General features: G+C 42.1%; 49 protein-coding genes, 1 other RNA gene and 1 pseudogene (1 of these 51 running past the window's edge). 17 read left to right on the top strand and 34 right to left on the bottom strand.

Annotated elements, in window-relative coordinates; all coding sequences use genetic code 11:
- Positions 1-433, top strand: a pseudogene (locus OPS28_RS00010) (transposase); the annotation flags it as partial.
- Between the two features lie 272 nt (positions 434-705).
- On the opposite strand, the gene OPS28_RS00015 reads toward OPS28_RS00010, so the two are convergent.
- The 17 genes from OPS28_RS00015 to OPS28_RS00095 all read right to left on the bottom strand — a co-directional run bounded on the left by OPS28_RS00015 (position 706) and on the right by OPS28_RS00095 (position 18,236).
- The gene (locus OPS28_RS00015) at positions 706-1,044 is read right to left on the bottom strand and encodes a hypothetical protein (protein WP_265607353.1); all 339 of its coding nucleotides are present in this window, start codon (positions 1,042-1,044) and stop codon (positions 706-708) included.
- 30 nt (positions 1,045-1,074) lie between these two features.
- Complete coding sequence (locus OPS28_RS00020) at positions 1,075-1,407, bottom strand: hypothetical protein (protein WP_265607354.1); 333 nt, start codon at positions 1,405-1,407, stop codon at positions 1,075-1,077.
- Positions 1,408-1,741: 334 nt separating this feature from the next.
- A complete protein-coding gene (locus tag OPS28_RS00025) occupies positions 1,742-2,206 on the bottom strand; it encodes a hypothetical protein (protein ID WP_265607355.1) in 465 nt (154 codons plus the stop codon).
- Positions 2,207-2,222: 16 nt separating this feature from the next.
- Positions 2,223-4,118: an RHS repeat domain-containing protein gene (locus OPS28_RS00030; protein ID WP_265607356.1), complete on the bottom strand. Its 1,896-nt coding sequence runs from the start codon at positions 4,116-4,118 to the stop codon at positions 2,223-2,225.
- A 10-nt stretch (positions 4,119-4,128) separates the two neighbouring features.
- Entirely contained in the window at positions 4,129-4,326 is a 198-nt protein-coding gene (locus OPS28_RS00035; RefSeq protein WP_265607357.1) for a hypothetical protein, read from the bottom strand.
- Positions 4,327-4,399: 73 nt separating this feature from the next.
- On the bottom strand, positions 4,400-4,726 hold the full coding sequence (locus OPS28_RS00040) for a hypothetical protein (RefSeq protein WP_265607358.1): 327 nt from the start codon (positions 4,724-4,726) through the stop codon (positions 4,400-4,402).
- A 221-nt stretch (positions 4,727-4,947) separates the two neighbouring features.
- Positions 4,948-5,280: a DUF5992 family protein gene (locus tag OPS28_RS00045; protein WP_265607359.1), complete on the bottom strand. Its 333-nt coding sequence runs from the start codon at positions 5,278-5,280 to the stop codon at positions 4,948-4,950.
- A 51-nt stretch (positions 5,281-5,331) separates the two neighbouring features.
- Positions 5,332-5,664, bottom strand: a complete 333-nt coding sequence (locus tag OPS28_RS00050; RefSeq protein ID WP_265607360.1) for a hypothetical protein — start codon at positions 5,662-5,664, stop codon at positions 5,332-5,334.
- 30 nt (positions 5,665-5,694) lie between these two features.
- Positions 5,695-6,027 (bottom strand): hypothetical protein, encoded by a 333-nt coding sequence (locus OPS28_RS00055; RefSeq protein ID WP_265607361.1) that lies wholly within the window; start codon positions 6,025-6,027, stop codon positions 5,695-5,697.
- Positions 6,028-6,112: 85 nt separating this feature from the next.
- Positions 6,113-6,454 (bottom strand): hypothetical protein, encoded by a 342-nt coding sequence (locus OPS28_RS00060; RefSeq protein ID WP_265607362.1) that lies wholly within the window; start codon positions 6,452-6,454, stop codon positions 6,113-6,115.
- A 760-nt stretch (positions 6,455-7,214) separates the two neighbouring features.
- Positions 7,215-7,547: a hypothetical protein gene (locus OPS28_RS00065; RefSeq protein WP_265607363.1), complete on the bottom strand. Its 333-nt coding sequence runs from the start codon at positions 7,545-7,547 to the stop codon at positions 7,215-7,217.
- Positions 7,548-7,645: 98 nt separating this feature from the next.
- Entirely contained in the window at positions 7,646-7,819 is a 174-nt protein-coding gene (locus OPS28_RS00070; protein WP_265607364.1) for a hypothetical protein, read from the bottom strand.
- A gap of 203 nt (positions 7,820-8,022) precedes the next feature.
- Positions 8,023-8,655, bottom strand: coding sequence for a hypothetical protein (locus OPS28_RS00075; RefSeq protein WP_265607365.1), 633 nt, complete (start codon positions 8,653-8,655; stop codon positions 8,023-8,025).
- A 1-nt stretch (position 8,656) separates the two neighbouring features.
- Positions 8,657-9,163, bottom strand: a complete 507-nt coding sequence (locus OPS28_RS00080) for a hypothetical protein (protein ID WP_265607366.1) — start codon at positions 9,161-9,163, stop codon at positions 8,657-8,659.
- Positions 9,164-9,993: 830 nt separating this feature from the next.
- Entirely contained in the window at positions 9,994-10,326 is a 333-nt protein-coding gene (locus OPS28_RS00085; RefSeq protein ID WP_265607361.1) for a hypothetical protein, read from the bottom strand.
- A gap of 357 nt (positions 10,327-10,683) precedes the next feature.
- On the bottom strand, positions 10,684-11,088 hold the full coding sequence (locus tag OPS28_RS00090; RefSeq protein ID WP_265607367.1) for a hypothetical protein: 405 nt from the start codon (positions 11,086-11,088) through the stop codon (positions 10,684-10,686).
- Positions 11,088-18,236 carry an FG-GAP-like repeat-containing protein gene (locus OPS28_RS00095; RefSeq protein WP_265607368.1) on the bottom strand — a complete coding sequence of 2,383 codons (7,149 nt, stop codon included), beginning with the start codon at positions 18,234-18,236 and terminating at the stop codon, positions 11,088-11,090. The genes OPS28_RS00090 and OPS28_RS00095 overlap by 1 nt, the downstream gene beginning before the upstream one ends.
- Positions 18,237-18,870: 634 nt before the next feature.
- Between OPS28_RS00095 and OPS28_RS00100 the strand changes: the two genes are divergently transcribed.
- Positions 18,871-19,329 carry a GNAT family N-acetyltransferase gene (locus OPS28_RS00100; RefSeq protein ID WP_265607369.1) on the top strand — a complete coding sequence of 153 codons (459 nt, stop codon included), beginning with the start codon at positions 18,871-18,873 and terminating at the stop codon, positions 19,327-19,329.
- Positions 19,330-19,349: 20 nt separating this feature from the next.
- Here OPS28_RS00100 and OPS28_RS00105 read toward each other — a convergent pair whose 3' ends face one another.
- Together OPS28_RS00105 and ydiJ are read right to left on the bottom strand one after the other, a co-directional pair.
- Entirely contained in the window at positions 19,350-19,769 is a 420-nt protein-coding gene (locus OPS28_RS00105) for a DUF4826 family protein (RefSeq protein ID WP_265607370.1), read from the bottom strand.
- A 557-nt stretch (positions 19,770-20,326) separates the two neighbouring features.
- On the bottom strand, positions 20,327-23,371 hold the full coding sequence (ydiJ, locus tag OPS28_RS00110) for a D-2-hydroxyglutarate dehydrogenase YdiJ (protein WP_265607371.1): 3,045 nt from the start codon (positions 23,369-23,371) through the stop codon (positions 20,327-20,329).
- Positions 23,372-23,523: 152 nt separating this feature from the next.
- Here ydiJ and OPS28_RS00115 point away from each other — a divergent pair, with 152 nt between their 5' ends.
- Positions 23,524-23,739 (top strand): PGPGW domain-containing protein, encoded by a 216-nt coding sequence (locus OPS28_RS00115; protein ID WP_265607372.1) that lies wholly within the window; start codon positions 23,524-23,526, stop codon positions 23,737-23,739.
- A gap of 12 nt (positions 23,740-23,751) precedes the next feature.
- Here the strand turns inward: OPS28_RS00115 and OPS28_RS00120 are convergent, their stop codons facing one another.
- From OPS28_RS00120 to OPS28_RS00130, 3 genes are all read right to left on the bottom strand, one after another.
- Positions 23,752-24,183, bottom strand: coding sequence for a DUF2177 family protein (locus tag OPS28_RS00120; protein WP_265607373.1), 432 nt, complete (start codon positions 24,181-24,183; stop codon positions 23,752-23,754).
- Between the two features lie 231 nt (positions 24,184-24,414).
- The gene (locus tag OPS28_RS00125; protein WP_265607374.1) at positions 24,415-24,657 is read right to left on the bottom strand and encodes a hypothetical protein; all 243 of its coding nucleotides are present in this window, start codon (positions 24,655-24,657) and stop codon (positions 24,415-24,417) included.
- Between the two features lie 516 nt (positions 24,658-25,173).
- Positions 25,174-25,677 (bottom strand): acyltransferase, encoded by a 504-nt coding sequence (locus OPS28_RS00130; protein ID WP_265607375.1) that lies wholly within the window; start codon positions 25,675-25,677, stop codon positions 25,174-25,176.
- Between the two features lie 1,106 nt (positions 25,678-26,783).
- Between OPS28_RS00130 and OPS28_RS00135 the strand changes: the two genes are divergently transcribed.
- The gene (locus OPS28_RS00135; protein WP_265607376.1) at positions 26,784-26,963 is read left to right on the top strand and encodes a CsbD family protein; all 180 of its coding nucleotides are present in this window, start codon (positions 26,784-26,786) and stop codon (positions 26,961-26,963) included.
- 883 nt (positions 26,964-27,846) lie between these two features.
- On the opposite strand, the gene ppsA is transcribed toward OPS28_RS00135, so the two are convergent.
- Complete coding sequence (ppsA, locus tag OPS28_RS00140; RefSeq protein ID WP_265607377.1) at positions 27,847-30,219, bottom strand: phosphoenolpyruvate synthase; 2,373 nt, start codon at positions 30,217-30,219, stop codon at positions 27,847-27,849.
- 198 nt (positions 30,220-30,417) lie between these two features.
- On the opposite strand from ppsA, the gene ppsR reads away from it, so the two are divergent.
- The 6 genes from ppsR (at position 30,418) to OPS28_RS00170 (ending at position 38,265) form a co-directional block, all read left to right on the top strand.
- Positions 30,418-31,230, top strand: coding sequence for a posphoenolpyruvate synthetase regulatory kinase/phosphorylase PpsR (gene ppsR / locus OPS28_RS00145; RefSeq protein ID WP_265607378.1), 813 nt, complete (start codon positions 30,418-30,420; stop codon positions 31,228-31,230).
- 181 nt (positions 31,231-31,411) lie between these two features.
- Positions 31,412-31,897, top strand: a complete 486-nt coding sequence (locus tag OPS28_RS00150; RefSeq protein WP_265607379.1) for a MarR family winged helix-turn-helix transcriptional regulator — start codon at positions 31,412-31,414, stop codon at positions 31,895-31,897.
- A gap of 618 nt (positions 31,898-32,515) precedes the next feature.
- On the top strand, positions 32,516-33,817 hold the full coding sequence (locus OPS28_RS00155) for a carbohydrate porin (RefSeq protein ID WP_265607380.1): 1,302 nt from the start codon (positions 32,516-32,518) through the stop codon (positions 33,815-33,817).
- Positions 33,818-33,870: 53 nt separating this feature from the next.
- Positions 33,871-35,502: a BCCT family transporter gene (locus OPS28_RS00160; RefSeq protein WP_265607381.1), complete on the top strand. Its 1,632-nt coding sequence runs from the start codon at positions 33,871-33,873 to the stop codon at positions 35,500-35,502.
- Between the two features lie 46 nt (positions 35,503-35,548).
- Entirely contained in the window at positions 35,549-37,507 is a 1,959-nt protein-coding gene (locus OPS28_RS00165; RefSeq protein ID WP_265607382.1) for a DUF294 nucleotidyltransferase-like domain-containing protein, read from the top strand.
- A gap of 17 nt (positions 37,508-37,524) precedes the next feature.
- Complete coding sequence (locus OPS28_RS00170; RefSeq protein ID WP_265607383.1) at positions 37,525-38,265, top strand: 3'-5' exonuclease; 741 nt, start codon at positions 37,525-37,527, stop codon at positions 38,263-38,265.
- A 211-nt stretch (positions 38,266-38,476) separates the two neighbouring features.
- Here the strand turns inward: OPS28_RS00170 and OPS28_RS00175 are convergent, their stop codons facing one another.
- Positions 38,477-38,815: an RnfH family protein gene (locus OPS28_RS00175; protein WP_265607384.1), complete on the bottom strand. Its 339-nt coding sequence runs from the start codon at positions 38,813-38,815 to the stop codon at positions 38,477-38,479.
- The gene (locus OPS28_RS00180) at positions 38,812-39,243 is read right to left on the bottom strand and encodes a type II toxin-antitoxin system RatA family toxin (RefSeq protein WP_265607385.1); all 432 of its coding nucleotides are present in this window, start codon (positions 39,241-39,243) and stop codon (positions 38,812-38,814) included. The genes OPS28_RS00175 and OPS28_RS00180 overlap by 4 nt, the downstream gene beginning before the upstream one ends.
- Before the next feature lie 162 nt (positions 39,244-39,405).
- Between OPS28_RS00180 and smpB the strand changes: the two genes are divergently transcribed.
- Both smpB and ssrA read left to right on the top strand, forming a co-directional pair.
- Entirely contained in the window at positions 39,406-39,882 is a 477-nt protein-coding gene (gene smpB, locus OPS28_RS00185) for an SsrA-binding protein SmpB (RefSeq protein ID WP_265607386.1), read from the top strand.
- 87 nt (positions 39,883-39,969) lie between these two features.
- Positions 39,970-40,327, top strand: a transfer-messenger RNA (tmRNA) gene (gene ssrA / locus OPS28_RS00190).
- 35 nt (positions 40,328-40,362) lie between these two features.
- Here ssrA and OPS28_RS00195 read toward each other — a convergent pair.
- Positions 40,363-41,844, bottom strand: a complete 1,482-nt coding sequence (locus tag OPS28_RS00195; RefSeq protein ID WP_265607387.1) for a sensor domain-containing diguanylate cyclase — start codon at positions 41,842-41,844, stop codon at positions 40,363-40,365.
- A 233-nt stretch (positions 41,845-42,077) separates the two neighbouring features.
- Here OPS28_RS00195 and OPS28_RS00200 point away from each other — a divergent pair, with 233 nt between their 5' ends.
- Positions 42,078-42,770 carry a pirin family protein gene (locus OPS28_RS00200; RefSeq protein ID WP_265607388.1) on the top strand — a complete coding sequence of 231 codons (693 nt, stop codon included), beginning with the start codon at positions 42,078-42,080 and terminating at the stop codon, positions 42,768-42,770.
- 66 nt (positions 42,771-42,836) lie between these two features.
- Here the strand turns inward: OPS28_RS00200 and OPS28_RS00205 are convergent, their stop codons facing one another.
- On the bottom strand, positions 42,837-43,304 hold the full coding sequence (locus OPS28_RS00205) for an EVE domain-containing protein (protein ID WP_265607389.1): 468 nt from the start codon (positions 43,302-43,304) through the stop codon (positions 42,837-42,839).
- Between the two features lie 177 nt (positions 43,305-43,481).
- Here OPS28_RS00205 and OPS28_RS00210 point away from each other — a divergent pair, with 177 nt between their 5' ends.
- Positions 43,482-45,650, top strand: coding sequence for a YgiQ family radical SAM protein (locus tag OPS28_RS00210; RefSeq protein WP_265607390.1), 2,169 nt, complete (start codon positions 43,482-43,484; stop codon positions 45,648-45,650).
- Positions 45,651-45,745: 95 nt separating this feature from the next.
- On the opposite strand, the gene ahpF is transcribed toward OPS28_RS00210, so the two are convergent.
- The 3 genes from ahpF to OPS28_RS00225 all read right to left on the bottom strand — a co-directional run bounded on the left by ahpF (position 45,746) and on the right by OPS28_RS00225 (position 49,871).
- The gene (ahpF, locus tag OPS28_RS00215; protein ID WP_265607391.1) at positions 45,746-47,329 is read right to left on the bottom strand and encodes an alkyl hydroperoxide reductase subunit F; all 1,584 of its coding nucleotides are present in this window, start codon (positions 47,327-47,329) and stop codon (positions 45,746-45,748) included.
- 76 nt (positions 47,330-47,405) lie between these two features.
- Entirely contained in the window at positions 47,406-47,969 is a 564-nt protein-coding gene (ahpC, locus tag OPS28_RS00220; RefSeq protein ID WP_265607392.1) for an alkyl hydroperoxide reductase subunit C, read from the bottom strand.
- Positions 47,970-48,188: 219 nt separating this feature from the next.
- The gene (locus OPS28_RS00225) at positions 48,189-49,871 is read right to left on the bottom strand and encodes a response regulator (protein WP_265607393.1); all 1,683 of its coding nucleotides are present in this window, start codon (positions 49,869-49,871) and stop codon (positions 48,189-48,191) included.
- 399 nt (positions 49,872-50,270) lie between these two features.
- On the opposite strand from OPS28_RS00225, the gene OPS28_RS00230 reads away from it, so the two are divergent.
- The 3 genes from OPS28_RS00230 to OPS28_RS00240 all read left to right on the top strand — a co-directional run bounded on the left by OPS28_RS00230 (position 50,271) and on the right by OPS28_RS00240 (position 53,505).
- The gene (locus OPS28_RS00230; protein WP_265607394.1) at positions 50,271-51,821 is read left to right on the top strand and encodes a bifunctional GNAT family N-acetyltransferase/carbon-nitrogen hydrolase family protein; all 1,551 of its coding nucleotides are present in this window, start codon (positions 50,271-50,273) and stop codon (positions 51,819-51,821) included.
- Positions 51,822-51,823: 2 nt separating this feature from the next.
- Positions 51,824-52,591 carry a thioredoxin family protein gene (locus tag OPS28_RS00235; RefSeq protein ID WP_265607395.1) on the top strand — a complete coding sequence of 256 codons (768 nt, stop codon included), beginning with the start codon at positions 51,824-51,826 and terminating at the stop codon, positions 52,589-52,591.
- Between the two features lie 131 nt (positions 52,592-52,722).
- The gene (locus OPS28_RS00240; RefSeq protein ID WP_265607396.1) at positions 52,723-53,505 is read left to right on the top strand and encodes a hypothetical protein; all 783 of its coding nucleotides are present in this window, start codon (positions 52,723-52,725) and stop codon (positions 53,503-53,505) included.
- Positions 53,506-54,121: 616 nt separating this feature from the next.
- Here OPS28_RS00240 and rpsO read toward each other — a convergent pair.
- The 4 genes from rpsO to infB form a co-directional block, all read right to left on the bottom strand.
- Positions 54,122-54,391, bottom strand: coding sequence for a 30S ribosomal protein S15 (gene rpsO / locus OPS28_RS00245; protein WP_265607397.1), 270 nt, complete (start codon positions 54,389-54,391; stop codon positions 54,122-54,124).
- Between the two features lie 102 nt (positions 54,392-54,493).
- Positions 54,494-55,462: a tRNA pseudouridine(55) synthase TruB gene (truB, locus tag OPS28_RS00250; RefSeq protein WP_265607398.1), complete on the bottom strand. Its 969-nt coding sequence runs from the start codon at positions 55,460-55,462 to the stop codon at positions 54,494-54,496.
- Between the two features lie 5 nt (positions 55,463-55,467).
- Positions 55,468-55,860 carry a 30S ribosome-binding factor RbfA gene (rbfA, locus tag OPS28_RS00255; RefSeq protein WP_265607399.1) on the bottom strand — a complete coding sequence of 131 codons (393 nt, stop codon included), beginning with the start codon at positions 55,858-55,860 and terminating at the stop codon, positions 55,468-55,470.
- 84 nt (positions 55,861-55,944) lie between these two features.
- Positions 55,945-57,671, bottom strand: partial view of a translation initiation factor IF-2 gene (infB, locus tag OPS28_RS00260; protein ID WP_265607400.1) — the 3' portion only. The gene runs 877 nt beyond the window's last position; only the last 1,727 of its 2,604 coding nucleotides appear in the window; the start codon falls outside the window, past its right edge — the gene reads right to left on this strand; the stop codon is at positions 55,945-55,947.

Below are 57,671 nucleotides of genomic sequence, written 5' to 3' on the forward strand. Positions count from 1 at the left end.
ATTAATGGATGAAGCCGCGATAGCGGCCTGTATGGCTTATGTAGATTTGAACCCGGTTCGAGCCTGTTTAGCAAAAAACCCCGAAGAGTCTGCTCATACGAGTATTCAAAAACGAGTTAACGCCGCCAAGTTGCAGCGACAACCCAAACGGCTACTTCCGTTCGCGGGCAACCCTAGCAACAATATGCCCGATGGACTGCCATTTCGCTTTGAGGATTATCTAGCGCTGGTCGAACTATCAGGTCGTCACTTTCACCCCCAAAAAAGAGGCAAAATAGATGATGCGTCCCCTCCCATTTTGACTCGAGTTGGTTTAGACCAGGCAAATTGGAACCACCTGGTGGCAGGAATCGAGACCGAATTTCAATCTGTGGTGAGTGTAGAAAAACTGATAAATCTTCGTGACAGAAATAAAGGATATAACACGGCGTAGCAATACTCTATCGGGCCATTTTTAGCACAATCAGACAACAAACCTACATAGTGAATACCGTCAAGAATACGCGAGGGAACCTTGCCCTCAAATCTGCCTCGTCCGGCTCGACTTCGGTCTTTAAAACCCAATCCAACATTCGTTAAGTTACAAACGAAAGAAGAAATTGAGATTTAAAAAAGTCGACAGATGTAAATATACTGATTTGCAGCGTCGGGCTGAGTGCCTGTCCTATTCGCTCCGAATTAAGTTGCAGCGACAACCCAAACGATTTATAGGTGGACAGGCACTAACCATCCTTCAGAACAGAAAATAAAAGTGACTGTCCTATTAGTTCTTAAATGCTTTACCACAACATTTAATCCCGCAGCATAAGCGGTAAGCAAAAGGGATAGTTGCGCTTTTCCAACGTCACTAGTTTCATCCTTTATCATCCAGTACTTATAAGCTGTTGCGCAATCTGGTCTGTCTGACGGCTGGCCTTGCATATTAAAGTAATGCAGCCCATCACTTTCCCGAATTAATATGTCGGTAATTTGGCCTTCCTGCCACCCCGCAAAAGCATTTAAACCGAAACTTATAGCTAGCAAGGCGAATGTGATTCTTATCATTTTTAGTAATATCTATGTTTCACATTAAACCTAATCCATTACCACATAGAGAATATGGCAGCCTGACGAGCCATTTATAATCCTCATCTGTACTTCTTTGTCTGCAATTTTTGCCGCCAATAAAGTCGCATAAATTTCGTCAAATAATGCATGGTCTTGGTAAAGCGTTAAATAACGGTCACCTGCCAATGAACAATCGACTACACCAGCAGGGTTACTTTCTGGAATAATACGAACGGTTTTATTAGTTTCGCCAGTCAAATAAATACGTGCAATTTTTGATGTGCAGCCATTTGCTGAACAACCTGCATAAACAGCTTGCGTTAACAGTAATGACATCAATCCGATTAATAATTTTTTCATAGCAATTTTCTTTAAAGTTAATTATGTTTTTTAAAATAATCTTGATTTACTGCTTGAACATAACTTGCATTCTATTTAAGTAGCAGCAACTTGTTGTGTCAGAAAAACTTATGCAATAAGAGTGACTGTCCATGATGACCTTAAATGCAAAAATAAAAGTGACTGTCCAATTCGTTCTTTTTATGTCACTAAAGCTTATGCAATAAGAGTGACTGTCCTATTCCAAGTTAAATAAGTACGCAATAAAAGTGACTGTCCTATTCCAAGTTTTATAAGAGTGACTGTCCAATTCGTTCTAGTACCCGAAAGGTGGGTATTTACGATTGCATATTAGCTACTTTGATACTGTTAAGAATTTTAGAATCAAAAAGACTGGAATCGATAGCATTGAAAGAAAAAACCCAAAAATTAACAACTTAGAGTTACTTACCCTGTCATAATTTAAAATCACTTCCATAAAAGTCATACCTTTTAATTCATCTATACAAAGCATATCTTCACTAAAGCATCGAGCGAGAACTTTACTTCCCAGTGAGAGGTCATTCTTGATACTTACTAATTCATATTTGTTATCCAACTGGACCCTATTATAAGTTCGCCTCCAACTCTTAGAGCCATAGAAAGTAACTTCATCAAGGTTCTCAACTACAGTTTCTTCAACGGTAGTACCGAAAACTGAAACGACAAAAACATCGTAATTTTCACCAGATAAAGACACTCCCAAAATGACAAAACCAATAAGAAAGGAGGCAATACTAATTTTGAGATAATCTACTCTGTTCTCTAACCTGTATTTCATACTCTAGGCTTACTCACTATTGATCACTTGTTCGATCAAGGTACTGGTTTGTCGCTTCATTGAATGCAGCTCCCATTGCTCCGCCATATTTCAAGTTACCGGGACTTGTGTTTATCATTTGTTCAAGTCCATTTCCAGCAGCAGCAGGGACTAAATTTATCATTTTTTGCTCTAGTGCCGCTGAAGAGACATCGAGCGCATCAGACAAATTGCCTGATACACTAGACACTAGTTTAAAACCTCGCTTTAGATGCGGCGCTTTGACAATACCACCCAACGCATCCGTTGTTCCAGACACACCATTTAGTAATCTTGATGTGGTCTTGATATTATCAAGACATGCACTATCGGTTCCACACTTAGCAACTAATCGATCTGCACCATGCTGAATTTCTGATTGGAATTGGGATTGAACATCATTAATGTATTTACCTCCTTCATTACCAATAATAGAGAATGATCTTTTGATACTACTCCACTGTTTCTGAATCCACCCGGACTTCTCATTCACAACGAATTGAATTGCTGCGGTCACCGCACCATTAGCAAACTTACCTCCAGTAATACGAGACATAGTTCCACCAACCATCGCTTGGATTACTGTTCTACCAACGACGTTCATATCTCCGAAGTTAATCTTGCCAAAACCTTTCATTACACCAGCGGTAAAAAACCCATGACCAAACTTGCCACCTTGTAGGTCAGAGATAATGCCACCAACAACCGCATGAGCTCCCATTTGGGCACCAACGCTCTCGACACCGTAAGCCTTGAAAGAACCTCCTACAGCGCCAAATGCTGCGCCACTAAGTGCACCATTTAATGCTCCTCGGAGAGAGCCTGAAGCTACCCCTCCACCGACGAAGCCTGTGATGCCTCCTGCAATAGCGCCAATTGCTATTTGACTACCCGCTAACGATGTTCCAGCTAACCAACCAGCCGCCCAACCAGTAGCTGTGCCATATGTAGCAATTGATATTGCGGCTGCTGCGATAACTCGCCAGTATTTTTTTATTCCCTTAAATAATTTCTTAAAGAAATAACCACTCGGGTCGGTATAGCTCATCGGATTATTCAAAACGTATGAATAGCGGTTATACGACTGGCTATTCATCGGTGCCTGAATATGCGGATCGGCTTGTAAGAACCTCCCCAAGGTTGGATCGTAGATCCGACCGTTCATATGAATGATGCCAATATCATTCATCATTTTATGGCCTGTATACCCTTTACTTTCGGCCGGTGTGGAGTAGTCGGCAAAATGGGATGAACCATAGAATGCATTTTGCTTGCCCCACGGGTCGTAGGTAAAGTGTTGCACTACATTACCTGAGGCATTAGTGATAGTGATTGTGGAACCCAGATTGTCCTTGTGCAGGTAAGAGGTTTCATTGTTTCCATTGCTGCGGTCAGTAACCACGGCATTACCGACATAATATTTATGCTCGGTTACCCCAGTTGGCAGTTTTTTGCGTTCGTACAGACCTTTCAGGTAAAGGGTTTCTGTGGTTTTTCCGCCTATAGTGTGAACTTGTTTATAAAGCTCTCTAGATGGCCCGTATGAAAATAACGTTTTAGTGCTACCTTTATTCACTTCGTAGGGTTTATCAAAGGCGGTATATTTGAACGAACGCGAACCGTCGTTGAGTACATTACCCCGGTTGTCGTAACTTAAGCCGTATTTTTTAGTACCCGTAAAACCTGAGCCTGACCATACCTCTTTTAAGCGGTTTTTAATGGTACTGTCGTACTTATAATAGCCCGTTCCTTGCTTATAGGTAATATTGCCGAATGCGTCATAACTATAGTTTTCACGCACAGTACTGCTGCCTACCTTGCGGTCTCGCCAGTCAAGACGATTACGTGAATCATATCCAAACGTTTCGGTGAAATCATATTGCGAACTACCCACTGCAAAATCGTTAGTCCGCGTTTTTAAAATTACCTAAACTATCATAGGTATAGTCTAATTTGTGGCGTAAACTTGTTCCTTTATGGACGCCTAAATACTCCAGCCACCCCGTATCCATCTGATATTGTTTGGAATCGGTAGTGCCATTACCGTATTTAATTTCGGTTACCTGCCCGCGTAAATTGATATCCGAAACTCGTTGATACACCTTGCCATATTCACGATGACCATGATACTCGAATGTAATACGCCCCTAGTCGGCCAGGGGCGTACTACACTATTTATTTTGATATGCGTACCATTTGCGTAACATCGTAACTACCAGCACATTGACTTCCGTTAAAACGCAATTTAACTTTTTTTTCTGAAACTAATGCAGTAAGTGCTGTACTATAAAAAATTTTTCCGGCTTCAGTTTTTGCATCCCATGTTATCCAACCTCCTGAGTTACAGGAGTTTTGTGAAGCCCATCCGCCACACGGTGCCAAATAACCACTTCCGTTATCGCTGATTTGCAAACTGCAAATGGAAACCTCTTTATCAACTGCATTTGCTGAAAACGATACAGCTAAACCTCCGACAACTAATAAGATACATTTAAGCTTCATAACACATTTCCTTATCAATAAATAACTGGTTCATTATCACCTACATAATGAGGCAACTGGACGAATTGTTTTATTTTGTTCGCCGAGTAAATAGGTACGTACGATATTCCACGTACAACCTGGCTGAGCGACTGTCCTATTTGACCTGGTTCGTCCTTGTTCTCTTAAGATAAAATGCAATAATAGGCTGCGAAGATATTATGCAGCCTACGTCAAAAATACTAATTTAATAAATTTATAGATACAGCAGATTCACAGTTTGTATTGTTTGTGTAACTGTAAACTTCGATTTTATTCCCTGCCACTACTGCCGTAGTGGCCAATGTAAAAGCTCTGTCAAATACACCATCCGTACCAGCATAAGTGCGCATGAATTTGACTTTCCCCCCACATTTGTCACCGCTTCCACCCGAATAATGAAGCCAAAATGCGTCGATATTATTAGATGTTGCAGAGACTTTTGTCGCTGTCGCATCTTTTATCATATAACCTTGACTTGCAACGACAGACATCGAAGCTAAGAGAACACCAACAAAAATAGCTAATTTTTTCATGAACGTAGCACCTAAACATTAACAAAACGTAAGAACAGAAGAACTTTCGACTCATTTTTTCAATTGTATATAATTGACATCTTCACCATCTTTCCAGCGAGTGCATTGGTCAGAGCCCTTTACCACAACATTTAATCCCGCAGCATAAGCGGTAAGCAAAAGGGATAGTTGCGCTTTTCCAACGTCACTAGTTTCATCCTTTATCATCCAGTACTTATAAGCTGTTGCGCAATCTGGTCTGTCTGACGGCTGGCCTTGCATATTAAAGTAATGCAGCCCATCACTTTCCCGAATTAATATGTCGGTAATTTGGCCTTCCTGCCACCCCGCAAAAGCATTTAAACCGAAACTTATAGCTAGCAAGGCGAATGTGATTCTTATCATTTTTAGTAATTCCTATGTTTCACATTAAACCTAATCCATTACCACATAGAGAATATGGCAGCCTGACGAGCCATTTATAATCCTCATCTGTACTTCTTTGTCTGCAATTTTTGCCGCCAATAAAGTCGCATAAATTTCGTCAAATAATGCATGGTCTTGGTAAAGCGTTAAATAACGGTCACCTGCCAATGAACAATCAACTACACCAACTGGGTTACTTTCTGGAATAATACGAACGGTTTTATTAGTTTCGCCAGTCAAATAAATACGTGCAATTTTTGATGTGCAGCCATTTGCTGAACAACCTGCATAAACAGCTTGCGTTAACAGTAATGACATCAATCCGATTAATAATTTTTTCATAGCAATTTTCTTTAAAGTTAATTTTTAAAATAATGTTGATTTATTGAATGAGAGATACACAACATCAAATTTTATTTTGTACTTCTTATAGCAACCAAAATCCAATAAATTTATCCGTCGTATTGTTATCGAGTTGACTGCATTGACTCACATGTTCATACCTAACCACAATATCTCTTTGGGCTATTTTATATGCCATTGCGGCACTAAACATCCTATCTAAATTATCGTGATTTAAATGGTGGGGCGCTTTTTTCCAAATTGCACCCTTTCCATCTGTAAAAAAGATGTTGATCTGAGGTTCATTATTCTTAGGGAATGTAAAAAACACCTTATCTATTTTCCCTCTATTACAATCTACCGCCAATGCTGAAGAGACATTGAATATGGCGAACAATATCATCGCAATGGTTAGATAATTTTTCATCTACATATCCTATATACAGAAATTCATTCCAATTAATGATTTTTTCATTTGTATGTTCTTTAACCACTCTACAAAAAATGTATCCCTCAATTTAAGCAGTTATAGGAGCTTAAAGCATAACAATACTTATTATCCATCGACGTATAAAATCAAGGAGGATAAATCTAAAACATCCTCATCTTACTATTCTTGGCTTAATCTTTATTTAGTATCACATACATAGGTGTATGATAATTTTCTATTTCCGTGCACGCTACGTTCGAATTAAGTCGCACGTATAACGAATTGCCCGTAGAAAATGCTAATAAAACCATAGCGTCAGTTTTCTCAGATTTAGAACATATCCATCGGTCTTTGTTTGACGAAAGTTTAAATGCAACCAAATTATTACATTGTTTCGGCCAATCAAGGACATGCTCCACTTTTCCAGAACAATTGGGAACTGCAAAGGCTAGTTTTGAAAAAAATATTAAAGCTGTAGAGATAATTAAAGGTGTTATTTTCATTCTTATGATTCATCCATAAATATTTAAAATTAATTATTATATTCTTATACCGCTGAAACAGCACATTAGAACTTTAAAACTGAAAATTATTATGCGTTTTATATTTTGGTTAGTATTTTATAAAGCGTGACTGTCCTATTGCTTTTGATTTGGCCTTCCTGCCACCCCGCAAAAGCATTTAAACCGAAACTTATAGTTAGCAAGGCGAATGTGATTCTTATCATTTTTAGTAATTCCTATGTTTCACATTAAACCTAATCCATTACCACATAGAGAATATGGCAGCCTGACGAGCCATTTATAATCCTCATCTGTACTTCTTTTTCTGCAATTTTTGCCGCCAATAAAGTCGCATAAATTTCGTCAAATAATGCATGATCTTGGTAAAGCGTTAAATAACGGTCACCTGCCAATGAACAATCGACTACACCAGCAGGGTTACTTTCTGGAATAATACGAACGGTTTTATTAGTTTCGCCAGTCAAATAAATACGTGCAATTTTTGATGTGCAGCCATTTGCTGAACAACCTGCATAAACAGCTTGCGTTAACAGTAATGACATCAATCCGATTAATAATTTTTTCATAGCAATTTTCTTTAAAGTTAATTATGTTTTTTAAAATAATCTTGATTTACTGCTTGAACATAACTTGCATTCTATTTACGGAGCAGCAACTTGTTGTGTCAGAAAAACTTATGCAATAAGAGTGACTGTCCTATTCCAAGTTGAACGGTTTTATTAGTTTCGCCAGTCAAATAAATACGTGCAATTTTTGATGTGCAGCCATTTGCTGAACAACCTGCATAAACAGCTTGAGTTAACAGTAATGACATCAATCCGATTAATAATTTTTTCATAGCAATTTTCTTTACAGTTAATTATTTGTTTTAAAATAATCTTGATTTACTGCTTGAACATAACTTGCATTCTATTTAAGTAGCAGCAACTTGTTGTGTCAGAAAAACTTATGCAATAAGAGTGACTGTCCATGATGACCTTTCCATGATGACCTTAAATGCAAAAATAAAAGTGACTGTCCTATTCCAAGTTTTTGTTAATATTATCTATCAAGTTTCGTGAAAACCTTTTGAGAAAAAAACACTTTATTCGGCACTCCATCAATTACCACGACTAATTGCAAACTGTCAGAAGAACATGATACTCCGTGTTTTAATTTCACTAAAACTCTTCTGGATTTGCCTAACAAACTTTCATCCGGATAAAAGCTTCCTTGCTTAGACAATTGAAGAAGCCTATTCAGATCGTTTGCCTGTAATTCACTTTCAAGAGGTATGCTATTGCTACCACCCTGAAAGCTTTCTTCATTATAATCTTTTTCAGATTCAATACTTATCAAAGATCCTTCACCTGCTTTAAAGTATGAGTCATCTATGTCAAAGTAGCTTACACCTTTTGTAGACCATAAAGTAAATATAAAGCGATCATACTCACCATAACAACTATTGTTCTCTGCCATTACTTCAAATGTCTTAGCTGGTGTTATCCAGATAAAAACACCATTATTAAGCGCAAGCAATGGTGGTGAATAGTTACCTTCGAATCTATTTTTACCCATCGTAGTGTTTTGCTTTGAATACCCTAATGTTAACCATGTTGAGTAAGCACTTGTACATGAACATACAAATAAGCAAAATAGTAAAATTATGCACATCTTAGTTAATAGACGTTTCATGTTAGTCTTCCAAATTTCGATAGAGGTGTGAATAATACTCGGAACCTAATGCTAAATAATTTATCGGCATCGCGACAGCTATAGTCCCAGCTAAATAACCAAAGTTCTGGACGTTCTGATATGCCATCCAATGATCATGAAATACAGCCATTGAATTCATTCCCGGTACTAAATTACCTAGTCTACCTAAGTGATATTCTGTTCCTAAACCAAACCTAGCAGCCCCTTTTGACCAGCTTACTAAACTTTTACTTACACCACTTTGGTTTAACAATGCTATTTCCGATTGGTTAAGGGTAGATAGCTTTCTACCAACTAGACCTTTTGCTTGGGGATATAGTACTGTGTCAACTTCTATTGATTGCCCTACATTTGAAACAGTGGAATCGTGCACGCCCATATCACTTTTCGCTTTTACAACAGCCTCCCCATCAGCATTTTTCCAAGTTGGTTTATTTTTAGAAAACAGTTCCATTCCGACAGACAGTGCTTGCATCATACCTGCCATCTTCGCACCTTTGCTACAAGAACCACCTGAGGTTTTACCTGCCGCGCACCCGCCTAAGGCAGCAACACCAACTCTTGCAGCGGCATTTCCAAAACCACTTACACTACCAAAGTTCGCGTAACCACCTGCCGCACCTGCTATGGCTCCTGCGGTAATTGCCCCTCCAACGGAAAGCCCCGTTACAAAGGTTTGGCGGTGCCTAAAACGCTCATGAAATAAAAGTGACTGTCCAATTCGTTCTCTTTTTCATACCTAACATTCACTTAAATAAAAAATTTAATCAAAGAAGACAAAAAAGATAAAATCTATCTAATTTTTATTAAACCCAATCATATATATTGTAATAAAGAATACAATTACGACACAAAATGTTGCAATAACCAATAAAGCTCTACATAAATCTAACTTCTTAACTAGGTCAATATCATTAATTCCAACATATGCTCTAGTCACTATTAATTTTAAAAATCTTGAAGAGCTCACTATGTTGTTGTTTGCAAACAATTCGAACGAACCATATTTCTTCCATAATAAATTATGGCTATCTTTCAATCTCGAAATTGCAGATGCACATAGTGGAAGATAAATAATACTTACAACACCTAAAATAATCAGCATTAAATACCAGATCGACTTTAAATCCATAAAAATTCAGCCTCCTCCGATGTTTGAGGTATATCCAACAGAATTAGTAATACTTATCCCTCCCACAAGGCCTGGAGAGAACACGACTGCACTACCAGTAGGCGAAGTAACGTACGTTGCACAAAAACCTAATCCTGCTCCAACACAGCCACCCATTTTGACTGTTACAATGTTTCACATTAAACCTAATCCATTACCACATAGAGAATATGGCAGCCTGACGAGCCGTTTATAATCCTCATCTGTACTTCTTTGTCTGCAATTTTTGCCGCCAATAAAGTCGCATAAATTTCGTCAAATAATGCATGGTCTTGGTAAAGCGTTAAATAACGGTCACCTGCCAATGAACAATCAACTACACCAACTGGGTTACTTTCTGGAATAATACGAACGGTTTTATTAGTTTCGCCAGTCAAATAAATACGTGCAATTTTTGATGTGCAGCCATTTGCTGAACAACCTGCATAAACAGCTTGCGTTAACAGTAATGACATCAATCCGATTAATAATTTTTTCATAGCAATTTTCTTTAAAGTTAATTTTTAAAATAATGTTGATTTCCTGCTCGAACATAACTTGCATTCTATTTACGTAGCAGCAACTTGTTGTGTCAGAAAAACTTATGCAATAAGAGTGACTGTCCATGATGACCCTTTGTTTTTACGTATTCTAGCTGTCGCTTAAAGGCGGACACTCGTTTATCAATAAGCTGCCTTAGCTCGTATTCGAGGTATTCCAATAGCTGTTTTTGAATTTTCTCGTGCGCCACTTAATGCATCCTACTCAGTATATTGAATGCAAAACCCGCCGGAGCGGGTTTGGTTTCAAAAAGTAGGGCATCCAATAAAAATATGAATTATCTACAATTATTGACATTATTTATGATTCATTTTGTCAACATACTCTAAGATATAACTGTTGTATTGCATCGCATAATGCTTTGCAAGTTCCGCCAATTCAGCATGCTCCTTATTGTAGAATGAGTCAGTCACGCCAAACATTGGTCTTGTGCCAATTTTGCAAACTAGGTTTTGTTTGAACTCAAATTTTGCTGGAGTAACCATTCCTGTAATATCTCCGTATACCCATAACCTAAAATCATTGAGATTTATTCTTTTTTTAGCGTCATCTATGGGATGTTCTAAATCAATAGGTAGTAGCAATGAACGAAGCATACCTTCTGTTGTTGTAAGAAATTCCTCTTCCGCACTACAGTCAAAATCGTTTGCTGCAACGCTGAAAGAAAACGCTATTAAAATAAAAAGTAGCAATCGAGTCATCAGTAATACTTCCTTCTTGTTGCATTTTCACCATGGATGTTTCTCATAACTCTATCCGTGAATTTTACAATAGGCGAGTTTTGATAAGAAATACTTGGATCAAATGGATTTTGAATATAAGGGATAAATGGATGTATATCATGTTTACCCAACAGTGCATGACCCATCTCATGTACAAATATCCTCGTATTTGATGCCATGACTATATTTCCAGAGATTTGATCTTGAAAATAGAATTTGGTCGCCAAATCAATTGCCATTACTCGACCATTCAAAAATGCAGCGTTTGCCCCTTGATTGTTGAGAATGATTTTTAGTGGTTTATCGACTGAAAGCGCTTCTTGCAAGTCTTGACCACCTTCACCGCCAGAAGTAAATATCGTGTCCAACTCAGTTTTTACAGTATTCAAATCCTCATCAGAAACAGATGTCCCATTTCCACTTCTATGGACTACAACTTTTCCATCAAACAACTCTCTACCTTCGCCAACATCACCTGTGAGAACTGCACTATTTGTGTCATCTTTTAATCCGGCAATTTTTTCTGCACCAGCAGTAACTAGAGTTGCAAAAGCTGCACTTGTCGCTCCGTTTGCAAACTTCCCACCGGTAATTTTGGACACCGTTCCGCCAATTACGGCAGAAGCTATAACGCGTAGAGGAATATTCCCGATACCTCCTGCAGCACCACTAGCCCCCGCAGCTATAAATCCATGCCCGAATTTACCACCCTGAAGTCTCGATGCTAAGCCGCCGATTGCAGCCCTCGCTAAAAATGCTCCGGGGTCGAATCCTCCGGGCGATATTGCTCCAACAAATGCTCCGATTAGAGCACCTTTGAGACTTCCGGTAACTGCGTATGTTATAGCCGCGTTAAATGCGGCACTGCACCAAGCCTGACAGCCCGGTATGAAGTTCAGTCCAATACTTATGATTGTCGATAAGAACTTGTTTCCACCAATTGCTTTAAACAACTTCTTAAAGAAATACCCACTTGGATCGGTATAACTCAACGGATTATTCAATACATAAGAATATCGATTGTACGACTGACTATTCATCGGTGCCTGAATATGCGGATCGGCTTGTAAGAATCGACCCAAAGTTGGATCGTAGATCCGACCGTTCATATGAATGATGCCAATATCATTCATCATCTTATGGCCTGTATACCCCTTACTCTCGGCCGGTGTGGAGTAGTTGGCAAAATGGGATGAACCATAGAATGCATTTTGCTTGCCCCACGGGTCGTAGGTAAAGTGCTGTACTACATTACCTGAGGCATTAGTGATAGTGATTGTGGAACCCAGGTTGTCCTTATGCAGGTACGAGGTTTCATTGTTCCCATTGCTGCGGTCAGTAACCACGGCATTACCGACATAATACTTATGCTCGGTTACCCCAGTTGGCAGTTTTTTGCGTTCGTACAGACCTTTCAGGTAAAGGGTTTCTGTGGTTTTTCCGCCTATGGTATGAACTTGTTTATAAAGCTCTCTAGATGGCCCGTATGAAAATAACGTTTTAGTGCTACCTTTATTCACTTCGTACGGTTTATCAAAGGCGGTATATTTGAATGAACGCGAACCGTCGTTGGTTACATTCCCCCGGTTATCGTAGCTTAAGCCGTACTTTTTAGTACCCGTAAAACCTGAGCCAGACCATACTTCTTTTAAGCGGTTTTTGATGGTGCTGTCGTACTTATAATAGCCCGTACCTTGCTTATAGGTAATGTTGCCTAACGCGTCGTAACTATAGTTTTCACGTATAGTATTGCTGCCTACCTTACGGTCACGCCAGTCAAGACGATTACGTGAATCATATCCAAACGTTTCGGTGAAATCATATTGCGAACTACCCATTGCAAAATCATTAGTCCGCGTTTTCAAATTACCTAAACTATCATAGGTATAGTCTAATTTGTGGCGTAAACTTGTTCCTTTATGGACGCCTAAATACTCCAGCCACCCCGTATCCATCTGATATTGTTTGGAATCGGTAGTGCCATTACCGTATTTAATTTCGGTTACCTGCCCGCGCAAATTGATATCCGAAATTCGTTGATACACCTTGCCATATTCACGATGACCATTGGTGGCATTTTTAACGGTTGAAGGAAAGCCGAGGCTGGTATAGGTTTGCTCCACCTGGAATTTCTGATCTGGGTACAACGTATATTGAAGACGATTTAAATGATCGTAGGCATACTCAGTTCTGAAAGTTTCCCCGTCAACGGTAACCGTCGATCCAGATAGGAGACCGAGGCTTCTATAGCTCGATGTTTCTCGATAAGTAGGCGTACCACTGGCTGAACTTTTGCCTTTATAGTACGCAACTTCTTTAAGTTTACCTTTGCCATTGGTTCCATCATACGTCCAGCGGGTATAACCATCGGCATCATAGCGAGAGGCTTTTCTGCCAAGCTTGTCGTAGCTAAACGAGGTTATCTGACCGCTACTGTTTTTCTGCCAGACCAGTTCACCAAAGGCATTGTAACTGTATTCCCAGTTGCCTTTGTCGAGGTCCGTCATCTTCACTTTATGGCCGTAGTCATTATATTCGTTTCTAACTTGGGTGTGACTAAACGTGCCGCCCTTATAAACGTTAACCCACAGCAAATCACCATTGGTTGTATGCCGGTAATGCAATCGGTTTAATAAGGTACCGCTACTGGTTTTATCTTCTACTTTATAGATGGTACCCAGATAATTGGTATAATTGAGTTTTTGTTGACCCAGCTCATTCTCAGTAGTGGTAACGTTGTAATTATATGACTTGTTAACTGTGCCTCTTGGATTTACTTCTTTAACCACTCGACCAATACGATCATAAGTAAAGGTGGTGACATACGAGGAAGGCGCGTTTTCGCCTGGCTCGTAAACCTTGTAAGCGCGCCCCTGGCTATCATATTCTTTTTTCGTGACAGTCCAGGTACCGTTAAACGCCTGGATGCGGCTACCTACCTCTCTGCCCCACTTATCGAAGAATGTCTGCTTTTCAGGTTTACCCGGTGACACCTCGATTACGCGATAGTAAGGAGCCTTAAAGGTGGTTGAATAACATTCAACGGAGCTACAGTAAGCCTTATAAACCCGACTTTTGATAGTGGGGTCTATTGCGCTACTGCCTTTACTTTCTACTAGCTTAATTTGGCCTAAATTATCAAAGTGCTGCGTTTGACTGGCGCCGTTTAAGCCACTTGTCGTGACAGTTTTTAAGCGTCCCTTATTAGTGCCTTTCGTACCTACCCGGGTGGTATATGTCTTGTGGCCTAAGCTGTTTTCCTGCGAGACCACATAGTTACCACGGGTAGAATCATAATTCGTTTTATTAATGCGAGTCTGCGAAGATGCCCCATCTTTACCGACGGCGCCCACCGTCGACGACTCATTTCTGTTTCCAAAGGCATCATATTTATGCGTCGTCACTAACTGCCAGTTAGTTCCTTTATTAATCGTCTCGGTTTTCAACAGCAAGGTGTCACTGTAGTAATCAAATGAGCTTGAACGAGTTACAGTTGAATCGCCTGGCTTATGCTCAACTGGTGAATTACTAATTTTTGATACTTTGGTAACAGTTGATGATGAAAGCCTGCCGAATCGCTTCCATAAGGTCGATGTACCATAGCTGTTGTTTGTAGTTGTACTGTGGTTATTGCCGCTGTCCGAACCGCTGGTTTGGGTGACGCTCGTTGTCAACACATTGCCGTATGTGTCATAGCCAAATACCGTTTTAGTGGATGACAGTTTATTCGAATCAGAAAGCGCTGAATCCAATACCCAACTTTCTTCGCTCGATTCTTTAATGTAAGGGAAGTAACCCCCTTTAGCGGTTGTCTTTAGCCCAACAGTATTTTTAGCGTACGTCATTAATGGGCCCGGTGTGCCCAGCTGCTTAGTGGTGGTTTTAGGCATGCCCGTATAAGGGAAAAGCTGATTATATGTTGTTTCGGTGGTAACACAGGATTGAACATCTGTTACATACTGCTGACCTACCCGCTCCTCTCGGCCATCATCGATCTCTACATAAATGGGTACCACATTTTTGGTACAGGTTTGTAAATCCCGGGTTCTGACTTTTTCAAAACCCAGCATTCCGCGACCATTTTTATGTACTAATAGTCCGCCGTATTCATACTTTATAGAACTGGATTTAATCGGCGACGCTGATACTTGAGTCGATGCTGTTGATACAACCGCTATACCACTGCGGGGAGAAAAGTAGTTATCGTCAAGATATTTATTTCCACTACTATCTGTTTTTACCCAGTTATTCGACGTTTTACTGTAATAAACATTATCATCACTTAAATAGCTGTAATTTATGTTCGTTTTTACCCCGAAGCTTGACGCAAACTCAATGATTACATTTTCAGGTTGATCAACTAACCCTCCGTGTTTTACGAACCAATCGCCGTTTGATTGGAAAATATCGACTTTGCCGTCACCGTTTGCATCAGCAAATTGGAAAGTACGGTTCTCGTCAAAGTCGTACTGACCTTTATATTGTACAACGAGTTTATTAATGTCAGTTGCATCGGGTACAGTGACATATACTCGCCAATGACTCTTGTCATTGTCAGGCAACAGCATATCTGTTCTTCCATCGCCAGACACATCCAAAAAGACAGCATAATCTTCATGTTCAGATTGATAAATATCTGGCTGATAGCCGCTTGCATACTTTAGCGATACTGGTTCACCTAACTGTTTGCCATTTGATAAGCGATAACTATACCCACTAGGTGTACGAAATATAATATCGCTTAAGCCATCCCCATTCATATCCACTGGACGAAAGTCGAACCTTTGAGAATGAGAAACATCGCGAAGAAACGTAAAGCCTGTTGCGTTATCTGAAGCGTAAAGCTTCCAGTCATAAGTTGGGGTAAGTGAATGCCATGTGTATCCAGGTTCATAGTTGCATTCATACTTGTTCATTGGAACTTTTACGCCCCTGGAATTAGCGCAATAGCTATTGTCGGTTGTCACTCTGAAAATCAGATCGGTACGGCCGTCCCCGTTAACATCCAATATGGCGCTATCCTTTAACGCTGTTTTGTCCGAAATCTGAAACATTTCGTCTAATGAGCTACTAGCAAACGTTAATGCTGTCTGTGCGCTCTCAAAAGAGCCATCACCTTTATTGCGGTAGTATTTTAGAGATGAACCCGATGCAAATAAGATATCGCCGAGCGTATCCCCATCGACATCAATAATGGTGGCGTTAGAAATGTCGGTAGCGGTCGCGCTGGTGATTTTGTAATTGGTCTGAATTTGTCCAGAGCAGTTCGGATAACCGTAATAGCCACAGTTATTGTAATTCGCGGTAAATTGACGCTCATTGGAAATGATGGTCCATTTATCAGACGATGAATTGGCAACTAATAAGTCTTGTACCCCATCACCATCGAAATCAAATATTTTGGCATATTCAGGTTTATTCGTTTTGCCGGTATAGAGTGTTTTTACGGTGCCAAACGACGGCCCAAACTTTACTTTCCATGATGAACCATCTACATAGATAATGTCAGCAAAGCCGTCACCATTAAAATCGACTACTTTTGCGGTGTCGTAGTTTGGTGTATGCGTTTTCTTAGTGGTTGTGCCAGTAAATAAACTGGAACCCATCCGATTGTTATTGGTATTTTTCTTCCATTTGAACGTAAGTGGTTTAAGACACGTACTGGTCGACGACAAGCACTCTGTAATGCTGGTAAGCATATTTTTTTCACCTACCGCACCGGCTTTATCAAAACCTAATTTGTAATGTCTGATCGCGTCGCCATCTGCACTAACTGAAATGGAGCTAAGTAATTTCGTAGATTTAATCTGATAACCAGCCAGCCAACCGGCCCGCTTATTGTAGTTGCTCTGGTAATTAAATTTAACTTTGGTATAAGGAGCCAAACCAGTGGATGCATTCCCGGTGTAAAGAACACTGTCAATTAAGTGCTCTCCTTCTACTGGCTTAGTATAATTAAATAAGATGTAATTATTTTTAACGTCTTTGATAGCCTTTAGCGCCCACGTTCTTCCGTAAGCGCTATTAGAGGCGCGTCTGACAAACGCATCATCACTGGTGTTATTGCTTCCTGTGTCATTTTTAAACGTCGTTTTTAGGGCGCTACCTAATTCAGAAGTTCCGGAGACTTTATCAGCGTAGCCATAATAATGAATTTCACCAGATTTTGTTTCAACAGTAAAAGCGACAGCCTGACCGTTATAAAAGTGGGCTTTAATTTTCGAAAAACTGTCGATTTCTGTATGGTAGGTTCGAGAAGCGCTCCAATAATACGTATCCGAAGAGTTCTTATCGCTTAGGTTACCGTCAGTTACAAGCCGTTGCCCATCCAAACAGAGTCGATCTGATTTTGTATAAGAAATACCATCAATTTTGCCATCCTGAGCAAAGTTTTTAGGACATCGTGTTATGGCGGAAAGACCTGTAATATTCCACCCTTGTCCAACAATGCTTTCGCCTCCGGCACTGGAGTAGGATAAGCCTAAACTGGGTTGCACACCTGCAGTTCCACTCGGTAAGGCAAAGGGAACACTGTACGTTGCAGCGCCAGATTCGTTTACTCTAAATTCACCCGCTGTGGCGCCAACATAATGATACGTAGCGTCACTAACGCTAGGTTCGCTAATCTTACCAGAATCTACCACTTTTACGGTTTCAGTATTGGTGGGAGATGAACACACTAACGCCCCGGATGTATAGCCTCCAATGTCGCACCCGTTTCCTGTCATACATGCGCTGACCTGAACTTGATATTGCCCCGCCGAATTCACACCATCAACATCAATTCCATTATTCGCATTTACTTCGGCGGCGGTAGAACACTGCCATGCGCCATATTGCTTTGTGTCAACATTATAAGCCCGGTAATAATAGGCTTCTGTATCGCTGGTTGAACCCACACCAAATTGAATAGAGTTCCCGTTATAAAACGCACTGTCAGCCGAAAGCTGTTCGACACCGGGCAAGGGCGTAAAAGTAGTGATATCACTAACTCGAATTGGCACCCAGGTGGAGGCTTGAGAGGCGAAGGTACAAGCAGAAAGAGCTATTGCTGATAGAAGCGTTTTACTTTGTTTAAGCATGGCGCGTTTTCTCAGGTAAAAAACAAAAAAAGCGCTATCAGACACGATGCTCCGCACCGATGGATAGGCGACAAAAAAAATAATTGGTTAAACAAATACTTATGTTTATATGCGAGGGGCGCATTAGTTTTAAAGTGATTTGTTTAGTAGAAATAACATAGCGGGATATACAAATCCGTTGCTTTTTAATGCCATTCCATTACGCGTAAATTATCACCAATTTGACTAAATACATAGGACAAATTCACTGAAAAATAAGATAAATAACGAAAATTAGTATCCGTATTAATACGCAGGTATTATTTTCAATACGCTCATTCATCAGAACTAACGAACGAGCGTTATCAATAACCGCGGATATTTAAAAATGAGCTAGCAGCCTGACTTGTTCGAAATTTTTAGGGTTGAAACGAAAATGCACCTAACCACTTCATGAGCGTAGCCAATTAATAATTTTTGTTCATTTGTGGTTAACTAGCCCATATTTTTTACAACCGCATTTAAAACCAACAAATGCGTGACCTGATGGGCTCAACCTAACAAAAGTTTAATTTGTATTATCTGCATATCTTCAATTGAGGACTACACTGATAGATTAAGGGGAATGGGATTTTTTCCCTGCTGATACCCAAATAGTTTCATGGAGAGTTTTTATAGTTTAACTTCATCAGGACACTTTATGACGTTTCAGATTGAAAACGTCGATTGGCAGAGTGGTAAGGATCGACTAGCACAATTGCGTGAACAAGTATTTGTTTTTGAATGGCAATTACCGCGAGATGCAGAGTTTGATAAAAATGATTTTGATGCAGCCCATGTATTGGTTTACAACGAACAGTTAACCCCTATCGCAACCGGAAGACTAACTAAAGGGGGTGAAATAGGCAGAATTGCAGTACGTCGTGAGTACAGAAACAGCGACGTATACCAATCATTGTTTGGTGCATTATTGAATATTGCTAAACAACAAAAGCTCAAAACCGTCAGAGTTAATTGCGAGCTACAAAGTGTAGCGTATCACCAGAGCTTAGGCTTTAAGCCTTCGGGGCCTGCCTTTATGGAAGCGGGTATTCCTCGTCAACGCATGGCTTGTCCACTAAAACGATTTGCGCAACCGGATGTTACGCAAATGCATTAATGTTTGTTGCTGGGAGAAGGCTATTCCTCTCTCCACAGCTCATCTCGTTCTTTAATTTGGTATAAGCTTTCAGCTTTACCTTGCAGGAAAGCCGCAAAATTAACTTGTGACGGGTCATTAGCACTTGCTTGTCTTAGGTTTTCCGCTTTCATCTGCCATTTCAGCGCAAAATACGTTAACAGCCCTCTAGCATCTTTCGCATTTTCGTAAAGCGTAAAGTCAACTGGCACTTCACCGGAAATAACCCAATAATATTTGCCATCAGTGGCTTTAATTTTCCAGATTGCTAGCGAGGGTGCTAAATAACGGCTCTCTTCTATCACTACTGAGTCGAACAATACACCGTTTTCAGCAAGGTGCTGGTTTGCTCTTTGAAATTGTTCTCGTACCCATTTAGCTTGCTCTTCTTCGGTAATTGGTGGAGGAGTTTGATCTGTCATACAAAAATACTGCTTCTTTTAATTGAATTATCGACCAGATATGCTGGCACTTAATGCCATATAATCTACCTTCTATACGGTGTTATGTCGATAGGAAAGTCTTCAGAGTAGCGGGCACACGGGCGACTACCTGAAGCTAACATTAGTTATCGTTCAACCTTTTCGCGTTCTTTAATAAGTGCGAGCACGCCATAGCCACGGTAAAAATGTTACTGGGCCAGGTATCTTAATAAGTCTGACTGGGGCGAAGAACGTATAATTTGCGCCGCCAACATAAAACCCTGATCGCCCCCTAGCGCAAGGGTATAGGTACCTACAGATAAATTCGAAGCAGCCAGACTGTTTTGTTTTAAGGCTGGGGTGAAGGTTTCGGTCACCCTTTCATTCGTGAGTTTGCCGCCGACGAAGTTTGTAGAATCGGTGGTATTTGAGGATAAAAATCGGCAATACTAAAGCCAAAAAACAGGTATTGAGCGCCATAGGCTTTCCTCACCCTAAATTATGAATTGTAGAGTGAAGATTCGTAGTGTCGATAATGTGGCGCGTTTGTTAACTATCTAGGTCAATAATTGCAGCATCACCTGCACGGGGTGTTTAGGTTTGAAGCCATCAATGCGGTCCACTTGGCTACGGCAAGAGTATCCCGTTGCTAATATTTGCTCTTGAGGATAGCGTTTAATAGCCTGCTCCCAACTTAATGCATAAATACCAAGCGATTTTTGTTTTTGGTCTGCTTCGTGACCATAGGTACCGGCCATGCCACAGCAACCCACAGCGACGATATCCATATCCTGTTTTAAATGCGCAAAGATTTGCTGCCATTGCGTTTCAGTTTTAGGTAATGCCGTTTTTTCGGTGCAATGAGAAAACAATGCATAGGGTCGGGGGTTATTTGCCGCTTGAATAGATGCATACTCGTTTGTCGAAAATAAGTCTATTAACCATTCATGTGCTAGGAAAACGTGAAAGTTTCCGCGTTTTTGGTGTAACGCTTTATTGTATTCGTCGCGATAGCACAGTACCAACGAGGCATCTATGCCTACCATAGGTATATTAAGGCTATGCACTGTGTTCAAAAACTCCGAAGTACGGGTTGCCGTTTTTGTAAAACGCTTTAAAAAACCCTTAACATGTTCAGGTTTGCCATTAGGCTTAAAAGGCAATAACACGGGGATTTTGCCAAGCTTGCTGACAAGTTGACAAAAATCAGCTACGACCTTTGCATCGTAATAGCTGGTGAAGGGGTCTTGAACGATTAACACCCGACGTTGCTTTTCTTGCTCACTCAATTGGTCCAATGTTCGAAAATCAAATCGTTCTACCTGATTTCTTACTAAGCTACTTAACGGGGGAGAACTTAACAAAGGGGTATCAACATAGCCAATGGACTTTTCAATCACCGACTGAGCCAAGGGTAACTTCAAAAAGAAGTTAACCAAACTGGGTGCTTTCGCCATAATAGGTGCCATACGTTCTATATTGGCAACCATAAAATCCTTTAACGGGCGACTATAACGTTGATAATAAAGGGACAGAAAACGGGCGCGAAAATCAGGCACATCCACTTTTACCGGGCACTGGCCTGAACACGACTTACACGCTAAACACCCATTCATCGCTTCCATCACCTCGTGAGAAAAGTCCTCTTCATCTTTTCGGGAATTTAACCATCGACGCCACCAGGAGGATTTAAACTGCTCTGCTTTAAGTTGCGTTACGGTGACGCCCTGCTCTGCCAAAAGTCTTATCCACTCGCGGATAAGCCCCGCTCGCCCTTTCGGACTATGTCGTCTATCACGGGTAATTTTACTCGAAGGACACATAGGTGACATTGTATCGTAATTAAAGCATAAACCATTGCCATTACATTCCATGGCTGGAGAGAATTCATTTTTGAACGCAACGGGAATGGTGCGATCATAGGTTGCGCGTTTAGTATCACTGACTTTGACTAATTCGTCAGTACTATCGATTGGCGTACAAATTTTACCGGGATTCATCTTATTATGTGGATCGAATGCCGTTTTGATTTTACGCAGCTCGTTAAACAGGTTCTCACCGAAAAACGCAGGTCCATATTCGCTACGGTAGCCTTTTCCGTGTTCTCCCCACATCAGGCCGCCATACTTAGCCACTAATTCAACCACCTGATCGGAAATGTGGTGCATCAACTTTTCTTGTTCCACGTCGCACAAGTCTAGTGCTGGCCGAACATGTAATACGCCCGCATCAACGTGTCCAAACATCCCATAATGCAGACCATGACTATCTAGCAGATCACGAAATTCCATAATAAAATCTGCCAAATTTTCTGGTGGTACTGCGGTATCTTCAGCAAACGCTATTGGTTTTCGTGTACCTTCGACTTTTCCGAGTAAACCCACTGCCTTTTTACGCATGGCGTAGATTTTACTGATATCGGACTTTTGAAATGTGACTTGATATCCAATTACACCAGACTCGCCCGTTTTAGCCGCTTGGGTTAGCTCTTCTTCCAGGGAGGCGATACGTGTTTTAATTTCGTCCTCACTTTCGCTGTTGTACTCGACCATATTCAGACCTTGCAATTCTTTGCCAGGAACATCAGTAATTAAGTCAGCGATGGAATGCCATATAATGTCGGTTTGTGCTAAGTTAAGCACCTTACTGTCTACTGTCTCAACGGAAGTCGCATTTGCTGCGATCATTCTTGGCGCATGACGAAGCGCGGACTCAAAACTATCATATTTCACATTCACCAGCGCTTTATGGGGCGCCAACGGTGTGAGATTTAGTTTTGCTTCTGCCACCATGCCCAATGAGCCTTCCGAACCTGTAATCAGGCGGCTGACATCTATATATTGATTATCTGAATCGTATGCGTGCTCTAAATCGTAACCTGTTAAAAAGCGATTTAGACGGGGGAATTTGGCAAGAATGTCCTCTCGTTTGTTTACACAGGTATCAATAACTTGCTTTAAGATTTTTCCAAGTGAATCAGCTTGTGAAGCGCGAATACTCGCTTCTTCCACAGACAGGGGTGTGGTTTCTAATAATTCGCCATTAGCAAGAACCGTTTTTAAACCAAGTACATGGTCGCTGGTTTTTCCATACACTAACGAACCTTGACCTGAGGCGTCAGTATTAATCATACCGCCAACGGTGGCACGGTTGCTAGTAGAGAGATCCGGTGAGAAAAAGTAGCCATGAGGACGCAACGCATCATTTAACGCATCTTTAACTATACCCGTCTGTACCTTCACCCATCCCTCTTCGGGGTTGATTTCCAGTACCTTGTTCATATAGCGGGAAACATCTACCACAATACCGTCAGTCAGACTTTGGCCATTCGTGCCTGTACCGCCTCCGCGCGCTGAAAACGTAACCGTAGGATGCTGGTTAGCTAACCGTCCGATAGTTTGCAAATCGCTGGTTGATCTAGGAAAGACCACCGCTTGTGGTAATTTTTGATACACCGAATTATCTGTGGCAACGGCTAAACGGCTACCATAGCTGTACTCAACATCGCCTGAAAAGGAGGATGAAGAAAGTGCCGATAAATACGCACGGTAATCTGAATGAACACTGCTCTGCGGGGCTACTCGTGGAAAACTCAAGAACACAAACCTCTTATCGAATGCAAGTGTCTAGTATAACTGGCCGATCACCCCTACTCCAGCCTAATATGAAAACCTCAGACACATTTGATTACATAGTAAATTTTGAATTTATTCTATCCGGCTTTACCCTTACTACTGGTCTAAGGGGAACATATATGAAAATAGTCAGAACAATAATAGGTGGAGCGCTCGTTTTAAGTGGCATTGTGCTGACCATTGTACCCGGCTCTACGTTATTTATTCTAGCGGGACTTGTTTTGCTTAGCGTAGATTTTCCGCGGGCCAGAAGTTGGCTGAAACATTGCCAGACAGGCATGAGTAATGGGGCGCGGAAACTCGATCGTTACCTTTTAGCACGGAAGCTTCGTTAGGCTTCCGTTTCGCTATTTTTGCTTTTGTGTAAACTGAAAACCCAGCCAACCTGCCATTGCGCTCACCGCGGTTAGAAATATCCCCCACCCCCAATCAATAAGCGCAATTGAAAGACCTACCCCCTCCAAGACGCTGTAATTGGTTAAGTTGTACGCTCCATAGCTGGCAAGCCCCAATAAAGCGCCATCGATCCCGGCGTAATAAAGCGATTTTTCTCTATTCGCCACCACCGCAAGTACAAAAATAACGCCCCCATATAGCAGATAAAATACAATCCACGGCCAAACAATAAAGTCCTCTCTAAGCAAGTCAGCCAAGCTACTCCGATACCAATCGCCAGCGATTACTAAGAACCAAATACTTTCCAACACGCCAAAGCAAACAAAAATGGCCAGCATCGCCATTAAAATATTGGAGGAAAAACGGATAATATTTGCAAGCATAACGATAAATCCCAATGAACTTTTCCATTATTGTTACATGTTTTAGTAAACGAGATGCTAGGTATTTTCAAAACAAAAACATGTAACAAATGCTGGTTGATAACTTATCGCATCCAACACCATTTGTTATGCAGTTGTAAATTTTTAAAGGACAGCTTTGGCTGTGTCGTCTTAAACAACAGCAACGACGGTTATTACTCGAAATGGAAGAGGTGCCTGGCGCTACACCGTTTAAGCCTCATCAGCCCCCAGTATGGCTGAGGTTGATTTCGACCCAGCAAACAACCTATTCTCGCCAAGTCCACCCATAGAGGCAGCAAATAACGCATTAATTAGGGTTTCTCTATAATGTTCTTTTTCCTTTTCAGAACTAATGAAACTATTTTGAACGATTAGATTTTGAATAATCGTGACGTTGCCTATCGCAAAGCTGTCGGCATGTGCATTTTCCGAATTTTCGAAAACTGGTCTCAAAACCTCGCAATAATTGGTTTAGATCCGCCTTTTTATTATCTTTTTACGCGATTACACCGCCAGTGATAACTGTGGATATAATAGTTTTTGATGCACTAATTATTTACTATACCCAGCTCGCTGAAAACACACACAAGTTAAATTTTAATACTCCTAACTATTTGATAAACGGCTAAACATAGCGCTACAATCGCCAAGCGGCGCTGAGATTCAGTTTCAGCGCACCCAGGGCGTTATTTAATTTGATTGTTGTTAACATTAATTGCAATTCCCTTTCGCACATTTGGTAAGAACCCTTCCCGGCAAATATCAACTAGCAAAATTAGGAAATACAATGTAATTACCAAAGGTGAACCCATGAGTATCAAGAATCCTAGCCAGTCAAAAAACTGGACAAGGCATGTTTAAAGAGCCTTTATTTAAATTTGACGTAAACTACACGCCTGAAGCCCGCCATAACAAAGGTGCTATATTATAACGTTGACAGCTTGAAGGCCCATATGTGTTGCACGATAGTTATTCGTCTGTGTTCTTAATAAATTTCGCTGGTATCCCACCTACAACAGTATTTGGCAATACATCTTTGGTTACTACAGCACCTGCCGCAACCACAGCGCCTTTGCCGATAGTGACCCCTTGTATCACCATACAACCGCCTCCAATCCAGACTCCATCTTCAACTACTATTGGTTTAGAACTTCTAGTCCGTCCCTTCCCCTCTTCATAAACTAAGCCATGATTCATGGTCTCAAACATTACTCTAGGTCCAACATGAACGTTTTCACCTATTGTTACCTTTTCGCTTGGTACGCCAAACCGGACATCTGAATTAATGAAGGTTCCCTTCCCAATCTCGATATTTTTTGCCCCACCTATTGGCCTAATCGTAATTGGCCCCCAAAGAGTACACTTACCCTGAATATTCATTCCGGCCATTCTATAAATCAGATGACGTATTCGATCACTTATTTTCAGTCTTGGTAGATTATTTGCGATGGTTAAAAAAAAAGGTTCCCTCATGATTCCTCGGTATATTTTCAGTTGAACGTGTGACGCTTAGCTAAGCGGCAAAAAAAGTTGGCTATAATTATCATAGAACGAGTAAAAGACAACTGTTTTTGCTCTCATCTTTAGCGACTTGCATATATTATATCGCTATCTTTGTTTATTCTATGTTGACGAATTTAGGTAAAGTGAGATCCACGTTTAGCTGCAACTGAAGCCCTAGTTTATCGTAGTTAAATTGCGCGACGGCTCCTCAATTGAGGGACCCATAACAAGAAAAAAGTAGGTAAAAGTATCCAAGTATCGCACTCGATTAGTCTTCAGGGTCTCGATTGCACCGGTCACCAGACCGCATTTCGAAAACACCAGCTAGCCTATTATAAATAAACAAAACAAAGCATTAACTTAGACATTGATACAGGCAAGTTTTAATTCGTTACTGATGTAACGTTTTCAAACAATGAGAAAGGTATTAATAAAGCCATTTATACCTCCAAAAAGCATTCGCCTTAAACAATACAAGCTATGAACACGTTATTAGCTCGACTAATTATATTGCAATCAAATGCTTTTAGAGTTCGAGTTACTTAAAAGTCTCCGTGACGTCAAATCATATTAAATTCAAGGATAGCGCACCTCATCAAGCCTGTTTGTTGTTGCCAGATGCGGTAGATAGAGAGACCAATAACCAACGAACTACTCCTTCAATTATGGACTTAATGCCGGCATAGGGTTCACATCAGTATTGTTTTTGGGTTCAGCCAAACCAACTTCGTAGATGCTGACATGTACTCTTCCGGTCGTTCTAGAATAAACTAAGATTCTGAATTTGCACCGCCGGCTGTAATTGTTACATAGTATAAGACGCTATAACGGCACAGCGCGCCTTTCTGCAAAAAGAATTAAGCGGCTCCATCCCCCCGCATATACTGCATCGTACAGAGCCGTAACCTCAGGCGATGCGCCAGTTTGCAAGTCGTACAATTACGTTCGAGTGACAAAAGATATTACACATTATTAGGGAATCGACGAGGTGGTATCGCTTTTGCACAATAATACTTGAGCCTCGGTGACTTTGGAAACTGAGGCGTATATGAATCAAACGTAAAAAGGAGACTAATATGTCAGCATCATCAGATAAAGCAGAAGGTACAATGGATAAGGCCTCTGGCAAGGTGAAAGAAGTTACTGGTTCGGTTACGAACGATAAAGAAATGGAAAACGAAGGTAAAGCTGAGCAAACCAAAGGCTCCGCGAAAAAAGTTAAAGGCGAAGTCAAAGACGCCTTCGGTTCTGACTAACCTGCTGGGAACTGTTTCAAAGAGTTTTATTGTTAGTAGCGCTATCTGCGTATCGGGGAAATCGTCAATTTGCATTTCCCTTTCCCTGAGTAGTGCTCCCCGTGAACGCGGGGAGCTCTCATTAGGTTATCCTAGAGTTAATTAAGCACAGTGTTAATCCTTGCGGTTACACGATAAAAGCCCCTCCGTGCACGTAGATGGTGAGAGTAGTGAGATAAACTCGTTCTTTGTAGTATCCCCTTTTTCCTTCGTGATCTTAAAAAAAGTAGATGTAAAACCATGGGGGTCGTGACTTTCGTCACGATGACGGTATGGTTGTCACGATGAGGGTAGATTAAGCACAGTGTTAATCCTTGCGGTTACACGATAAAAGTCCCCTCGTGCACGTTGATGGTGAGAGTAGTGAGATAAACTCGTTCTTTGTAGTATCCCCTTTTTCCTTCGTGATCTAAAAAAAGTAAATGTAAAACCATTGAGGTCGTGACGTTCGTCACGATGACGGTAGGGTGGTCCACGATGACGGTATGGTGGTCCAAGATGACGGTATGGTTGTCACTATTACGGTAGTTTCATTAGCCTCACAACAAATATGGCCAACGCTTCCATGTACTGACCGGGGGGTTTGGTCTTCTTGCTTTGTTTAGGTGCTGGTATCGCGGTATCACTTCTTGGAAAAGAACGCTCTGCCAAAGCGATCGACTTAAACTACGTATCTTTCGCCACTCACTCCGGCTTTACTATCGCTTCAATAGGTGTGATTTTAATTGTCACCGCACTTTACATAGCCTGGTGGTAAGCTCGTAGATAGTTTCACCTATAAAAAAGCCCGCATATGCGGGCCTTTACACTTTTCACTTCTTCTTTGTAGGGTAAGAAGTAAACTTTATTGTTGGTTTTCTGCCAGGTAAAGCCAAGTCTCTACTACCGTATCTGGGTTAAGTGAAACTGAATCTATGCCCTGCTCTACTAACCACTGTGCGAAGTCTTCATGGTCTGATGGACCTTGTCCACAGATACCCACGTATTTACCACGCTTTTTAGCAGTTTGAATGGCCATCGCAAGCAACGCTTTGACGGCTTCGTTACGCTCATCAAATAAGTGTGCAATTAAACCAGAATCGCGGTCTAACCCAAGGGTTAACTGGGTTAAATCGTTTGAACCGATTGAGAAACCGTCAAAGATATCCAGGAACTTATCGGCTAACAAGGCATTCGAAGGCAACTCGCACATCATAATAATGCGTAAACCATTTTCTCCTTTCACCAAACCTTGTTCAGCAAGAAGCTCGATAACCTTTTCACCCTCCTCCAGCGTTCTTACGAACGGGATCATGATCTCTACGTTAGTTAAGCCCATCTTGTTTCGAACACGCTTGATAGCTTCACACTCAAGAGCAAAACAATCGCGGAAGTCCTCAGAGATATAGCGGCTGGCGCCGCGGAACCCCAACATGGGGTTTTCTTCGTCCGGCTCGTACTGATAACCACCAACAAGGTTAAAGTATTCGTTCGACTTAAAGTCGGACATACGCACAATCACTTTTTCTGGCGAGAATGCTGCCCCGATAGTCGAAATACCCTCTACCAATTTTTCAATATAGAATTCGGTAGGTGACTCATAACCCGCAATCATATCCCCAATCTCTTCTTTCAGCTCTTCAGGCTGATCATCGAAATTCAGCAGGGCTTTGGGGTGCACGCCAATCATACGGTTGATAATGAACTCTAAACGAGCAAGACCCACGCCCTTATGCGGTAAGCGCGCAAAATCGAATGCACGATCAGGATTACCTACGTTCATCATCACTTTCAGTGGAATATCGGGCATAGAGTCGATGCGTGAAGTGGTGACGTCAAACTCCAATTCGTTACCGTAGATGTAACCCGTGTCACCTTCTGCACATGACACCGTCACCTTGTCACCTGCTTTAATAATGTCTGTGGCGTTGCCACAGCCTACTACCGCTGGTATACCTAGCTCACGGGCGATAATAGCAGCATGACATGTGCGACCCCCACGGTTAGTGACAATTGCAGCAGCTTTCTTCATGATAGGCTCCCAGTCAGGATCGGTCATGTCCGTAACTAACACATCACCTGCCTGGATTTTATCCATTTCTTCAATTGACCCAAGTACTTTCGCCGTACCTGCACCAATTTTATGACCGATCGCCCTACCTTCACAAACGATGTTGCCCTGATCTCTAAGTTGGTAACGTTCAATGCTCTGACTATCTTCACGGCTACGAACGGTCTCAGGTCGCGCCTGCACAATATATAGCTTGCCATCAGTACCATCTTTGGCCCACTCAATGTCCATTGGACGCTTATAGTGTTTCTCGATGATCAACGCTTGTTTTGCTAATTCCTGAACTTCTTCATCTGTCAGGGAGAACTGCATACTTTGACTGCGATCTATATCAACAATAGACACTTGTTTGCCGTGGGACTGATCATCTGAATAAATCATTTGCACCAGTTTGCTACCTAAATTACGGCGCACAATCGCTGGTTTACCTGCATCGAGAGTTGGTTTGTGAACATAGAATTCATCAGGGTTTACCGCACCCTGTACCACCATTTCACCCAGCCCGTAAGAACTGGTAATAAATACCACATCTTCAAACCCCGACTCGGTATCAATAGAGAACATTACGCCAGATGAAGCAATATCACTGCGCACCATGCGCTGTACACCAGCAGATAATGCAACGCCTTTGTGGTCGTAGCCCTGGTGAACGCGATATGAAATAGCGCGGTCGTTGAAAAGTGATGCGAAAACGTGTTTTATAGCGACCAACACACTTTCGTAACCCTTTACGTTTAGAAAGGTTTCTTGCTGACCCGCGAACGATGCGTCAGGCATATCTTCAGCAGTAGCGGATGATCGAACAGCAAAAGATGCTTCGTTTCCTGCATCGCCCTGAAGCCTTTCAAATGCTGATTTGATTGCCTCTTCCAGTTCTGGTTGAAAGGGCGTGTCGATGATCCACTGACGAATATTCTTGCCAGCTTCTGTCAGCGCACTGACGTTATCTACATCAAGTGAATCCAAAACTTCGTGAATTCTCGCTTCTAATCCGCTTTGCTCAAGGAACTTATTAAAGGCATCTGCCGTAGTGGCGAAGCCACCTGGAACCTGTACTCCCGCATTTGCCAGGTTGGAAATCATTTCACCCAGTGATGCGTTCTTGCCCCCAACACGACTAACGTCATGCATTCCCAATTCCTGATACCAAAGAACGTAATCTTGCACTGCCGAAGCCTCCAGCTATAAAAATGGTTTCGTTCACGTTTCACAATGGTGAACATCTTCAAAGTGTCTTACGCCAATTTTACAAGAAAGTACTGCAACGCTGGCTTTTCGACGAAACCATCATAGAATGGGCAAAAAATAAAAGTAAAATTTTTATTACTTTTGTAATTAATTTACAACATAATTGAAGGACAAGTTGTGCGCACAGCTTATTATATATCAGATGGTACAGCCATTACTTCGGAGGTATTTGGCCACGCTTTGCTGTCAAATTTCCCAATTCAGTTCAAACATAAGACAATTCCTTTTGTCGAAACAGAAGAAGAAGCGTATAAGGTTTTAGAAAAAATTTCTGAAAGTTTTCAAGATAGCGGAGTGCGTCCGCTCGTTTTTTATACAATTGTGAATGTGGATGTTCGTAAAATAATCGCCCGTTCTGTCGGCATTAACTACAATTTTCTCGATCAGTTTGTTGCCCCGCTAGAAAAAGTGCTAGGTGTTCCTTCAAAACCTGAAAAACATCGAACCCATAGTATTCACGAAACAACTTACGATATTCGTATTGAAGCAGTAAACTATGCGTTAGCCAATGACGACGGTTCGAATATAAAAGAATATAAACATGCCGATATTATTTTGGTAGGGGTATCTCGCTCTGGCAAAACACCTACCAGTCTGTATTTAGCACTTCAATACGGTATTAAAGCGGCAAATTACCCTTTTACAGAAGAAGATATGGGGGATATTCTTAAATTACCCCCTGCCCTACGTCAGTATAAAGACAAGCTGTTTGGGTTGACCATACACCCTGAGCGGTTACACCAAATCCGTTCTGAACGTCGCGCCAATAGTAAATATGCCTCATTGCAGCAATGCCGAATGGAATTACGTGAAGTTGAAAATCTTTATCGTCGCGAAAAAATTCCGTTTCTTAACAGTACCAAATATTCTGTAGAAGAAATTTCGGCCAAAATATTGGCGGAAACTGGATTGCAGCGGCGTAAATATTAACGTGCAATTTTGTCAGTTTTACACCAGCCAACAACGAAAGCTGCGTGCAATAAGACGTTGTGCGACGGCCTAACGGCGACTTTGTTTAGCAGGTTTGGTTGCAAATTCACTTGATATAGAGGAGCATAGTTAGGAATGGCCCTATCCAGTTTATGTTTTTACCTAAGGTTATAATTATCACATGCGCAAAGAAGAAGAATTATTAGTTGCCCTGCGCCGGGTTATGCGAGCTGTAGATTTACGCAGTAAACAGCTAAGTAAAGACGTAGGTTTAACGGGCCCCCAGTTATTGGTTATGCAAAATATCAGTCAGCAGCCAGGCATAATGGTACGTGAAATTGCGGAAAATATTAATTTAAGTCCCGCCACTATTACCAACATCCTTGACCGCTTGGAAGCGAAAAATCTCGCGAACCGCATACGTAGTACAAAAGACAAGCGTCGCGTAGGGGTATTTCTTACTGAAACTGGGCAGAACGCAATAGAAAATGCGCCGCGACCTTTGCAAGAGCACTTTGTAGAGCGCTTTCATCAGTTGGAAGAGTGGGAACAAAGCCAAATGGTGGCCACGGTTCAGCGTATTGCTACCATGATGAATGCTGAAAGTATTGACGCATCACCCTTTCTGGAAGTTGGCAGCCTGGCCGGTAAAGTATCTGAATCCTGATGCGATTTGTGGCGCCCCGCCGCGGAACCAGAATAGAGGCCCAATGTTTTCCTTCTAAAAACCTGTTTCTTCGCAACTGGAGAGACTGGTGTATGGTCAACTAACCATGGCTAGCGCTTACGCGACATAAAATTCACCAGTGCCATCTAATGCCCGAGTGTTTCCTACCTTTTCGGGATGCATCGTAGAATAAACATTACGCCATTCAGTATATATCTTTCCATCATTAAAATTTTCATTTTAAATCAAATTGTTAAATTTTCGACTACGCTTAACACTGAGTACGTCCTAAAGTGATCTTTACGCGTACTGAATATAAATGCCATTTTGCAATTATATGTGCTCTCTCAGCACGAGGGCTTTTCAACTTTTTACAAACTTATTTTTTGAGAAGGTTTAGCGGGGGTAAATGGGGCAAATTGCCACCGTGGAAAGTTAAAATTGCAGTGCCAGAAAAGAAAAAGAGGCGTGTAAAAACGTTAAATTAGGCGGATTTGAAAGGCTATTCAATTGTTCATCGCTGCGCCTAGATTAACTCATTTCTCTTTCCCCGAACTGATCGCACATTAACGCTGATGGGTATTACTCAAAACATTGATTACATTCAGGTAAACGTCGATGCGTATAAAAACAGTAACCTATACAGGGTTGGTAGCACTCCTTTTCCCCGCATTTGCTTCAAGTCAAACTCCAGCGACTTCCGCTGAAGAGCTTTCTGCTTTACGCCAACAAATAGAAATATTGCAACAGCGATTGACCGAGTTAGAGCGGGCACAAAGTCAACAAGAAACTATCCTCGCTAATACTGATGACACCCCACGTGCTCAAAACGATATCAGCGTGGATGAGGAACCAAATGAACCGGTCGTAACTTTTGGGGGCGCCATCCGCACCAACTATAGCTACACGTCATATGATGATGATAGTAAAAATCGCGGAGGTGATTTCGATTTTGATATCTTTCGCATTAATATGGACGCCAGCATCGATGACGTATTTCTGTCAGGCGAGATACGATTTTTTGATTATATGACTGCCATAAAATACGCCTATGCGGGTTACAACATTGATGAAAACTGGCAAATGCTGGTGGGTATAACACCTGTTCCTTTTGGCAACAGACCTTATAATTCTCAAAACTGGTTTTTTAGCACTAACTACTACCTCGGGTTAGAAGATGATTTTGACTTAGGTCTACTCTTTCGTAGACAGTTGAAAGACAGTTGGCAATTAGATGTTGGCTTTTTTAAGAATGATGAGCTGGGAGGCGTAGATGGGTATGTAGACAATAGAGCAGACCGTTACTCTTATGATGTTGTAGGCTTCCGCAGCCAAGATGAAGGTATTTATGCAGACCCAGCTAATCCGGTTGGAGAATACAATACTTTTTTAGGAAGGGTCGCGTATCAGTTTGACCTTTATGACATCAATTCGACGATCGGGGCTTCAGTATTGAATGGCGGAATTCATGGTGTAGAAGATCGCGAAGGCGACTACTACGCGTGGGCTGTGCACGCAGAAGCAAAATGGCAAAACTGGTTATTGCAATTCCAGCATACCGAATATCAGTATGATGTGGGGGATGCTACCCAAATGGCAGTGGGCGCCTACTCATTTTTCGATACGATCGCAGCACAGGCGAAATCTACCACTTTAAATCTTGCTTATACCGTTTCGGTAGATTGGGGCCCCGTTAGTAGTTTGCAGTTTTACAACAATTATGGGCTCGTTTATGACAAATCGGATGACTCACGAAATACGCTTATGAATGTGACAGGTATGGCAATGGCCGCTGGTGGGCTTTATACCTATTTTGATTTGGTAACAGCGCGTAACCAACCTTTTGCAGGCGGCTCCGCGGTGGGTGACAGTGGTGAAACAGAACAACGCTTCAATATCAATATCGGCTACTACTTTTAGCACACATGAAGATATCCCCATAGGGTGTCTAATAAAAATATGCTGGAGAAATTATGAGTCAACCTAAAGATCCTTTACGCCCGGATGGCGAAGTCAACCCGATAGATACAGACTATCAAGTGGGACAAGATAATATCGTAGTGAATCTCGGTCCTTTTGGATTAGATATTCATAACCGTGTTTTTGCTATTTCAAGCCTAAGTATTATTGCCTTTGTCGTACTTACACTTGCATTCCAATCAGATGTGGAACCTTTATTCGCAAGCATAAGAAGGTGGTTAACGACGAATCTAGATTGGTTTTTTATTAGCGCAGCAAATATTTTTGTAATTATTTGTATCGGTATTGTTATTTCCCCTCTTGGTAAGGTTAGATTGGGTGGTACACAGGCTACGCCAGACTATAGTTACGTGGCATGGTTTTCCATGCTTTTTGCCGCTGGGATGGGCATAGGTCTTATGTTTTATGGTGTATCTGAGCCTATTTCTCACTTCTCAAGCAGTATAGCTGGGATAGCTCAAAGCGATGGATTGCGCACTGACTGGTCTCCACTAACTGGCGCTACCGAAGATCCCGAAGCAGCCCATCGGCTAGCCATGGCCGCAACAATATATCATTGGGCCTTACATCCGTGGGCCATTTACGCCATCATGGCATTGGGCCTAGCTTTGTTTTCCTTTAATAAAGGTCTACCGCTAACTATTCGCTCTGTCTTTTATTCAGTATTGGGTGAGCGAGTTTGGGGTTGGCCCGGGCATGTAATTGATATTCTTGCCGTATTCGCTACGTTATTCGGGCTTGCTACCTCATTGGGGCTAGGAGCCTCTCAAGCTGCCTCGGGTTTACACTTTTTATTTGGATTGCCTCTGGGCACCACCACCCAGGTAGTGTTAGTGATACTCATAACCGCAATCGCTTTATTTTCCGTTGTCGCGGGGCTTGACGCGGGGGTTAAACGACTGTCTGAATTCAATATGATAGCGGCCGCTGCATTATTGCTATTTATTATTGCGGTAGGTGCTACTGCATCACTCCTGACCGGCTTTTTCGAGAACTTAATCGCGTATTTAACCTATTTGCCTGCTTTATCTAGTCCTATTGGCAGAGAAGATATCAACTTCGCCTCGGGATGGACTGCGTTTTATTGGGCATGGTGGATATCGTGGAGCCCGTTTGTTGGTATGTTCATTGCGCGAGTCTCGCGTGGCCGAACAGTCAGAGAATTTATTGTATCTGTTCTTATTATTCCTTCTCTCGCTTGCGTGTTATGGATGACCGTATTTGGCGGAACGGCGATTTCCCAAGTGGTTGACGCTGGCTATCAGAAAGTAGTGGAAGCTGATCTACCACTTCAGCTGTTTTACATGCTTGAAGCGCTGCCTCTCGCTAACATCACTTCATTTATCGCCATCGTACTAGTCATTGTGTTTTTCGTGACATCGTCAGATTCAGGCTCACTGGTGATCGATGTGATTGCCGCAGGCGGGAAGGTTGAAGCCCCCACTCCGCAACGCGTATTTTGGTGTACTTTCGAAGGTCTGGTAGCCATATCCCTTATCTTGGGTGGGGGGTTAACTGCCCTTCAGGCTATGGCCGTGTCAACGGGCTTACCGTTTACGTTAGTGCTGTTAGTCGCGACTTTTTCGATTATTAAGGGGTTAGCTAGTGAACCTCGTTTAAAATGATACATCATGCATAGACTCACTCTAAACGTGTTAGAAGGAGGGAAACATGCAGGCTGATTTTCCTGAATTGCTGGAATTTTTGCTGCGTCACCCCCCTTTCGACGCTTTACCCGAAGACGCATTCGACGGACTTAATGAGCACGTGGAGATTGCCTATTTTAAGAAAGGGACGGATATTCTTAAACTTGGCGAGCACATCGACAAGTGGTGCGTCATTCGGCAGGGCGCAGTCGAGATTTTCAGACGCAACGGCAGCCTGCATAACCGCCTCAGTACAGGTGGATTTTTTGGCGAGTTAAGTTTATTACAAGGTAAGCCCGTCCGGTTTCCCGTAAAGGCGTTAGAAGACACGTTGTTGTACCTTATCAGCGCAGAAAAGTTCCATTACCTCTTTGATAATTACGATTCATTCGCCGATTTCGTCGAGGTTGAAGACCGCAGACGATTACGGCATGCCGTTCAAAAATCGGAAAATATTCAAAACCTGCTAACGGCCAAAGTAAGCGATCTTCTTGGTGAGAAACTGGAACCTGTTTCGCCTCAAACCACTGTACAAGAAGCAGCCACCTTTATGTGTGAACACAATACGTCCTCGGTTCTGGTGAAGGGTGATGTGGATGACCGAAAAGTCGTCGGTATCTTAACTGATGCAGACATACGCGCAAAGATTGTCAGTAAGGGTTTGCCCTTAACTACACGTGTATACGAAGCGATGCAAAGTGACTTTCCCAGTATCACCACCGACAGGTTCGTTTATGAAGCGATGATGTCGATGCTTAAGAACAACGTTCAACATCTGGTGGTATTACCCAAATCTTCACCGGCTGAGTTACCTTCCACGTTATCTTCGCACAGCGATTCCGGCCAAACGAGTTCGCTATCCCCGGAAGGTATAATTAGTAACGTGGATCTCATTCGTTACGAATCACGCAATAGTCTATTTGTGGTGAGTAGTATTTTTGAAGCCGACTCAGTAGAAGCATTAGCTGCGCTGCGTGAAGATGTGGTCGCATCTTTTCTACGTATGGTAAATGAGGATGCGAACTCAACCATGATTGGCGGTGCATTAGCAGCCATCGGCCGAAGCTTCAAACAACGCTTATTAGAATTAGCAGAAATAAAGCTAGGACCGCCACCCATTCCGTATTGTTTTATAGCCTTGGGTTCGATGGCCCGAGAAGAACAGCTTTTGGTGACTGATCAGGATAATGGGATAATCTTAGATAACCGATTTGAAGAGGACGTTCACGATGCGTATTTTGCCGATTTAGCGCGTTTTGTTTGCGATGGATTACACCAGTGTGGTTATCCCTACTGTAAAGGGAACATCATGGCTACGAATAAGAAGTGGCGTCAGCCATACCGGCAATGGCAACGTTATTTTATCGATTGGATAGAACACCCCACGCCAGAATCTTTGCTTCATAGCAACATATTTTTTGATCTTGACGGGGTGTTCGGAAGGACCGAATGGGCAGAAGAGTTGAATCGTCTGATACTACACAAAGCCTACAAACACCCTCTTTTTCTTGCGAGTATGACACGCAATGCCCTAAGACGGACGCCTCCGTTAGGTTTTTTCAAAGATTTCGTAATGGAATCAGATGGACGGCATTCTAATTCAATTGATATGAAAAAACGCGGAACCTCCCCGATTTCTGATTTAGTGAGGATTCACGCGCTGGAAATTGGCTCAACCAGTGCAAATACCAATGCGCGATTGCAAGATGTAATTCAATCAAATATTTTACCTAACGGAAGAGGTGAAGACTTGAGAGATGCGATGGAACTTATCGCTATGGTAAGAATTCGTCACCAAGCGGTGGACGTAGAACAAGGTATAGAACCGGATAACAATATCGAACCTGATAACCTTTCAGAATTTGAGCGCAAACACTTAAAAGATGCATTTGAAGTAGTGACGAATGCACAACGCTACTTAAGGTTCCGTTACCAAGCTGGTCGCCAGTTCACACGAGACGCAGCGCCTTCGGTAACAAGGTGAGTGAGCGTTCTTAATATATGTTTTACCTATCAAAAGATGATTTAAAACGAAAATCTAAGCGGCCTAGAGACTGGCAAGCGTACTATCGCAGCCAAACAAAGCTGACCACTGCCCCCCTGTTACAATCGTTTTATGATACCTTACCGGCCTCGCTGAATTCACATATATCTACCGTTCCATTAGTGGCTCTAGATTTAGAAACCACTGGTTTAAATCGTAATCGCGATAGTATTGTAAGTATAGGGCTGGTTGAATTCAGTACCCAGCGCATTCGTTTGAATTCCACGCAATACTGGATAGTTAGGCCTCCCAGTCAACTGCATGAAACGTCAGTGTTGGTGCATAGCCTAACCCACAGCCAAGTCGCTACGGCTCCAAATATTGAAACTATTCTGAAACAGTTGGTTCCTTTATTAGCGGGAAAGGTTGTCGTCGCCCATCATGCTTCTATAGAACGCCAATTCCTACTTAAAGCAGCGCAACGGGCGTTTAATAGCGACTGGTATTTTCCGATGATAGATACGATGAAATTAGAGCGAAAATTGAATGAAGAAAAACAATCTTGGTGGCAAAAATGGTTTACGCATAAATACCCTACTCTACAATTGAGAGATACCCGGATTCGGTATGGTCTACCTGGCTATCGCCAACATCATGCATTAAATGATGCGATTGCCTGTGCTGAATTATTTCAAGCGCAAATAGCGAATTTAGGCGAGGACACAATACTCGTCGAACTATTGGATAACGCACTGTAGGGGCTCAATAAACCCGGAGACCAGTTTAAGTTATAAAGCAACCACCACACATAGCTCTAAAGATGAATAGAGACGTCATTGCCCCACTTGACGACGCTCTCAATTTTATGCAAAGCAAATAGCACGTTGTATATCTGAAGGCCCTATGCCGCAATATTATTAAAAGCGGGTATGGATACTGCGCTCATTCTGTGTAAGGAAGTAGACAAGATTATTGTTTTTTTAGACGGTTGAGACGACCACCTGTGACTTTATCTGCGCGCCCTTCTTGCTTCGCTTTTTCAGCTCTGCGCTTTCTAACTTCCTTAGGATCTGCAATAAGTGGGCGATAAATTTCGATTCTATCGCCATCTTTTACTTCATCCTGCAACTTCGCAACCCTGCTCCAGACCCCGATTTTCTGCTGATTAAGATCGATTTCAGGATAAAGAGTTTGGATATTAGATAACTTAATCACTTCTTCTACTGTAGCCCCTTTGGCTATGGAGACTTCTACAATAGATTGCCTGTCGGGTAATGCGTAGGCGACTTCTACTTTTATCATGCTCATGCGTAAACCGTTCGCGCGCGTTCTGTAAAAGCATTCACCATACTAGCCGCCAGGCTACTGAATATTTTTCCGAACGCCAACTCTGCTAACTTGTTACTAAATTCAAATTCCAAATTAAGTTCGATTTTACAAGCTGACTCTGAAAGTGCTGAAAATGTCCAACCGCCTTGCAATTGCTTAAAGGGACCATCAATCAGTGTCATTTCAATACGCTTAGTTGGGTGTAAGGTATTCAAGGTAGTAAACCACTGCTTAACGCCCGCCTTCGTGACTAATAATGAAGCTTTCATTTTTTCTGCATCAAAATCAAGTACTTTGCTATCAGCGCAACCAGGTAAAAACTGAGGATAGGATTCAACATCATTGACCAACTCAAACATGGCCTCGGCGCTGTACGCCACTAATGCGCTACGTTGAATGCTCGGCATAAACTCTGATCTCTTAAACTAAATAATGTACCAATAAAAACTGCGCTGAGTGTATCATGAGATTTTTCTACCACCTACCCTTCTGTTTTTGTTCTGCATCCCCATAAAATGTTTTCGTGACAATCTAAAGACTTTAGCGAATGAGTGGGTATAATAACGCGCATGAAAAAAAATAAAGATAACAAGAACAGTACCGGTACTATCGCGCTGAATAAAAAAGCCCGCCACGATTATCATCTTGAAGATAAATTCGAAGCAGGTATCGCGCTACAGGGCTGGGAGCTTAAAAGCCTTCGTGCGGGTAAAGCGAACATCACTGACACGTATGTTATTATCCAGAACGGCGAGGCCTATTTAGTGGGTGCGCGTATTTCACCGCTCACTCAAGCGTCTACTCACGTGATTTGTGAACCAGAACGCTCACGAAAGCTATTGCTTAACAAACGTGAAATTGATCGACTGATGGGCGCGCGGGATCGTCAAGGCTACAGTATCATCGCGACTGCCATGTACTGGAAGAAATGCTGGGTAAAATTAGAAATTTATTTAGCCAAAGGTAAACAGGAACACGATAAGCGCGATACGATTAAAGACCGTGACTGGCAACGCCAGAAAGAGCGTGTAATGAAACATGGTTAACAAATAACCGTTTATTAGGAAAATCAACGGACTTAGTATAAGTTAATGTTTTCCTAAGAAGTATTATGTTATACTTCACCACTCCTCGGGGCTGATTAGGATTCGACAGGATCTAGGAAGCTGGAGGTGCATGCAGAGGTGCGGTTTGCCTCTTAAAAAAGCCGCATTTAAATAGTCGCAAACGACGAAAACTACGCACTAGCCGCTTAATAACCGGTATAGGCCCTTCCACCACAGCTTTGTTTGCTAGCGTGGATTCGGAAGGTCATATAAGCAAACTAGCGAGGGAAACTTTCCTGAGGTTGAACCGCGAAATAGTATCAGGACCGCTACGAGGAATCCTGTTTGCCGGAGTCCGAAGTAGTTAAAGAAAAGACAAACTAAGCATGTAGTACCAAAAGTAGACATTTTCTGGACGCGGGTTCAAATCCCGCCAGCTCCACCAAATTTAAAAAAGACACTTTCGAGTGTCTTTTATTGTTATTCAAACACCTCAATTCGATTGCGACCCATCTCTTTCGCCTGATAAAGCGCTTTATCAGCCATGTTGATCAACTTACTGTTCGTTAAAACCGTACTGCATTTTTGACTAGCGATCCCTATACTTACGGAAAGTACATCGCTGTCAGGTGAAACTTGAAAGGGAATGGCTAATTGTTGCACTGCCTGCATCGCAAGTTCTGCGATATAGTAAGCTTGCTCAGTGTCGGTTTGGGGCAGGATAATGACAAACTCTTCTCCCCCGTAGCGTGCGGCTAAATCATCACAGCGTCTGCAACAGCTTTGAAATGCTTGCGCTACCTGTTTCAACGCTTCGTCTCCAGCAACGTGACCATAGGTATCATTAAAGAGTTTAAAGCGGTCGACATCAATAAGCAGTAAGCTGATAGCTTCCTGCTCTCTGGTTCCCCTGCGTATCGCGCTTTCAAGTTTGGTGTCAAATTGCCTGCGATTTGCGATCCCGGTTAAACCATCAGAGTTAGCTAAATGATCAAGTTGTTTATTTGCTTCAGCCAGTTTGTTTGTGACCTCCTCCAGCGATTGCTTGTTGGTCATATTTGCCAAGGTATTACTGACAATTTCGCCAATCAATTTAAGGTAGATGACATCATGTTCGCGCCAGTTATTGGCGCTGCCTACTATATCGCAACCAATAAAACCAAATAAGTTTCCGTTGAGATGAATTGAAGTACATAACACTGCCCCAATACGCTCTCGTTCAAATTCTTGTTTTTCAAGTGCTGCACTCGCTGGCAACTTGCTAACATCGTTTACTTTAAACACATGTTCAGTTTTGATGACGTTATAGAAATAAGGCAAATCGTCTGCGCAAACACCTTTAAGCTCGTCTTTATGAGGGGTTATGCCCGGCGCTACCCACTCGTGGGTGTTATCCATCAACGTGCCGTTTTCATAGAATTGAAAAATATAACAACGATCGACGCCACTGAACTCTCCAAATGCACCAAGCTTCATCTCGATAAGTTCGTCTAGATTGTCTGAGCTGACATTAATTAGCTGAGACGAAATTCTGGAAAGCAAGCGGTTAAATTCTAGATGATTGGCAAGGGGTGACCCTAGGGCTGGTTGTTGATGGGTTAAGTCATTGTTCTGAACATTGGTTAAATGGAGCACTACCAGATGAAGGCCATTTAACTTAATTAACGAACCTTTGATAATACAATTTAGATTTTTAGCGGGGCTGGTGATCCTGACCTTTAATTTAACCACATGTTGCTGGGCACAACGCTTAAACGGATGCGCATCATCCACCAAGAGACGTTTGCTTTTTGCATCGTAAAACTTTAATCCTTGTAGAAACTCATCACAAAGCCGATCTGTTCCAAATAGCTTTAGACAGGCTTTACTCGCGTGGATGGTGTTGTCGTCAACACGCTTAACAAGCAAGCTGGCAGGTATCTGCCTAATCAGTTCCATGCTACCCGTATCGGTCAATTTCATTCCTATGCTGAAACCTATTCATTTAGAGTAGCATTGTTATAAAAAAAAACTCAACCGTTCAATTATGAAGCTTAGTATATAAGTATGGTTTTAAACAAAGTATACCTGACCGGTGGCGAGCTTCCCTTCCGTATAATTCGAAATTAACGAACCTATGAGTTCATTTTTTACGCTGTTACCAATCACTCATCAGTCATACACTAATGCTAAGTAAATAAGAACCATATTTCTCAATGATTTATTTTAGACGCGCAACTGAGCGAGGTACAGCGAACTTTGGTTGGTTGCAAAGCCGACATTCTTTCTCATTTGGTCATTATTACGATCCCCAACATATGGGCTTTTCTGTATTACGCGTCATTAACGACGATGTGGTTAAAGGCGGAGCCGGTTTTGATACTCATGGTCATAAAGATATGGAAATTATCTCCTATGTTCTGAAGGGAGCTATTGAGCATAAAGACAGTGAAGGTAACGCTTATGTCGTTCCTGCAGGCGATGTGCAACGTATGAGTGCAGGCACGGGTATTTTGCATTCTGAATTCAACCATTCCAAACATGATGAAGTACGATTCTTACAGATTTGGATCGTGCCCAATAAGCAGGGTATTACGCCGTCCTATGAGCAAAAAACTGTCTGTCAAACTGAAAAGTTAACCCCCCTGGTGACCGCGGATGGACGAAAAAATTCTTTAACCATGCAGCAAAATGCAAGTTTATATCGGCTTGTTTTAAATGAGGGGGATGTAATTAGTTTATCTGCTGAGTCTCAGTGGGGCTATTTGCACATCATTGACGGTGAGACACAAGTAGGTGAGCATAATCTTTGTGCAGGCGACGCCATCGGTGTAACCGAAGGCACGTTAGATATTCAGGCAGCAACGCAATTAACGGCGCTATGGTTTGAATTACCGGCTCAAGCCTAAAGCCCGTTACTATTGTAACGTGTGTTATTAGCTTTAGGTTCGTACTTCAAAGCACAGGAGGCAGTGCTACAGCTCCCTCGCAGCGGTCTTTAATATTCGCCACTCATCTTTATTAACTGGCATAATAGATAATCGGTGCCCCTTCTTAACCAGTCCAATATCGGTTATCCCGGGCATAGACTTAATCTTTTTAAGTGGTAGCACTTGAGCGAATTTTTCTTTAAATTTCACATCTACCCGATACCATCGCGGGTCAGTTCGATTTGCCTTTGGATCATAATAGGCTGATTCGGGATCAAATTGCGTTTCATCGGCGTAACCGGCTTTCACTACCGTGGCAATACCAGCTATACCAACCTCTTTACAACTTGAGTGGTAAATGAATACTTCATCCTCTTGTGCCACTTCATCTCGCAGAAAGTTTCGTGCCTGATAATTGCGTACGCCGTCCCACGGTTCAGTTTGGTGAGGTCTACTGATGAGATCGTCTATGCCAAACGTGTCTGGTTCCGTTTTAAATAGCCAATAGTTCATAAAAAATTCGCAAAAGTAAATGTGACACACTGTAATAATAAAAGCTTAAGCCAGTTCTTTGTTTTCACAACATATTTTTCCGTAAAAAATATCGAGTGGTTAAATTTTGACTAATCCCTAGGCGATAGCCACCCTAGCCTGCTATAATGCGCGCCCCGTTTTTTTCTGGTCTTTGATATGCAAGCAACAATAAAAGCAGATCGTGGTCTGTTTTCTTACCCAAAGTACTGGCCTCATTGTTTAGGTACAGCGCCATTTCTCCCAATGTCTAAAAAGGAAATGGATGAGCTCGGTTGGGATAGTTGCGACATTATTTTAGTAACAGGCGATGCTTATGTTGACCACCCGAGTTTTGGCATGGCTGTTGTCGGACGCGTTTTGGAGGCACACGGCTTTAGAGTGGGTATTATTGCGCAGCCTGACTGGACCAGTAAAGACGATTTCATGAAACTGGGTGAGCCTAATCTGTATTTCGGTGTCACTGCAGGCAACATGGATTCTATGATTAATCGCTACACAGCGGATAAAAAAATACGCCATGACGACGCGTATACGCCTGACAACATTGGCGGCAAACGGCCCGATCGCGCGGTTACCGTTTATAGTCAGCGCTGTAAGGAAGCGTACAAGGGAATTCCAGTAATAATTGGCGGTATCGAAGCGAGCTTACGTCGAATAGCTCACTACGACTACTGGTCTGAAAAGGTCCGTCGAAGCGCTTTGTTCGATGCCAAAGCCGACATGTTAATGTTTGGTAATGCCGAACGCCCTCTTGTTGAAGTCACGCACCGTTTAGCAGCGGGTGAAAACATTGCCGATATTCGTGATGTACGTGGAACAGCTATTATAGTTAAAGAGGCGCTACCCGAATGGCAGGGGGTGGACTCTACATCAATTGATCGCCCTGGAAAAATTGAGCCTATTCCTAGTCCCTATATGGAAGAGCCAGAGTGTGACAAAAAGGAAGCAGAGCCAGATAATGCAAACGCTGCAAAAGCCATTGTTATACAGCCGCCTGAGCGACGCAAGCCATGGGAAAATGTATACGTTAAACTGCCAGCCTTTGAGACCGTTAAAGACAATAAGGTTCTCTATGCGCATACTTCCCGAATTCTACATCAGGAAACTAACCCAGGTTGCGCCCGCGCGTTAATGCAACGCCATGGCAATCGTCATATCTGGATAAACCCGCCAGCGATGCCCTTAGAAACAGAAGAAATGGACGCGGTATTCGATTTGCCTTATCAGCGTGTCCCTCATCCTGTATACGGGAAAGCGAAAATTCCAGCGTATGAGATGATCCGTTTTTCGGTCAACATCATGCGAGGGTGTTATGGAGGCTGCACGTTCTGCTCCATCACCGAGCACGAAGGGCGAATTATTCAAAGCCGTTCTGAAGACTCTATTATTCGTGAAATAGAACAAATCCGCGATAATGTTCCTGGCTTTACTGGCGTGATTTCGGATTTAGGTGGCCCGACAGCAAATATGTATCGTTTACGCTGTAAAAGTCCAAAAGCAGAAGCCACATGCAGACGCCCCTCGTGCGTGTACCCTAGCATATGTGCACACATGGATACCGACCATACACCAACAATAGATTTATACCGCCGCGCTCGTGATTTACCCGGTATAAAAAAGATCTTGATTGCTTCAGGTGTACGCTATGACCTTGCAGTAGAAGACCCTGCTTATGTGCGTGAACTTGCATTACACCATGTAGGTGGTTATTTAAAGATTGCTCCTGAGCATACTGAAGATGGCCCGCTCAGCAAAATGATGAAACCTGGTATGGGTAGCTATTACCGGTTTAAAGAACTATTCGATAAGTACTCGCAAGAAGCCGGTAAAAAACAGTACCTCATTCCCTATTTCATCGCGTCGCATCCAGGCACAACAGATGAGGACATGCTAAATTTAGCTATATGGTTGAAGGAAAACCGTTTTAAGTTAGATCAGGTACAAAACTTTTATCCGTCGCCCATGGCCACTGCGACTACCATGTATCACACTGAAGTGAATTCATTAAGAAAAGTAACGAAAGATAGCGAAGCTGTCCCGTCTGCAAAAGGCGAAATTCATCGACGCCTACATAAAGCCATGCTGCGATACCACGATCCTAAAAACTTCGCTCAAATTCGAGAAGCGTTGATCAAAATGGGGCGCGAAGATCTCATTGGCCGCGGTCCTCAACATTTAGTCCCGCCTGCGTCGGCTAAAGAAAAACATCAAAAAGCGCGTCCGGGTAAACGTGGTGAGAGAGCATTAACCAAGCATACTGGTCTACCACCTCAGCCTACCTATAAGAAGCATGGTGGGAAAAAGAAGGTTAAAGCAAAAAACTAAGTTTGATTCTGGATAGTGTCGTGATTGTAGCAAAGATGCCCGTTTTCACGGGCATCACTATTTAGAGGGTTTAACAACTGAAAGAAGCATTCGTATCACGCAACTTTTGCCATATCCTCTTCAACCTGGTGAGTAAGCAAATATTCAAAAGCGGCTAATGAGGCTTTTGCACCCTCGCCCATCGAAACGACTATTTGCTTATATGGCACAGTCGTAACATCACCTGCTGCAAATATTCCAGGTTCAGACGTCAGACATTTTTCGTCGACGATGATCTCACCATATTTAGTGGTGTCTACAATGTTTTTAATGAATTGACTGTTTGGTACGAGACCGATTTGAACAAACACACCTGATAGCGCTTGCGTTGTCACTTCCTCTGAATCACGATCCTTGTACTCTATACCTGTTACTTTGCCATTTTCAGCAACGATTTGCTGCGTAGCAACATTCTTTTTAATCGTAATATTGTTGCGCTTCTTCGCTTGCTCGACCAATACCTTGTCTGCTTTTAACTCGGGCATAAACTCAAACACCGTGACTGATTTTACAATTCCTGCCAAATCCAGTGCCGCTTCGATGCCAGAGTTTCCTCCCCCTATAACGGCAACATCTTTCCCTTTAAAGAAAGGTCCGTCACAATGAGGACAATACGCCACACCATTACCAACATTTTCTTTTTCGCCGGGTACACCCAGTTCACGCCAGCGAGCTCCGGTGGCGACTATCACCGAGCGACTTGAAATCACCTCGCCTGACGAAAGCGTAATAGTTTTAACATTCCCACTTTCAACACTTGCTACATGCACGTGTTCCTTCAGCGTAATGTCATAGTCTTTCATATGTTCGGCAAGGTTTCCGACTAACTCAGGACCCGTGGTTTTAGGCACCGAAATCAAGTTCTCTATGCCCATCGTATCTTTAACCTGACCACCGAAGCGGTCGGCTACCACTGTCACGTTTAATCCTTTTCTGGCGCTATAAATAGCTGCACTCACGCCCGCAGGCCCCCCGCCAATAACGGTTACATCTTGCAAAGGCAAGCTTTTACCTTTGTTGACTTCTGTTAGCTGGGGAAATTTCTCAACTAACTTATCGATTAGTGTTGCGGCATCCACTTTACCATTTGCGAAAAGTTCACCGTTTAAGTAAACACTAGGAACGCCTTGTATATCACGCTCTTCCACCAGGTTTTGGTAAAGACCGCCGTCAATCATTTCAGTTGAAATATTCGGATTTAGCAGCGCAAATTGATTCAGCACCTGGACTACGTCCGGACAGTTATGGCAGCTTAGGCTAACGAATACTTCAAAATGAAGCTGCTCAGATACAGCTGACACCATTTTACGTACACTGTCGTCAAGTTTTAGCTCGGTTCCCGCTGAATGCAGGATGGCCAAAACCAGCGAATTGAACTCATGTCCACTGGGAATACCCGAAAATCGAATACCTGAATCGACTTCATTAATTTCTAATAAAAAACTTAGCGAACTACGTAATTTACCTTCGGTATCACGCTCAACAAAATTGATACGTTCACTCGTATCAGCAATGCTAGTCAAAAATGACTTTAATTCAGCTCGTTTACTGTGTTCACCGGTTTGCAAAACAAACGTGACATCGTTTTGCATTGACTCAAAATAACCTCTTAATGCTTTTTCTATATCTGGGGTTAGCATAACGAATTTGTCCTTTTAGTAATTAGAGAAATGGCGCGGCTAAATAGCCGCGCAATGTGCACGTTTGCCAGTAAGCTTAGATTTTGCCTACTAAGTCTAATGACGGGGCAAGCGTAGCTTCTCCCTCTTTCCATTTGGCTGGACACACTTCACCAGGGTGATTTGCCACATATTGTGCGGCTTTAATCTTGCGCACCAAATCGTCTGCATCGCGACCGATACCTTCAGCGGTAATTTCCATTGCCTGAATGATACCTTCAGGGTCAACAACAAACGTTGCGCGGTCAGCTAGACCCATAGTCTCACGCATACAATCGAAGTTACGCGTAACCTCCCCAGTAGGGTCGCCAATCATAGCAAACTTAATTTTCCCGATGGTTTCTGAAGCATCGTGCCACGCTTTGTGTGTAAAGTGCGTATCGGTTGAAACAGAAAATACTTCTACACCACGCGCTTGCAATTCTTCATATTTGTCTGCAATATCACCTAATTCCGTAGGGCAAACGAATGTAAAATCTGCTGGATAAAAAACGAAAACAGCCCACTTACCCTTAATGTCTTCACTGCTTACTTCAATAAATTCACCATTTTTAAACGCATTTGCTTTAAACGGTTTTATTGCTGTATTAATTAATGCCATGTAGATTACTCTCCATTCTTTTGAAGGCTTAACGCCAGATGATACAAGTTTAAAGAAATTCGGCGGTCCCGAACTCGATGGCATTAGAATAGAGAAATGAGTGGAAGAAAGATAATTGATTAATTAGAACGGGCTAATCATAAATTCCGATTACATAGATAGCAAACAAACGTTTTTTTGAATCATGACGTGTACGCTATCTACCTTGTTGGGGGACTGTCAAACCACCGCTTTTGTAGGTGAAGCCATGTCGTCATTTTTAGCTTCAAAAGAAATTCCGAGCGCTTTTAAGTATTGATTACATTTTTGCAACTGAGTCGCGGGCAAGCTACCACCCATCAATAGTAAACCTGTTTTTTTAGCCACTTCCAGCTGTTCTAAAGACAGCGGTTCTTTAAAATTAAGTTGTACTAAAACTTTAAGCAAACTCAAAGCAATTTGTTTATCGCCAGGGGCTAATGTAAGTGCCTGCTTTAAATTATTATAGGCTGGCGCAATACGGTTCTCTTTGTAGTTAGTCGCCGCCATCTTTTTTAGCTCTTTGGTCGTAAAATTAATCTCTTTACGCTCAATAGACTCTTGTTTCAAATATTCGTTTAATACCTGACTACTGAAAGTGTCGCCTTCAATCTTCGTTCTCAAATCATCGAGAAGTTTAAGACAGTGCTCTTTCATACCTATTTCATGAAATGCTTTCATCTTATCTAGGCAATCTTCCATTGATAAATTCTCAATAGAAGGCTTTTGCATTTTCATAATGCTTTCAGCGCCACATTTATCGTCCTTAAGACATAATAAACGCGCTTCAATAATAGTAAGCTGGGTACCTAATTGTAACATTAGTCCCTTTTGCTGTTTAATTTCATGCAGAACAGACTCAAGTTTCTGCAAAGTTTTTTGCGCTTCTTCGCCACTTTGGGTAGTGGCTAAATCTATTGAGGAACGAATAACATTTATTTGCAGTTCTGGCGAATCGTGAATTGAGTTTCGGGCAAATTTAGCCATATTCTTCACAGCTGCTAATTGCCCCTCTTTATCACGATTTAAACGTGCCAGATCCCATACTTTTTTGTTGCGATTAATATTCCTTGGTGCTAACAAACTAGCCTGTTTCATTTGCTTATACGCAGCATCAAACTGTACTTTTTCTATATAATGTTGCGCCAATAGATCGTACATTTGAAATCGGGTATCTTGCCGAACTAATAAATTTTCAATTAATGAAGCAGCTTCTTCTGCTTTATCTTGTTTGAGCATAGCGCGCGCCAACCCTATATGCATCCAACCCTGATCCTGCTCTTCTAAAAGCGTACTAAAATATTGTTCTGCATCATGATACTGATAGAGTTGGAAAAGACATTCTCCGATAGTGCGTTTTAATTTGGGGTGATATTCACTAAGCGACGTATCCAAAAGCTGTCTTTCAGCTTGGTAAATCGCCGCAGAAAAATCCCGTTCAGATAGGCAATGATATACCTTGTTAAGCTTAGCGCGGACGCTGAGAAGGTGCGTAAGACGTCGTTCTACTCTATTACGCGCCAGGGGTTTTACCCAAAAATCATCTGGTTGAAGTTCAAAAATACAATTAACCAGTTCTTGGCTAGTTTCTGCACTAAGAAACACTACTGTCGCTTTATCAGTGATAAAACCTTTATGCTTCAATTCTTCAAATAAATGGAAACCGTCTTTGTCGTGACTGACATTAAAGGCTAGGAGAATAATATCGAACTGTTGCTGTTCACACAAACGAAGAGCGTGAAACGCATTCATTGCGCTACTGACTTTCTTAATGCCAATGTCAATCAAGGCTGGTTTAATGATCTCATGTACCAGACTTTGATTATCAATAATCAGTACATTAAGGTCGTTAAAGGAGGGGGGAGACGGGAACTTTTCTAACATAGCCCTGGTTTATAGCTTCAACATTTTCAAAAATGCCGGCCAACCACTACTATCGAAAAGATTGCAGACATCAACCAACGTTCAGACTGTTTATATATCAAACAGCTTAGCTCCAGCAAATACTACCAGCAAATATTGGATTGTCTACTTTTGCTAGGACTTCATGTACCTAAAGTAGTTGCTTTACGAGGTATTTCGGTTTTATATGTTAAAAAAGATATTTATTTCAGCTAACCATGAGAAGATCATAGGCTATTACTATCATCCTACCCGTGACGGTAAAACGATCAATTTATCCAAACTTCAGGTATAAACTGTTGTTATAGAAGCGCTAAATTCATATGTCGCTAAGATATCAGCTGTTTAGTTTTACCTTTTTAGCTCTTTGAGGAATGTTTTATGAGCCAAGACCAAACCGTTGTTGAAGATACCGAACATCATCTTGAGTTACGGAAACTTCGGCTTGACGATTACGAGCACGTTAAGGAATTAATGAATCAAGTTTACGCCAGTGTAGGTGGTGCCTGGCCTTATAAAAACTTTAAAGCGCAAGTTACAACCTTTCCTGACGGGCAGATTTGTATAGAAGATAAGGGTAAAGTGGTCGCGTTTGCCATCTCGGTCATCGTAGACTATGACCAATTTGGCGATAAGCATAGTTATGATGAAATTACAGGCGATGCCTATTTGACCACACACGATCCAAATGGTGATGTACTGTATGGTGTCGAAGTCATCGTTTCACCTGACTATCGAGGACTGCGTCTAGGCCGTCGTTTGTACGAGGCGCGTAAGGAGCTGTGTCGAAATCTAAACCTAAAATCGATTATGGCTGGGGGGCGAATTCCTAATTATGGTAGCTATGCCAATGAGATGACCCCTTATGAGTACATTGAACAAGTTAAATCAAAAGACATTTACGATCCTATTTTAACTTTTCAGCTTTCGAATGGCTTTGAAGTTAAACAAGTATTGCATGCCTATCTGCCAGAAGATCAGGATTCCCATGGATATGCAACGTTATTGCAATGGCACAATATTTATTACGAGCCCGGTAACCCAAAACTATTTGGAGGCTTAAAACCAAGTGCACGTATTGGCTGTATTCAGTGGCAGATGCGCTACTTTGAAAATGTCTCTGAAATGCTGCAACAGGCGGAATATTTTGTAGATGCACTTTCAGACTACAAATGTGATGTAGCTTTGTTTCCGGAATTCTTTAATGCTCCCTTAATGGGCTTATGCCCTTCCGAATCATCTATTGATGCTATTTGGCATTTAGCCACCTATACCGATGAAATTTTAACCGCCATGTCGCATTTAGCTGTTTCATATAATATCACGATCATAGCAGGATCTATGCCTGTGGTAGAAGATGACGAGCTGTATAACGTAAGTTATATATGTAAGCGAGACGGCACTATAGAAAGTCAATATAAGCTACACCCTACCCCACATGAAAAGTCTGATTGGATAATGAAAGGGGGGAATAGCTTAAGGGTTTTCGATACAGATTTTGGCAAAATTGGGGTACTGATATGTTATGATGTTGAGTTCCCTGAGTTGGGTAGAATCTTATCTGATCAGGAAATGCAAATTCTGTTTGTACCTTTTTGGACAGATACCAAAAATGGTTATTTAAGGGTGCGACGATGCGCCCAGGCAAGAGCCATTGAAAATGAGTGCTATGTGGTTATTGCCGGGAGCGTAGGCAACTTGCCCAAAGTAGATAATGTAGATATTCAATATGGTCAAACCGCTGTATTTTCGCCCTCAGATTTCGCATTTCCTCACGATGCTATTGTATCTGAAACGACACCCAATACAGAAATGACATTAATTGTGGACTTGGATTTAGAAAAATTACGGCGCCTGCAAAATGAAGGTTCTGTGCGTAATTATCTTGATCGCAGACGTGACTTGTACAGAGTCGAGTGGATTGGAAATTAACAATGCCGTTAAAACATCTTTGCATCAGTATATTTTTTATAGTGAGTATTTTTTCGCTTTCTTCACGGGCGGAGACAGCGGATGGACCTTTCTACGAACATCACGCGAATTTGTTAGAGAAATATCAATCCGTGCTTGCACAGGCAAGAAAAGAGGACACTCTTATTTTGCTTATCGTCGGTGCCGACTGGTGTCATGACTCAAAAGCACTGGCCGGCCAGATTAAATCCAGGTCGGCCCAAAGTGTTATAAGTAAGCATTACACCCTTATGGCCGTTGACGCAGGATGGTTAAATAATCTATCAGATTTGTTAAGTCCTCTTGGCCACCCGGTTTATTTCGGAACTCCGAGCGTGTTCATAATTGATCCCGAACACCAAATTATTCTCAACCGAGAGTCTCTCCAGCGCTGGCAGAGCGCTCATAGTGAGAGTGACTCATCTTTTGCGCACTATCTCTCAACCGAGAATATGAATGCGGCTGATAAAAAGAAAAAGATACTTGAGCGAAACAAACAATACCGAAAAGCATTAGCACGTATTCAGGAGTTTGAACGACAACAGGCTAAGAAACTGTATGAAGCTTATTCAATTTTGGGTCCGAAATTAGCGGTGGAGTCTGAAACGGGTCACGCACAGAACCTTGACAAACTTTGGGATGAGGTAAGACGATATCGCTATCAACTGCAACATGATTTAGCCGTTCTTTATCAATCGTTGGGGAAAGATAAATTTGTCATTCCTTCGTATCCTAAATTGTCTTTTGAGTAACCGCCTGAAAGCTATGTAGCTTTAAGGCGAAAATAGCGCTAACATCGCTTAATTAAGTCAATAACGCTATAAGTAACAAGTAACAAGTAACAAGTAACAAGTAACAAGTAATTAATTAGTAAAGAGAGCTTATGTCAAACGATTCACGTGACGATGATTTTCCGAGAATTCTGGTAGATGAAGAAGACCGTCGAGCCTACCACCAAAAAAAGCAGGTAGCTGCACATACTATTCGTAAAGACAAAACAGGTAAGTCTAAGGTAAATAATGACCCGGGTGAAGTTCGCACTAAGGGTAATGGAATCTGGATTTTCCTTATCGCACTTATCGCTGTTGCAGCATGTGGTGGATGCTATTATTTATATACGTTACTTGAGCAACAACAGGCGTCTGCCAAACAAGCAGAAGCCAGAATTGTCGAACTGGAAAATAAACTATCTGCTACAGGTGAAGAAATTGGCGAATCGACCGTTGCCCTTCAAGTAAAAGTGACGGATTTGTCTAAAAAGACAAATGATCTCTGGGAACAAATGGATAAGCTTTGGGCGTCGGCTTGGCGAAGAAATCAAAAAGAAATTGCTGATTTAGTTGAAAAAACGAATACGATTCAGAGTTCCCTAACATCTTCTGTTAAATCAGTGAATCAGAGTGTCGATGGACATAAAAGTCAGATAGCCGCCTTGAGAAACGAAATTGCCGCGATGGCTGATGAAGTGCTAGCGCTGAATGTGCGGCTAGAGCAAACAACGGGCGACAAAGCTCGACAAGCTCAGACGGTTAAAAACCTTACCGACAAATTGACTGTTCTGGAGCAACGTAACAATGCACTTGCCAGCAGGATCAGCACGCTTGAAAATGAACTCAGAACCATAGCCACAAAGGTCGTTAGTAGCCCAAGTTCGCCAGGTCAATAACTCTGTATTAGAGCGAGCAAAAGCTCGCCTCTAATAGTACTTAGGTTCAGCGTTTATGTTATGGGTAGATGGTGATAGTGATGATATCGGAGCTTTTGGCGTTACCACCGTTGATCAACCATAAACGCATGTTATGTTTGAGACAACCTTTTTATTTCTAGCAGGAATGACTGTCTGTCGAAAATCTGTTTAGCTATCTCTTTGCCCCAAGAAAGGCCGAGAATAAGGATACTTCATTATTAATATTTTTGTCTTATTGTTAGATCTTTATTACTGACAACCAACGCTACATAGTAATACCATTATTAAGCTTATAGGGCATCTCGCCAATCAAGTCAGGATTCAACTTTAAAGTCAGCAAGCCCTACTCCTGTTAACGGTTCCCCCGCAAAATACGCTCAACCTTAAAATAGAGAAATTCTGCCCTTCCTACATCAAACTTAGCTAGTGTATGAGAGTCGTTAAAACTTTTTGGCTTTGCTTTTAGCCGTAAAATTATAGTATTCGGCACGGCTCACACTCTCCAAATTAAGTTTGAAAAGTGTCAATGCTATTCAGGACGGGGCAACAGTTACAAAAAAAGCGCCATAAGGCGCTTTTTTTAAGAAACACGAACTTAGCGGCGTAAGCCTAAACGCTTGATAAGGTCTAGGTAACGCTCTGCGTTCTTACCTTTCAAGTAATCAAGCATCTTACGGCGTTGGCTAACCATACGCAATAGACCACGACGCGAGTGGTGATCTTTTTTGTGGCCAGCGAAGTGGTTTTGTAACTTATTGATGTTATGTGTCAATAATGCAACCTGTACTTCTGGTGAACCTGTATCACCTTCTTTTACACCGTAGTCAGCAATAATTTTTGCAGTTTCTTCTTTAGTTAGTGACATATTCATCTCCTGTTATTAAATGTTTGGCCAATCACTAATTCAGCCAAACAGATGAGAGCGCGTATTATAACGGCAAGTTACTAATTTGCAAGGGCAGGAAGATTAATACACTACTCTTCTTCTGGGCATTACAAATAACCCTTGACCCCGGACTTGTTCAGGCTGATCCTTCGGATTTCGTATCGCTTCACCCACCCCTAAAAATGTAGTTGGCTGCTGTCGATAGATACGGTAAAGCTGCCCCTCATCTACTGATGTGGATAGGGGTAAAATACTTTGCCCATGCTCAAATCTATCTACCTGTTCGTCATTCAACTGTATTGTGTTTAATGACATTACTGCCATATCCATAGGTAATAGAAGTGAATCTAAAGCTGCGAAATCTTGTTGTTCGTGGGCGTGTCCTGCAAGTGTCACAAGATCATCCAAAGCAATCATCCGTTCCGCTGGATAATCTGCAACACGCGTTCGGTGAAGCATAGTCACATATGCTCCACATCCCAGCGCCTGCCCAATATCATCTACTAGTGAGCGAATGTAGGTTCCTTTGCTACAATGCACGGTCATTGTGACTTCTGGTAGCGATATCTGGTCAATCGTTAAGGAGAAGATATTAATATCTCGAGGCTTCCGATCAATGGTTATTCCCTGCCTTGCATACCAATACAAGGGTTTTCCTTCATGTTTTAGCGCCGAAAACATAGATGGTATTTGTTTACTCTTTCCGATAAAAGACAAACAGGTATCTATTACTTCTTGTTCACACGATCCCACCGGCTTCTCTTCCACGACTTCGCCATCGGCATCGGATGTTGTAGTACGAACGCCCAGCTTAGCTGTTACGCGGTAGGTTTTATCCGCATCTAACAAGAATTGAGAGAACTTAGTCGCCTCGCCTAAACAAATTGGCAACATACCGCTGGCTAATGGATCAAGGGCGCCAGTATGACCCGCTTTTTCGGCCTGATATAACCAGCGTACTTTTTGCAAAATATTGTTTGATGAGCCCCCAATGGGCTTGTTCACCAATACAATGCCATTGATTTTACGGCCTTTTCTACGCCTGGGCATGGTATTTACTCGTTGTCTTCAGACTGCTTTTTGGCATTATCTTTCGCGACAGTTTTTGACACAAGACTTGAAATACGCATTCCTTCCTGAATAGATGTGTCTTCGAAAAAGTGCAAATGAGGTACTGAGCGCATCCTTATGCGTTTTGCCAACAAACTTCTTACAAAACCTTTATTGTCGTCTAATAATTTGAGTTGCGTTTTAACTGTATCATTGTCACAGTTATATAAGGTAATAAAGATTTTTGCATGAGCTAAATCTCTGGACACCTCTACATCAGCAACCGTGATGAGTGGAAGGTTTCCAACCTTATGCTTATATTCATTTTGTAAAATACTGGCTATTTCTTTGTGGACTTGCTGAGAAACTCTATCAGTACGTGAAAATTCCCGTGCCATAGTCATTCTCCTTCTTTTAAGCTAATAGGCAGAAAAAATGGGGGCTATTATGCCCCCATTCAACTTTGATTATATTGGCTGCTTTTATATATGACGAGCAACTTCAATGATTTCGAATACTTCGATCTGGTCTCCGACCTTAACATCATTGTAGTTTTTAACGCCAATACCGCATTCCATGCCGTTGCGAACTTCTTGAACGTCGTCTTTAAATCTACGCAGTGATTCTAACTCACCTTCGTAAATAACTACGTTGTCACGAAGAACACGAATAGGATTGCTACGCTTAACATTACCTTCAGTAACCATACAGCCCGCTATAGCGCCCAGTTTTGGTGATTTGAATACATCACGAACTTCGGCAAGACCAATAATTTCTTGCTTAAATTCTGGCGCGAGCATACCACTCATGGCTTGCTTGACTTCATCAATCAAGTCATAAATTACGCTGTAGTAACGTAAATCCGTTTCTTCAGCTTCAATGACTCGACGAGCTGTAGCGTCCGCACGGACGTTGAAACCAAGAATAATCGCACCCGAAGCCGCTGCTAGTGTTGCATCAGTTTCTGTTATTCCACCTACGCCAGAGCCAACGATGTTCACTTTTACTTCGTCAGTAGACAATTTCACTAAAGAGTCGGAAATCGCTTCAACAGAACCTTGAACATCTGCTTTGAGCACTATATTCAAGTCACTTACGTCGCCAGCTTCCATATTAGCGAACATATTTTCAAGCTTCGCTTTTTGCTGACGAGCCAGTTTAAGTTCGCGCTGTTTCTGGTGACGCTTGGCGGCAACTTCACGTGCTTTACGCTCATCTTTAACCACTACAGCATCTTCACCAGCGATAGGAACACCTGAAAGACCAAGTACCTCAACCGGTGTTGACGGGCCAGCAGTTTTTACTTCTTTACCGGTCTCATCGCGCATTGCACGAACGCGGCCATATTCTTCACCGCACAATAGAATGTCACCAGCGTTAACTTGACCTTGTTGAACAAGAACAGAGGCTACAGGACCCCGCCCTTTATCAAGGCGAGACTCAATTACAATCCCACGCCCTGGTCCTGAATCTACTGCTTTAAGATCGAGTAATTCGGCTTGTAGATTTATCGCTTCGAGTAGAGAATCCACGCCCATACCCGTTTTCGCAGATACGTGAACAAATTGATGTTCACCGCCCCACTCTTCCGAAATAACTTCCATCTGAGACAGCTCCGTTTTTACTCGGTCTGGATCAGCGGATTCTTTATCCATTTTGTTCACAGCAACAATCAATGGCACATTAGCTGCGCGAGCGTGTTGTATAGCTTCTTTGGTTTGAGGCATAACACCATCGTCAGCAGCGACAACCAAGATAACAATATCGGTTGCAGTTGCACCACGAGCACGCATAGCTGTAAATGCGGCGTGTCCAGGCGTATCTAAGAAACAGATTTCACCATTGTCAGTTTCAACTTTGTATGCACCGATATGTTGTGTGATCCCACCGGCTTCGCCAGCTGCAACTTTAGCTCGGCGAATGTAATCCAACAAAGAGGTTTTACCATGATCTACGTGGCCCATTATAGTAACAACAGGCGCGCGCGTGATCGCTTCACCCTCATCACTGTTTGCTAACAACTCATCTTCTAAGGCATTGTCGTTAACCAGCTCGTACTTATGGCCCATTTCTTCGATAACCAGTACCGCTGTGTCCTGATCAAGAACTTGGTTAATGGTAGCCATCTCACCCATCTTCATCATGGCTTTGATAACTTCATTAGACTTAACCGCCAAGCGATTAGCTAACTCACCTACCGTGATGGTTT

This window comes from Alteromonas sp. ASW11-130 (genome assembly GCF_026183735.1).
Taxonomy (GTDB): domain Bacteria; phylum Pseudomonadota; class Gammaproteobacteria; order Enterobacterales; family Alteromonadaceae; genus Alteromonas.

Bases quoted from the DNA above. Each gene is read 5' to 3' on its own strand.
- OPS28_RS00015 (WP_265607353.1), bottom strand. From the start codon at position 1,044: ATGATAAGAATCACATTCGCCTTGCTAGCTATAAGTTTCGGTTTAAAT.
- OPS28_RS00020 (WP_265607354.1), bottom strand. From the start codon at position 1,407: ATGAAAAAATTATTAATCGGATTGATGTCATTACTGTTAACGCAAGCT.
- OPS28_RS00025 (WP_265607355.1), bottom strand. From the start codon at position 2,206: ATGAAATACAGGTTAGAGAACAGAGTAGATTATCTCAAAATTAGTATT.
- OPS28_RS00040 (WP_265607358.1), bottom strand. From the start codon at position 4,726: ATGAAGCTTAAATGTATCTTATTAGTTGTCGGAGGTTTAGCTGTATCG.
- OPS28_RS00045 (WP_265607359.1), bottom strand. From the start codon at position 5,280: ATGAAAAAATTAGCTATTTTTGTTGGTGTTCTCTTAGCTTCGATGTCT.
- OPS28_RS00050 (WP_265607360.1), bottom strand. From the start codon at position 5,664: ATGATAAGAATCACATTCGCCTTGCTAGCTATAAGTTTCGGTTTAAAT.
- OPS28_RS00055 (WP_265607361.1), bottom strand. From the start codon at position 6,027: ATGAAAAAATTATTAATCGGATTGATGTCATTACTGTTAACGCAAGCT.
- OPS28_RS00060 (WP_265607362.1), bottom strand. From the start codon at position 6,454: ATGAAAAATTATCTAACCATTGCGATGATATTGTTCGCCATATTCAAT.
- OPS28_RS00065 (WP_265607363.1), bottom strand. From the start codon at position 7,547: ATGAAAAAATTATTAATCGGATTGATGTCATTACTGTTAACGCAAGCT.
- OPS28_RS00070 (WP_265607364.1), bottom strand. From the start codon at position 7,819: ATGAAAAAATTATTAATCGGATTGATGTCATTACTGTTAACTCAAGCT.
- OPS28_RS00075 (WP_265607365.1), bottom strand. From the start codon at position 8,655: ATGAAACGTCTATTAACTAAGATGTGCATAATTTTACTATTTTGCTTA.
- OPS28_RS00080 (WP_265607366.1), bottom strand. From the start codon at position 9,163: ATGGCAGGTATGATGCAAGCACTGTCTGTCGGAATGGAACTGTTTTCT.
- OPS28_RS00085 (WP_265607361.1), bottom strand. From the start codon at position 10,326: ATGAAAAAATTATTAATCGGATTGATGTCATTACTGTTAACGCAAGCT.
- OPS28_RS00090 (WP_265607367.1), bottom strand. From the start codon at position 11,088: ATGACTCGATTGCTACTTTTTATTTTAATAGCGTTTTCTTTCAGCGTT.
- OPS28_RS00100 (WP_265607369.1), top strand. From the start codon at position 18,871: ATGACGTTTCAGATTGAAAACGTCGATTGGCAGAGTGGTAAGGATCGA.
- OPS28_RS00105 (WP_265607370.1), bottom strand. From the start codon at position 19,769: ATGACAGATCAAACTCCTCCACCAATTACCGAAGAAGAGCAAGCTAAA.
- OPS28_RS00115 (WP_265607372.1), top strand. From the start codon at position 23,524: ATGAAAATAGTCAGAACAATAATAGGTGGAGCGCTCGTTTTAAGTGGC.
- OPS28_RS00120 (WP_265607373.1), bottom strand. From the start codon at position 24,183: ATGCTTGCAAATATTATCCGTTTTTCCTCCAATATTTTAATGGCGATG.
- OPS28_RS00130 (WP_265607375.1), bottom strand. From the start codon at position 25,677: ATGAGGGAACCTTTTTTTTTAACCATCGCAAATAATCTACCAAGACTG.
- OPS28_RS00135 (WP_265607376.1), top strand. From the start codon at position 26,784: ATGTCAGCATCATCAGATAAAGCAGAAGGTACAATGGATAAGGCCTCT.
- OPS28_RS00150 (WP_265607379.1), top strand. From the start codon at position 31,412: ATGCGCAAAGAAGAAGAATTATTAGTTGCCCTGCGCCGGGTTATGCGA.
- OPS28_RS00155 (WP_265607380.1), top strand. From the start codon at position 32,516: ATGCGTATAAAAACAGTAACCTATACAGGGTTGGTAGCACTCCTTTTC.
- OPS28_RS00160 (WP_265607381.1), top strand. From the start codon at position 33,871: ATGAGTCAACCTAAAGATCCTTTACGCCCGGATGGCGAAGTCAACCCG.
- OPS28_RS00165 (WP_265607382.1), top strand. From the start codon at position 35,549: ATGCAGGCTGATTTTCCTGAATTGCTGGAATTTTTGCTGCGTCACCCC.
- OPS28_RS00170 (WP_265607383.1), top strand. From the start codon at position 37,525: ATGTTTTACCTATCAAAAGATGATTTAAAACGAAAATCTAAGCGGCCT.
- OPS28_RS00175 (WP_265607384.1), bottom strand. From the start codon at position 38,815: ATGAGCATGATAAAAGTAGAAGTCGCCTACGCATTACCCGACAGGCAA.
- OPS28_RS00180 (WP_265607385.1), bottom strand. From the start codon at position 39,243: ATGCCGAGCATTCAACGTAGCGCATTAGTGGCGTACAGCGCCGAGGCC.
- smpB (WP_265607386.1), top strand. From the start codon at position 39,406: ATGAAAAAAAATAAAGATAACAAGAACAGTACCGGTACTATCGCGCTG.
- OPS28_RS00195 (WP_265607387.1), bottom strand. From the start codon at position 41,844: ATGAAATTGACCGATACGGGTAGCATGGAACTGATTAGGCAGATACCT.
- OPS28_RS00200 (WP_265607388.1), top strand. From the start codon at position 42,078: ATGATTTATTTTAGACGCGCAACTGAGCGAGGTACAGCGAACTTTGGT.
- OPS28_RS00205 (WP_265607389.1), bottom strand. From the start codon at position 43,304: ATGAACTATTGGCTATTTAAAACGGAACCAGACACGTTTGGCATAGAC.
- OPS28_RS00210 (WP_265607390.1), top strand. From the start codon at position 43,482: ATGCAAGCAACAATAAAAGCAGATCGTGGTCTGTTTTCTTACCCAAAG.
- ahpF (WP_265607391.1), bottom strand. From the start codon at position 47,329: ATGCTAACCCCAGATATAGAAAAAGCATTAAGAGGTTATTTTGAGTCA.
- ahpC (WP_265607392.1), bottom strand. From the start codon at position 47,969: ATGGCATTAATTAATACAGCAATAAAACCGTTTAAAGCAAATGCGTTT.
- OPS28_RS00225 (WP_265607393.1), bottom strand. From the start codon at position 49,871: ATGTTAGAAAAGTTCCCGTCTCCCCCCTCCTTTAACGACCTTAATGTA.
- OPS28_RS00230 (WP_265607394.1), top strand. From the start codon at position 50,271: ATGAGCCAAGACCAAACCGTTGTTGAAGATACCGAACATCATCTTGAG.
- OPS28_RS00235 (WP_265607395.1), top strand. From the start codon at position 51,824: ATGCCGTTAAAACATCTTTGCATCAGTATATTTTTTATAGTGAGTATT.
- OPS28_RS00240 (WP_265607396.1), top strand. From the start codon at position 52,723: ATGTCAAACGATTCACGTGACGATGATTTTCCGAGAATTCTGGTAGAT.
- rpsO (WP_265607397.1), bottom strand. From the start codon at position 54,391: ATGTCACTAACTAAAGAAGAAACTGCAAAAATTATTGCTGACTACGGT.
- truB (WP_265607398.1), bottom strand. From the start codon at position 55,462: ATGCCCAGGCGTAGAAAAGGCCGTAAAATCAATGGCATTGTATTGGTG.
- rbfA (WP_265607399.1), bottom strand. From the start codon at position 55,860: ATGGCACGGGAATTTTCACGTACTGATAGAGTTTCTCAGCAAGTCCAC.